We start from the raw sequence: 57,671 nt of genomic DNA on the forward strand, positions 1-57,671 counted from the left end.
CCCTGTGCAATACAGAGTTCAATCCTTAGTAGCTGCTTAATATATTTGTCTAATTTTTTGGGTTCAGTTCATTTTGATAGTCTTTTTTTTGTTGTATGGATTGAATTATATAATGTATTGCAAATAGAAATAATAGAAGTAATGCGGAAAGGCGGTGGGGGGAAATGAAATATCCAGACCATTTAGTAAAACAAGTGCAAGAGCGCAGTGCTCCTTATCAACTAGAAGGTTTTTTAAGTGGACAAGGTCCTGAAAATCCCAAATTTATGTTGTTAGGAGAAGCGCCTGGTGAAACAGAAATTCATAATGGGATTCCGTTTAGCGGGAGGGCGGGAAAACAATTAATGGATTTTTTAGAGCGTATTGATGTTACAAGGGAAGAAGTATATATTACGAGCGCTGTTCGAAGTAGACCTTATAAATGGCGAGAGAAAAAAGAAAGAAATGGTGAAATCATACAAAAAAAGTATAATAGAACGCCAAATCAGGGAGAAATAGTTGCCCATGCGCCTTTGTTAGATTATGAATTAGAGAAAATACATCCGAAGCTTATCGTCACGCTTGGAAATATCGGTCTTCAACGTTTAACAGGAAAAAATAAAAAAATCACAGATGTACACGGGCAATTATTAAAACAGCCCATTCAAAAATTAAAGGATATGCAAAGTGCAGAGTTTACATGGTCAGAGAAAGAATATCATGTTTTTCCGACTTTTCATCCAGCTTCCATTTTTTATAATCGGAGTTTATTGGAGCTTATTCATGAGGATTTTGAGAAGCTTAAAAGACTTGTAATAAAAAACTAGAAAAGCTAAGGCGCTTTTCTAGTTACATTTAATTATGTAAAGGGTTTTTATTTTCATCTAACGTAAATCCTTCACCAACTACATCATGTACATCACTTACAGCGACAAAAGCATGAGGATCTACAGAAGTAATGATATTCTTTAATTTCACGATTTCATTTTTAGCAACAACGCAATACAATACGTTACGTTCCACTTTTGTATACGATCCAACAGCTTTTAAAAAGGTTGCTCCGCGCTCCATTTCAGATAAAATTTTGGCAGCAATTTCATCGTTTTTCTCTGAGATAATAGTCGCTCCTTTGGCAGCATAAGCTCCTTCTTGCATAAAATCAATGACTTTAGCACCGATAAAAACAGCAACTAGCGTATACATGCCCTCGCGGTATGATAAATAGGTAAGAATAGAGACTACGATAACGACAGCATCAAACATAAACATTGTTTTCCCCATACTCCAGCCAACATATTTGTGAGCTAGTCGTGCGATAATATCTACACCGCCAGTAGTCCCGCCATATTTAAATATTATTCCAAGGCCGATACCGATAAATGCCCCGGCGAATAAAGCTGCGAGTGTCATATCATTTTGCAAGTTTAAATGTAAGTTGAGTACTTCGTAACGCTGGAAAATCCATAGAAATAAAGATACGCTAAAGGTGCCAATTAATGTATATAAAAATGTCGTTCTGCCAAGTAACCTCCAACCAATAAAAAATATAGGGATATTTAAAATTAAGTTTGAGTAGGAAGGATCAAACTTAAATAAAAAATACAATAATAGTGTAATACCAGTAAACCCACCCTCTGCAAGGTGGTTTTCAATATTGATATTGACAATACCGAAAGAAAATATAGCGGAACCGATTAAAATAAAAATAATATTTCGCACCTTCAATTTTGATGTCATATAGAAATCCCCCTAATTATGTAATGATTGCATTGCTCCGCTGAAACAGTAAAACATAATAATAAGTAATTTCTAGTTGCTAGTGAAAATAGTAAGAACTTGATTGATGTGGGCTGATCTTTTGTGAAAAGCACAAAAGAAGGTTTCACTTTATCCCGCTCTAACGGCTGATAGGAGATGAAGCAAAGAAGAGGGGCAAACCAGCCGTAGGAACTCGATTAGTTCAACTTTATTATAGTCTATCCAAAAATGGGTCGCAAATAGGTGTTTGGCGGGGAATAATATTTGTCAAATCGCGATGAATTGGCTAACATGAAAGAGGAAGGATTAGAGGTGAATAGTATGGAAGCAAAAACGATGAAAGATATGCAGAAAGAAGTAGATGCATATATTGGTCAGTTTAAAGAAGGTTATTTCAGTCCGCTTGCAATGATGGCTCGTTTAACGGAAGAAATGGGAGAGCTTGCAAGAGAGGTAAATCATTATTATGGTGAGAAACCGAAGAAAACAACTGAAAAAGAAAGAAGTATTGAAGAAGAGCTTGGAGATGTATTATTTGTTATGATTTGTATGGCAAATAGTTTAAATATTGATTTAGAGACAGCACATAACATTGTAATGAATAAATTTAATACACGTGATAAAGATCGCTGGACACGTATTGATGAGGGAGAGAAAGAATAATGAAAGAAATTAAAGTAATTATCGCCGGACCAAGAGGACGTATGGGACATGAAGCAGTTCTTCTTATGGAAAGAACGGAACATTTTAATTTAGTAGCAGCAGTGGATTATAAGCATGGTGGTGAGAAGATTTCTGATTTACCTGGCATGCCAGCATTACATGCACCGATTTACGCTGATTTACATACTTGTTTAGATGAAGTAGAAGCAGATGTGTTGTTAGATTTAACAACACCAGAAGTGGGGAAACAACACGTTACACTTGCAGTTGAGCGTGGACTTCGTTCGGTTATTGGTACAACTGGATTTACAGAAGAAGAATTGGCACGTTTAACAGAGAATGCAAAAGAAAAAGCAGTAGGAACAATTATTGCTCCAAACTTTGCAATTGGTGCAGTTCTTATGATGAAATTCTCACAAATGGCAGCGAAATATTTCCAAGATGTTGAGGTAATTGAATTACATCATGATCAAAAATTAGACGCACCATCTGGTACAGCTGTAAAAACGGTAGAGTTAATTCGTCAAAATCGTGAATCAAAGCAGCAAGGTCATCCAAAAGAAGTAGAGCAACTAGCAGGTGCACGTGGTGCAAATGTAGACGGTATTCACATTCATAGTGTACGTTTGCCAGGGCTTATTGCACACCAAGAAGTAATGTTCGGTGGAGATGGACAAATGTTAACAGTTCGTCATGATTCATTCAATCGTGCATCATTTATGTCAGGTGTAAAACTATCAATTGAGACAGTAATGAACCTTGATCATCTTGTGTACGGTTTAGAAAATATTATCGACTAAAGGGGAGACAACGGATGAAAATTGCCTTAATCGCACATGACAAAAAGAAAAATGATATGGTTTCGTTTGCATACGCATATAAACCAATTTTTGAACAACATGAATTATTTGCAACAGGAACGACAGGGCTTCGTATTATGGAAGCGACTGGATTAGTTGTAACAAGATATCAATCTGGCCCTCTTGGTGGAGATCAAGAAATTGGTGCAATGATTGCAAAGAACGATTTAGATATGGTGATTTTCTTCCGCGATCCATTAACAGCACAGCCGCATGAACCGGATGTGAATGCATTGCTTCGTTTATGTGATGTATATGCGATTCCACTTGCAACGAATATGGCAAGTGCTGAAATGTTAATGCACGCATTAGAGCGAGGAGATTTAGATTATCGTAAGTTAAGAAAATGAGGGGAACAATTATGAGTGGATTACATATATTAGCGTTTGGTGCTCATGCCGATGATGTTGAAATCGGCATGGCTGGTACCATCGCTAAATATACAAAGCAAGGGTATGAAGTAGGTATTTGTGATTTAACAGAAGCTGATCTTTCTTCAAATGGAACGATAGAGTTGAGAAAAGAAGAAGCGAAGGTTGCAGCTCGTATAATGGGAGTAAAAACGAGGCTGAATTTAGCGATGCCAGACCGTGGTTTGTATATGAAAGAAGAGTATATACGTGAAATTGTCAAGGTGATCCGTACATATAAACCAAAACTAGTTTTTGCACCGTACTATGAAGATCGCCATCCAGATCATGCAAATTGTGCAAAGCTTGTGGAAGAGGCTATTTTTTCAGCAGGAATCCGTAAATATATGCCGGAACTTTCACCACATCGTGTGGAGTCTTTTTATAATTATATGATTAATGGTTTTCATAAACCGAATTTTTGTATAGATATAAGTGAGTACCTCTCTATAAAGGTGGAAGCATTAGAAGCGTATGAAAGTCAGTTTTCAACAGGGAGCGATGGTGTTAAGACACCGTTAACAGAAGGTTACGTTGAAACTGTAATCGCTCGTGAGAAGATGTTTGGAAAAGAAGTTGGAGTCTTGTATGCCGAGGGATTTATGAGTAAGAAACCGGTTTTATTACATGCTGATTTATTAGGGGGATGTAAATGAAATTAAAAATAGGTATTACATGTTATCCTTCTGTAGGTGGTTCTGGAGTTGTTGGAACAGAATTAGGAAAGCAATTGGCGGAACGTGGGCATGAAATTCACTTTATTACATCGGGTTTACCATTCCGGTTAAATAAAGTATATCCAAACATTTATTTTCATGAAGTGACGGTAAATCAATACTCTGTATTTCAATATCCACCATACGATTTAGCGTTAGCAAGTAAAATGGCCGAGGTTGCACAAAGAGAAAACTTAGACATTTTACATGTGCATTACGCAATACCACATGCAATTTGTGCATATTTAGCAAAACAAATGATCGGAGAGCGTATTAAAATTGTTACAACCTTACATGGAACAGATATTACTGTGTTAGGTTCCGACCCTTCGTTAAATAATTTAATTCGTTTTGGTATTGAGCAATCGGATGTTGTCACTGCTGTCTCGCATTCATTAATTAACGAAACACATGAGCTTGTAAAACCAAGTAAAGAAATTCAAACGGTATATAACTTTATAGACGAACGTGTATATTTCAAGCGTAATATGTCTCAATTAAAGAAAGAATACGGTATAAGTGAGAGTGAAAAAGTACTTATTCATATTTCGAATTTCCGTAAAGTGAAACGTGTGCAGGATGTTGTTCAGGCATTTGCTAAAATTGTTAAAGAAGTAGATGCGAAGTTGCTTCTTGTTGGAGACGGACCAGAATTCTGTACGATTTTACAGATAGTGAAGAATTTACATATTGAAGATCGCGTTTTATTCCTAGGGAAGCAAGATAATGTTGCAGAACTACTTGCGATGAGTGATTTAATGTTGCTTCTATCAGAGAAGGAAAGTTTTGGTCTTGTTTTATTAGAAGCAATGGCGTGTGGTGTACCTTGTATCGGAACGCGGGTTGGAGGTATTCCAGAGGTTATTCAACACGGGGAAACAGGATATTTATGTGAAGTTGGCGATACAACAGGAGTGGCAAATCAAGCTATTCAGCTATTAAAGGACGAGGAACTTCACCGTAATATGGGAGAACGAGCAAGAGAAAGTGTTTATGAGCAATTTCGCTCAGAAAAAATTGTTTCACAATATGAAACGATTTACTATGACGTACTAAGGGATGACAAAAATGGAAAGATTTAAAAAAGCTAGTTCTATTATTGAGACATTAAAGCAACAAGGACATGAGGCTTACTTTGTTGGTGGGAGCGTACGAGATCTTATTATCGATAGGCCGATTGGAGATATTGATATTGCGACATCTGCTCTACCAGAAGAAGTGATGGCTATATTTCCAAGAAATGTTCCTGTTGGTCTTGAGCATGGAACTGTAATTGTTGTAGAAAATGGTGAGCCTTATGAGGTAACTACTTTTCGAACAGAAAGCGAATATGAAGATTTTCGAAGACCTAGTAGTGTTCAATTTGTTCGTTCATTAGAAGAGGATTTAAAACGTCGTGATTTCACGATGAATGCAATTGCTATGACAGAAGAAGGCAAAATGGTTGATTTATTTGCTGGACAGGAAGCCATTCAACAGAGAGAAATTGTGACAGTTGGAAATGCTGCGGATCGTTTTCAAGAAGATGCCCTGCGAATGATGCGTGGTATTCGGTTTGTAAGCACGTTAGGTTTTTCATTAGAAATGAAAACGAAGCAAGCGATTGAAACGCATGGGCATTTGCTAGAACATATAGCAATTGAGCGTATTACAGTAGAGTTTGAGAAACTGTTAACTGGTACATATTGTGTGAAAGGTCTCAAAGAATTAGTAGAGACGAAGCTATTTTCTCATTTGCCATATTTACAAATGTCAGAAGAGAGACTGTTAAAAGCTACGCAGTATAAATGGGATTCTTTCGAAACGGATATTGAGGCGTGGGCATTTTTCTTATATTGTATCGGAGAAGAACATCCATCTGTCTTTTTACGTCAATGGAAGTTTTCGAATAAAAAAATAAAAGATATTGTTGCAGTTTTATTGGCAATTCGTACTAGAAAGGAGAAGGATTGGGATACAGTCCTTCTTTATAAAACGGGAATTCATATCGCTGAAATGGCAGAGAGAGTATATGAAGCGATGATTGAAAGCTATGACCCTACATCTGTTGAACGAGTACAATTAATGTTTCATGCATTGCCAATCCAGGAACGTCAAGAAATGAATGTGACTGGTAATGATTTATTAAACTGGGCAAACAAAAAGCCTGGTCCGTGGGTTGCTGAAATGCTTCAGAAAATCGAAGAAGCAATCGTACAAGGAAACGTAGTTAATGAGAAAGAGCGTATAAGGGAGTGGCTGCAAGGATGCAATCTACTATAAGAAAGCAGTTATTGCAAGTTTTTTCTGAAGCGGATGGCGAGTTTGTATCCGGCCAAACAATTAGTGATAAACTTGGTTGTTCAAGAACTGCTGTGTGGAAACATATGGAGGATCTGCGGAGTGAGGGATATGAACTTGAAGCTGTGCGCCGATTAGGTTACCGAATTGCAAGTAAGCCAGACAAAGTGACTGCTAATGAAATTCAGTTAGGGCTACAAACGAAGCGGATTGGTAGAACAGTGTATTTTGAAGAAACTGTTGAATCAACGCAGCACATTGCAGCAAAACTTGCTTATGAAGGTGCAGAAGAAGGAACTGTCGTTGTAGCAGAAGAACAAACAGCGGGAAGAGGTCGTTTAAGCAGAAAATGGCATTCACCAAAAGGAACAGGGATTTGGATGAGTATTATTTTACGCCCGTCAATCCCAGTTCATCATGCACCGCAACTTACTTTGTTAGCGGCTGTTAGTGTTGCACAGGCAATTGAAAAATGTACAGGTGTAAACGTAGGAATAAAATGGCCAAATGATATTTTAATTCAAGGTAAAAAGGCTGTAGGTATATTAACAGAAATGCAAGCGGATCCTGATAAAATTAATGCTGTCATTATGGGCATCGGTATTAATGCGAATCAAAAGCAAGAACATTTTGATGAAGAAATTCAGCACATCGCTACTTCATTAGCGATTGAATCAGGTAAGCCGATTGTTCGTGCAGAACTTATGCAACAAATCTATTTACAACTAGAAAAATTATATGAAGAATATTTACAAAATGGTTTCTCTGTCATTAAAATTCTTTGGGAAAGTTACGCTGTGAGCATCGGGAAAGAAATTACCGCTCGAACGATGAGAGAGACAATTACGGGGTTAGCAAAAGGAATCACAGAGGATGGTGTATTACTTCTGGAGGATCATGAGGGGAAAGTACATCATATTCATTCTGCAGATATCGAAATTAAGTAAAAGAAGTTCCTCTTTTGGAACTTCTTTTTATTTCAATAGTTTTGAGTTGAATTTGTAACATGATAATAAATTCTTTTCATATTTAAAGTTCATTTCAAAATAGCTTCCGTCGAGTTGACCTGGCATGTTATTTGACGATTACTTTGCCTGTCATTCCTTTAAGAAGATGGTATCGACATATTAATTCATATGTACCAGTATTTTTAGGTTTCACGGTAATATTCTTTTCTTTTCCTGACTGGACTACGACGTCAATACCGAGTTTTTTCACTGTAAAGGTGTGCTCGTTTTTACCTTTATTTTTCAATAGTAATGTTGTTGATCCTTCAAGCGGAATCGTGATGACATTTGGATTAAAGTAATCATCATTTAGTTCAACCTCAATCACTTTCGTTAAATCGGTGGGTTGTGTTACGACATGAACTGAGGCAAATACTTGGGAGGATCCTAAAGACATCCACCATACAATCATTACAAGCAAACTGCTGAATCGAAATAACCACCTGTTCATAGACATCTGCAATTCTCCTTTGTTAAGTACTTTCCTCAATTAACCTGCATCATTAGTTTAAGAGTTATACTATATAGTTAAATTGATTACAGAAAAAATTAACTTGGACTTTTTTAACATGCGTTGAAAAAACATGTATCTTTTCAGGATTGAATTATCCATAAAAACTGTATAGCATATATACTCTCGTGTTAAATTTCATATACCGTAATAAGAATAAAAAATTATTTTTTCGAAAAAATGTAGTAATTCCTTTTTGTAGTTTGCTATAATTAGTTCGAATGTGGGCAGTATCAGAGCGAACTGCACCATGATTCGAAGTCATACGAAAAATAATAACTTGGATTCTGCCTTGATCCAATAACGGACTGGGACAGAGGGATGAATAATGCCGACTAACACACAACCCTTCTGCCCTTTTATGGCCAGAGGGGTTTTTTTATATGATTTCGGCCATCTCCTCTCTCCTGCATAAAGGAGGAGTAGTTTTTGAAAACAAAAACAGATTTTTTGAAGATGAAAGAGCAAGGTGAGCCGATTACAATGCTAACGGCGTATGATTATCCATCTGCTAAATTAGCAGAAGAAGCTGAAGTTGATATGATTCTAGTTGGAGATTCTCTTGGAATGGTTGTACTCGGATACGATTCAACAGTACCTGTAACAGTAGAGGATATGATTCATCATACGAAAGCTGTACGCCGCGGAGCGAAAGAGACGTTTATTGTAACTGATATGCCATTTATGTCGTATCACGTATCATTACAAGAAACGATGGTGAATGCACGCCGCATCGTTCAAGAGAGCGGGGCACACGCACTGAAGGTAGAAGGTGCTGGAGAAGTTATATCGACGATTCAATATTTGACGAACGCAGGAATTCCTGTTGTAGCGCATTTAGGTTTAACCCCTCAATCTGTAGGAGTGTTGGGTGGATATAAAGTGCAAGGAAAAGATGCGGAGAGTGCAAAAAAATTAATAGAAGATGCAAAGAAATGTGAAGAAGCTGGTGCAATAGCGCTTGTGTTAGAATGTGTACCAATGCAGTTAGCAGAACTTATTTCAGAGCAACTAACAATACCGACAATTGGGATTGGCGCAGGACAAAAAGTAGATGGGCAAGTGCTTGTTTATCATGATCTTATCTCATACGGCGTAAATCGTGTTCCGAAATTTGTGAAGCAATATACGTCTGTTCAAGAGGAGATTGTGCGTGGGATTTCACAATATGTTACTGAAGTAAAGACAAGGCAATTTCCTGAAGAAAAACATTCGTTCACAATGAAAGAGGAAGAATGCTTAGCGTTATATGGAGGAAAACAATAATGAAAATCGTAACTACAGTGCAAGAGATGCAGCAAATTACGAGCGAACTTCGTGCAAGTGGAAAGAGTATTGGTTTTGTTCCAACAATGGGTTATTTACATGAAGGCCATGCTACTTTATTACGTAAGGCAAGAGAAGAAAATGAAACTGTAGTTTTAAGTGTATTTGTAAACCCACTACAATTTGGCCCAAATGAAGATTTAGATCGATATCCTCGTGATATTGATAGAGATGAAAATGTAGCAAAAGAAAACGGTGTAGATTATTTATTTTATCCGAGTGTAGAAGAAATGTATCCAGCAGAACAAACAACAACGGTAGAAGTTGTGAAGCGCACGGACGTATTATGCGGTCAACAAAGACCTGGTCATTTTGCTGGTGTTGCAACTGTACTAATGAAACTATTTAATATTACGCTGCCAAAGCGTGCTTATTTCGGTATGAAAGATGCTCAACAAGTTGCAGTAATTGAAGGGTTTGTAACTGATTTCAATATTCCAGTTACAATCGTACCAGTTGATATTGTAAGGGAAGAAGATGGTTTAGCGAAAAGTTCTCGTAACGTGTACCTATCACAAGATGAACGTGAAGAAGCTCTTCATTTATACCGCAGCCTATGTATAGCGAAAGAAAGAATTGAGGCAGGTGAACGTAATCCCGAAATCATTACAAATCTTGTGAAAGAGTATATTGAGACGCATACGAAAGGCACTGTAGATTATGCAGATTTATATGCATATCCGTCATTAACAATGGTAGAGAAAGTCAAAGGAAGAATCATTTTAGCTATTGCAGTTAAGTTTGAAAATGTAAGATTAATTGACAATATAACATTAACAGTTAAATAAGGGGGAGCATCTATGTTTCGCACAATGATGAGAGCAAAGTTACATCGTGCAACTGTAACGGAGGCAAATTTAAATTATGTAGGTAGTATTACAATTGATGAAGACTTAATGGATGCAGTAAATATTGTAGAAAACGAAAAAGTCCAAATTGTAAATAATAATAATGGTGCTCGCTTAGAGACATACGTTATTAAAGGGGAACGCGGTAGTGGTGTTGTTTGTTTAAACGGTGCTGCGGCAAGGCTTGTACAACCAGGGGACAAAGTAATTATTATTTGTTATGGGCTAGTTACGGAAGAAGAGATTCATAAACAAGAACCAAAAATTGCAGTATTAGACGATAATAATCAAATTATTGAAATGTTAGGTGCTGAAAAAGCGGGTACGATATTATAAGTAGAAAGGCTATCTCCATTGCGGAGATAGCTTTTTTGTGCATCTTTTCATTAAGATGAGATAAAACGTGGTATAGTAACATTATATAAATTATTGTTGTTTGAAAGGTAAGAAATTGAGGTGTTACATATATGAGTAAGCGTTATGTCGTTGTTGATTTAGAGACGACAGGGAACTCCTGGAAAGATGGGAAGGATAAAATTACCCAAATTGCAGCTGTTGTAGTAGAAGATGGAGAGATATTGGAGATTTTTTCGTCTTTTGTTAACCCAAAGAGAGAGATCCCACCATTTATTACAGAATTAACAGGGATTGATGAAAGTCTTGTAAAACAAGCCCCGTTATTTCAAGATGTAGCCCCGATGATTGTTGAGCTATTACAAGGTGCGGCTTTCGTTGCGCATAATGTTCACTTTGATTGGAATTTTTTAAATGAAGAATTAAGGCAAGCTGGATATACAGAAATACATTGTCCGAAAATCGACACGGTTGAATTGGCTCAAATTCTTTTGCCGACAGCCGATAGTTATAAATTACGTGATTTAGCTAAGAAGCATGAACTAGAGCACGATCAACCACATCGTGCGGATAGTGATGCTCTTGCAACAGCGGAATTATTTTTACAATTTTTAAATGAAATTGAAAAGTTACCACTTGTCACGTTGCAATCGCTTTATGAATTAAGTGATGTGTTCCAAAGCGATATAGCTGATGTGCTTTCTGAAAATATTTTAAAGAAAGTAATGCACGGTAAAGAAGATATAGCGGAGTATGAAATACATCGAAATATTGCGCTGAAAAAGCGGAACTATTCCTTAAACCTTGGAGAAACGTGTTCATCAAAGTTTGATGCTTTCTTGAATAAAACGATGGATAAATTGGAATCACATATGCCAAAGTTTGAAAGAAGAGAAAGTCAACAACTGATGATGAAAGAGATATATACGGCGTTAAGAGATTCTCGTTTTTCACTAATTGAAGCGGGTACAGGAACAGGAAAGACTCTTGCTTATTTGCTTCCTAGTCTTTATTTTGCAAAGAGAAAAGAAGAACCTGTCATTATAAGTACACAAACGGTACAACTCCAACAACAAATATTAGAAAAAGAAATTCCGTTATTACAAAAAATAATGCCATTTTCATTTGAGGCAGCTCTTCTAAAAGGAAGAAAGCATTATTTATGCTTACATAAATTTGAGTATGCTTTGCAAGAGGAAGAAAAAAATTATGATATGGCACTTACGAAGGCGAAGATTTTAGTTTGGCTATTGCAAACTGAAACAGGTGATCGAGACGAATTAAATATTCCTGAGGGCGGAAAGTTACTTTGGAATCGTATTTGTAGCGATGCGTATAGTCCAGGCGGTATGCAAAGTAATTGGTTTAGTCGTTGTTTTTATCAGCGAGCGAAGAATAAAGCTTTATTTGCAGATATCGTTATTACAAATCATGCGTTATTATTTCAAGATTTTTCAAGTGAAGAACCGTTGTTTGCTTCATGCGAACATATTATTTTTGATGAAGCTCACCATATTGAAGAAGCTGCGAGTAGAACATTGGGTGAACAGTTCTCTTGTATGTATTTTCAATTGGTTATATCTCGTCTTGGGACGCTAGAAACAGAAGATGTACTCTCCAAAGTATATAAAATGATGAAAAAATCAGAGCAAGCATCTCGTTCAACTTTCCGTATGATAAGTTATAGTTTGAAGGAACTTAAGTTTGATGCGGATGAACTCTTCCAAATGTTACGTACTTTTATATTTAAACAAACAAAGCAAGAGCAAGGAACGAATAATATGCCGCTCATCTATAGGTATAACGCAGAACTAGAAAAAGGTAAGTTGTGGGATAGTATCGTCGAATTAACAAATCGTTTTATATATGAATTAAGAAGGGTAGTAACTGCTCTTGAGAAGCAAGTGGATATATTGCAAAGTAAGTTAGAATGGGAGATGCATGTTGTAACAGGTGAATTTATGCATTTAATTGAGTTGCTGAGAAAGATGGCAGAATCATTACAGTTACTCGTATTAGAAAAGAATTCGTATGTAACTTGGATGGAGACTGAAACGAAAGGGACGATTCATTCAACAGTTCTATACGCACAGCCTGTCCATATTGGTGAAAGATTTGCTGATGAATTTTTAACAGAAAAAAAGAGTGTTATTTTTACATCCGCAACACTAACAGTTAACGATACGTTTGATTATATAAAAGAGGAACTTGGTTTACATGATTTCGCTCCAAATACATTAAAGGTTCCGTCACCATTTCGTTATGATGAACAGATGAAATTAATGGTTTCAACGGATGTACCTTTTATTAAGCAAGTAAGTAATGAGCGATATATTGAATCTGTATCGGAACATATTGCAAAGATAGCAAAAGCCACAAAAGGCAGAATGCTCGTTTTATTCACTTCGTATGAAATGTTAAAAGAAGCGTATGCGAATTTAAAAAATAATGATGAATTAGAGGGTTATTTATTACTCACCCAAAGTGTGAATAATAGAAGTCGAAGCCGCTTAATTCGAAAGTTTCAAGAGTTCGACAAATCAATTTTATTAGGGACGAGCAGTTTCTGGGAAGGAATAGATATTCCTGGAGATGCCTTAAGTTGTCTTGTTATAGTCCGTCTACCATTTACACCTCCTCATCAGCCGATGATGGAAGCGAAAGGTGAGTGGCTAAAAAATCAAGGTGAAGATGTATTCGCTAAATTAGCGCTCCCACAAGCAATATTACGTTTCAAACAAGGATTCGGCCGCTTAATTCGAACGAATACAGATACAGGAACGGTAGTAGTGTTAGATCGTCGTTTGACGAGTTCTTCCTATGGAAAACGATTTCTACAATCGATTCCTAACGTACCTCTTTATGAAGGACCATTAGAAGAATTGTTAGTACAATTAGAAGAACCATCAAATGAATAAAAATGGAAGAAAAATACGCCTGAAGTACTTATAAACTTCAGGCGTAAAAAATGTGGGTAGGAGGAATTTTATTTTTCTTACTTCTTGTATACAAAATGTGTTGGTTTTCGACTTGAAACCTTTTTTTGCTGTACATGTCCTGCTATAATAGATGGGTGATGAAGCAGGGGTTGTAAAGAATGTACTCTTATTGTAACCGCATTGCGTTCTTCTATAATTAGAAATTTTTGTGTAACGGAGGAGTTTTTTCATGGATAAGAAAATCGAAGTACTATCAACGACGCGTATTAAATATTCGTCGGATTTGTATAAAATTGTTGATAGTTTAAATCGTACGTTAAAAGAGCAGGACCTCATGTTCGGACTAGCATTAGACGAAAAAGATAAAGAAACAGCTGTATTTACGATTTACAGAACGTAGTGATACAATGAAAAAGTGGATCTTTGCAATCATTATTGTTATCGTTGCTAGCGGAATATATGGGGCGTATGTTTATAATAAAGCGATGGGAAAGAAAATTCCAAAAGAGTCGAAATTTGTAGAAATTGCTAAAGAAAAAGCAAAGCTTACAAAGGTGAAATCTGTTGATTATTACAACGGAAAATCTGCATATATAGTCGTGCAAGGTACAGATGAAAAGGGAGAACAACTTATCGTTTGGGTGCCTGAGAAAAAAGGGGATACTGTAGTAAGGAAAAAGAGCGAAGGTATTTCTGAAAAAGAGGCTATACAAAGAACAATAGAGCAAGTCGGCAATGAAAGTAAGGAATCAAAAAGTAAGCCGAAAGAGATTATGAAAGTGAAATTAGGCTTTGAAAATGATGTACCACTATGGGAAGTTACATATATTGATGATGACAATCGTTATAGTTATTACTATCTTGAATTTAAAGATGGAAAATTTTTAAGACGATATAGCATTGAAAAATAGATGTAGGGGGAACTACAAATGAAATTAGCAAAGCGAGTAGCTGCTTTAACACCGTCTTCAACTTTAGAAATTACAGCAAAGGCACAAGCATTAAAAGCAGAGGGTCATGATGTAATTGGATTAGGGGCAGGGGAACCTGACTTTAATACACCAGAGCATATTATGGATGCTGCACATAAAGCGATGTTAGAAGGGCATACGAAGTATACACCAACAGGTGGATTACAATCGTTAAAACAAGAAATTGTGAAGAAATTTACTCGCGATCAAGGTATTGCGTATGATCCATCTGAAATTATTGTATGTAATGGTGCAAAGCATGCATTATATACATTATTCCAAGTATTACTTGATGAGGGAGATGAAGTTATCATCCCAACTCCTTACTGGGTAAGCTATCCAGAGCAAGTAAAGCTTGCTGGCGGTAAGCCGGTTTATGTAGAAGGTTTAGAAGACAATGAGTACAAAATTACAGCAAAGCAGCTGCGTGAGGCAATTACAGAGAAAACGAAAGCAGTTATTATTAATTCACCGAGCAATCCAACAGGAATGATTTATAGCAAAGAAGAATTACAACAGCTTGGAGAAGTATGTTTAGAACATGATATTTTAATCGTTTCTGATGAAATTTATGAAAAATTAATTTATGGTGGCGTAGAATATACTTCAATTGCCCAGCTTTCTAATGCATTAAAAGAACAAACACTTATTATTAATGGTGTATCTAAATCTCATTCTATGACAGGATGGCGTATTGGATATGCTTCAGGAAATAAGCAGCTTATTAAAGCAATGACGAATTTAGCGAGTCATAGTACGTCAAACCCTACTTCAATCGCTCAATACGGCGCAATTGCGGCATATGCAGGCTCACAAGAACCTGTGGAAACAATGCGTCAAGCCTTTGAAGAGAGATTAAACATCATTTATGATAAATTAATTCAAATCCCTGGCTTTACTTGTATTAAACCGCAAGGGGCATTTTACTTATTCCCTAACGTAAAAGAAGCTGTAGCTTTATCAGGATATGCAACAGTTGATGATTGGGCAAAAGCTCTATTAGAAGAGGAAAAAGTGGCTCTTGTACCAGGTACAGGATTTGGTGCTCCAAATAATGTTCGTTTATCATATGCGACATCTCTTGAACAAGTAGAGAAAGCATTAGAGCGCATCCATACATTTATGAAAAGTAAAGTGCAAGCTTAATTTTATATTTCATTCATGTAATATAAAAAACCTCCCTATTAATGGGGAGGTTTTTTTGACGGATTGTGGCAAAAAGAAATAGCTAAAGGTGTGTTATACTAGAGAGCGAGGTGTTTGGTGATGAAAAAGAAAATGATGTTACAGTGGTTTGAGCAGGGAAGCATTGCAATTCCAAAATTGCTTATGATGCATTATAAAAAATTAGGTTTAAATGAGACGGAATTTATGGTTGTACTTCATGTACACACATTTTTAGAATCAGGTAATTCGTTTCCGACTCCTTCAGAGATTTCTGAACGGATGACGATAACGGAAATGAAATGTATGGAAGTAATTCAGGCATTGATTCAAAAAGGTTTTTTATCACTAGAAGGTGGACAAAGATCAGAAGCGATGATGTGCGAAAGTTATTCTTTACAACCGTTATGGGAAAAAATATTACATTTCTTAATGGATGAATCAATAGAGGAAGAGCAAAAAGAAAAAAAACAGCTACAAGTAAATTTATATACAGTATTTGAAAAAGAATTTGGAAGACCACTTTCGCCGTTCGAATGTGAAACGTTAGGGATGTGGGAGGACCAAGATCAACATCATCCAAATTTAATTCAAGCGGCTCTTAGAGAAGCTGTAATGAGTGGAAAACTAAATTTCCGATATATTGATCGTATTTTATTTGAGTGGAAAAAGAATGGAATTAAAACGGTAGATCAGGCTCAAAATCAAGGTCAAAAATTTAGAGCGAATCAACAAAGAGCACAACAAATGACAAAACAAGAGACGAAATTTACTGGAAAAGTGCCTTTTTATAATTGGTTGGAGCAGTAATATAGGAGGAAAAATATGCTTAACAAAACGCAAATCCGTTATTGTTTAGACACAATGGCGGATATGTATCCAGAAGCACATTGTGAATTGGTTCATGATAATCCATTTGAACTTGTAATCGCGGTGGCGTTATCTGCACAATGTACGGATGTACTTGTAAATAAAGTGACAAGAAATTTATTTCAAAAATATAAAACACCAGAAGATTATTTAAGTGTTTCTCTAGAAGAATTACAACAAGATATACGCTCTATCGGATTGTATAGAAATAAAGCAAAAAACATTCAAAAATTATGCCGAATGTTATTAGATGACTATAATGGAGAAGTACCGAACGATCGAGATGAACTTACGAAATTACCAGGTGTAGGAAGGAAAACAGCGAATGTTGTAGTTTCCGTAGCGTTTGGAATTCCGGCAATTGCTGTTGATACACATGTGGAGCGAGTGAGTAAACGATTAGCTATGTGTAGATGGAAAGACTCTGTGTTAGAAGTAGAAAAAACATTAATGAAGAAAGTACCAATGGATGAGTGGGGAGTTACACATCATCGTATGATTTTCTTTGGACGTTATCATTGTAAAGCACAACGACCGCAATGTGAGGAATGCAGACTGTTAGAAGTATGTCGTGAAGGAAAGAAGCGAATGAAGGTGAAATAAAGGATGGAACGAGTTATAGAAATACCGAAAGAATTTCACTGTTTACCATTTTTTAAAGAAAGTGTAAATTTAATTAAGTATCATACAGACAATTCTTTTGAAGAGATAATACAAAATACTTACTTTATATTTGATATTGAAAGACAGTATGAGCCATGGAAGGAAATTGAAAACAGCATTCCAGTGATGTTGAATGTATGGAAAAATAAGCATGAAGACATTGCTATACTGTTTCGAAATAGAAATAAGCAAGAGGCTGAGGGACCAATGATTCTTTTTTCAGCTCACTTGTTATCGGTTGTCTATTGGCTAAATGAACAACCTGTTCATAGTTTGAATGAAATGCAAATAAATACGAATAAATTAAAAGTGCAACCTGTTAATTTTATGGAAAGATATTCATTCATTATAAAGAAACCGAGTAATTATCATTCTTATATTCAATTAGCGCAGTTGTATATCGAAATAGAAAAGCTGTATGTAAAGAAAATGATAACAAAAAAGAAGTCCGCTTCTCGTTAAGAGAAACGGACTTCTTTTTTTGTATATTAGGACTCTGTTGTAACAACAGCACCGTCTGCGTGAGGTGTATCTCCTCCGGGATTTTGGTGTTGCTGTTCTTGTTGTTTCTTAGCCTCTTCTTCAGCTTTTTTCTTGGCCTCTTCTTCAGCTTTCTTCTTAGCTTCTTCTTCAGCTTTCCTTCTAGCTTCCTCATCAGCTTTCTTTTGAGCTTCTTCTTGCTGTTTACGTTGTTGTTCTTGCTGTTGCTGTTCTTGTTGTTTCTTAGCCTCTTCTTCAGCCTTTTTCTTAGCTTCGTCTTGTTTTACTTTATCTTCATTAGCCTTTTTCTGGGCTTCCTCATCAGCTTTTTTCTTAGCTTCTTCATCGGCCTTTTTCTTAGCCTCTTCTTCAGCTTTTTTTGCATCTGGAGTTCCGCCAGGCGCAGTGAAGGATGCACCAACTGCTGGGCTTGTGCCAGTACCTTTTTTCGCTACTACAGAGAAGCTGTAAGTAACACCTGGTTTAATACCACCAAGAGTAGCTGTCGTACCACTTATTGATAGGCTACCACTTGAACCGTCAGTTGCTTTATAGCTGGCTGCATATGCATCAACTTCTGCTGGTCCAGACCAGTTTAGTGTAACTGTGCTAGCGCCATCAAAAGTGACATTCAGACCACTAGGGGCATCTACTTTAATTTGTTTAATTGCATCTTTTTTCGCACCTTTTACGTATAACTCTCCGTTTATTTCTTGTACAGAAGAAGGACGTTCAAAGCGTGATTTATCTGTAGCGAATTTGCTCATCATTACTTGGAACATTTGCTGTGCAATTCTAGTGGAGCGATCGCTAACATAATTTTTTGGACCATCTTTTTCGTAACCGGTCCAAACAGCCATTGTGTATTGTGGCGTATATCCAGCAAACCAGCTATCTCTGTTTGCATCAGCTGGGATGTCATATTTTTGAAGAACTGATTCATCAAAGTTTTGTGTTCCTGTTTTACCTGCTACGTCAACACCTGAAACGTATGCTGTTGGACCTGTACCACCAGAACCAGGTTTTACTACGTCACGAAGAACGTCAGTAACCATATAAGCTGTATAGTCTTGCATTGCGCGATGTTCTTTCGGTTTAAAGCTTTTCTTTTTCCCGTCCGGGAAGGTTACTTCTTTTACGAAGTGTGGTTTATTATAGTTACCACTATTACCAAAGGTTGCATATGCACCTGCTACTTCTAATGGAGAACTATCGTTACTACCGATTGCTGTTGATTCGTAGACTTTTCCTTCTTTAAAGGTCATGCCTAAACCTTCAGCAAATTCTTTTGACTTATTAAGACCAACTGTTTGTGCTGTCTTTAAAGCTGGAATGTTTAATGACTTTTTCAAAGCTTCACGTAGTGAAACGTCACCTTTGTAACTCTTTGTTGCATTTTGTATTTTCTTACCATTGGAATACGTATACTCTGAGTCGTTTAATTGATGGTATGTAGACCATTGTAAATTTTCAATTGCCGGACCGTAGTCGAAAATTGGTTTCATTGTTGAACCAACTTGGCGTTTTAAATCAGTTGCCATATTATGACCTTTGAAAGTAGACTTACTTTCTTTACGTCCAGCACCAATTGCTCGAACTTCTCCAGACTGTGTATCCATAAATACGAATGACCCTTGGAATTGATCGTCCGGATACTTAATAAGATTGCCATCCATAATTTTGTCGGCGTAATCTTGAGCATCTTGATCAAGTGTTGTATGAATCGTTAAACCATCTGAACCGATATTTACATCAGGATATTCTTTTTCAACTTCTTTTACAACCGCATCTAAAAATGCTTGATACTTCATCTCAGTTACTTCTGAAGACGGTTGAAGGCCCTCAGTTACTGGAATCTTAACGGCGTTATTCATTTCTTCTTTTGTTATATAACCATGTCGATTCATTAATGATAATACGACATTACGACGATTTGTTGCTCGTTCAACATTTTCCTTTTTTGTTGGATCATAAATGTTTGGACCTTGGGGTAAACCAGCGAGCATAGCAGCTTCATGTAATTGCAAGTCTTTTAAATCTTTACCATAATATTTTTGCGCTGCTGTCGCAATACCGTATGAACGGTTACCTAAATTAATCTTATTTAAGTACATTTCTAAAATCTCATGTTTAGAGTATTGTTGCTCTAATTTGTAAGATAAGTACCATTCTTGCACTTTTCTTTTAGCAGTTTTGTCCATCGTTAGAAAGTAGTTTTTAACGACTTGCTGTGTAATCGTACTACCACCTTGGGAACCGAAACCACCAGTGACATTTTCCATAACTGCTTTTGTAGTTCGTTTAAAATCAATTCCATTATGATCATAGAAACGCGAATCCTCAGTTGCAAGAAATGCATTTTCAACTACTTTTGGAATTTGATCATAAGTAACATGTGTTCGTTTTTCAGCACCGTATTCATAGAAGAAATTTCCGTTTTTATCGAGAAACTTTGTTGATAAAGGATTAACAAGTTTGGATTTGTCTAATTTTGGAGCGTCCTTTACCATAACAAAGAAAGCGGAAACGCCGGCTACAAGACCAACGATACCAAGAAGTAGACAACCTATAAGGAATTTCTTGAAAAAGGAGCCTTTTTTCTTTGGTTTTTCTTCTTTATGTGTTTTTTTCTCTTGATTTTTCACATGATTTCGTTCTGTACGAGAACGATAATTATCTGACATTATACTTTCTCCTACCTTTCATTCTCTCCCCCAAAAGTCGAAAAAAGAGCCTTAGTGATGACTCTATCACGAAAAATAAACCATGTCTAGTACACGGATATAGTCAATCCGAGGGTGATAACCGCATGATAATAAGGATCCATGCTCTTCTATTTCTTCTTTCGTAATCGACTTGCGTCCACCAGTATTTTGACGATTCCAAAATGCAATAATATGTTTTGCATCTAGTAAATAAAATTCATCAAAAAGTGTAAATTTAATAATAACAAATGCAATTCCATTATGAGCAACCACTTGCTTCATATGTTCAATTTGATGAAGATGGAAGTTTTGAAGTGGGAAACTAGTTTTATTTTTGGTTTCCTTTGCTTCAAAATCGATGTATTTCCCTTTGTATACACCGTTGTAATCTGTTGTAGAAGGTTGTTTAAAATACGCTTCTTTTACCACTGCAGCACTTCGAGCGGGGTAATCTACTTTTACAATTTGAAGAGGTGTAGGCTTTTTATGTACACATGCAATATTATGGGTTAAGTAATATTGATTTGTTTCATTCAATTCCTCTTCAAGGGACATACCTCTATTACTATAAGTATGTGTTTTTATAGGTGTTTTTTGAGGTTGTGAAGCTTGATTATACCTTTTTCCATTTGGGTAACGAATGGTCATAGTGTGTCCACCCCCAACTTGCTAAGAATTACTTACAAAGGTGATTATATCAAAAAATGAAAAAAGATGTGACCTTTTTGATGAAAGGTATGATGACTTATTTATGTTTACATGGAATGATTATATGAAAATTAAACAAAATCGAGAAAAAAATTTTTGTATAGAGGAAGAAAAAGCAATCATTCACAATATTAAAAAGAAAACAGAAATAGCTAATGTGGACAATATTTCTCGGACACAATCTTATCAAGAATATTATTTAAGAAATAGTGAAATCAGGTGGGCCTTTTTAGCGAGTATGGTTTCGAGAAATGCGGGCTGGAATATGACTGATTTAGAAGGGAGATATTATGCTACTGTTTTACCTAGAACGGTAAAAAAACATTTATTTCTTCTGTACGAACAGGCTAATTGGATTATTTTTTTAGATGCATTTCCTCAGCTATTATTGTATGAGGAAAGTAAGAAGAGACATGCACCTCTCTTTCATTTGTTGCAATACTTCAATGTATCAATTTTTATGGAAAAAGAATGGTTACTTTTCTGGGAAAGAAGAGATATGAATAGACTTATGACAGCGCTTATTATAAATGAACAAAATAAAATTCAAAAACCAGTCATTGAGAACACATATTTTAAAAAACATGTATTCCATACTGCACTTTTTAAAGTACAAGAAAGACTTCATATTAGTGCAGTTATCTTCCCAACAATTGAAGGGAGAATGTATGGGTTTTCGGTTTATCAATTTGAAACGTTACAAAAGCGTATAGAACTAGGAAAAAAATTAGCATGGTTATTGTTTCATCCAATTTATAATGGTTCGTTTTATAAGTTTGCACTGCAAACTACACATACTGGGTCTAGAGAAGATTATGAAGTTTACGCAAAGGAAACTCGAAAGTCTTATACGCCAACACTTAGAGATATTTATCCTGTTATTTTACATGAAGAAATAAAAATGAGAGATTGGTTTTGTGCAAATATGAAAATGAATGTGTTATTTGTACTTGAAGAACCTAAAGGGGAAGTTAATATAACAGAATGGTATAGAAGAAAGAGAGAACAAATCTATAGGCTATCTATCGTAAACCGTTTTGCTAAAAGGATCGATGAGTTCATGATATAATAAAAAAGAAGTCCCGTCTTCCATTTTGAAGACGGGACTTCTTAATTTGAAAAAATCCTGCTATGCGTGCTACAACTTTAATTTCAAAACGTAATGCTAGTAGGAGATTAAGGATGATTTGAAATTTAAATGTTCGTAATAAAGTCTCGCTTTATGTAGCAGGGAAGTTTGGACCATCTAGCTTTGGATTGCCAGTCTCGGGTTTATTTTGTTGTTTGTTTTGGTTTTTCTTTTTTTCATTTTTGTTCTTTGCCATTGTAATACACCTCCTTTTTGTATTGTTACCATTTCTATAAATGACATACGAAATGATTTCTTTGACGAATAACAACTAGTTTTGTCATGTGGGCAGGAGTGGTGAATCATCCGGCGAAATTACATGACAAAGGAAAAGCAAAGAAGGAGGCGTTTTGTATATGGCGATGGTTCAGAAGGAAGATGTAATGAAAAAAATGGATCAAATGTTAAGTTCTCTCGATTTGCTGGAAATGAATATAGGGATTAGAATGAATCATGCATTAAAGGATGCGAGTGAAAAAATATGTAATAAGATAGAAATAACAGAAATGCATATTGAACATATGGAAAATAAATTAGTGCATCACGAAGAAAAAGGGAATTGGGTGAAGACATTTCAAAACGTCGTAGTGAGTGCATAATAAGGTGGGAAAGAAATGAAGAATGAAGCATTAATACAGTCTTCAGAAAAACTCATGCAGTATAATAATGAAGCGAATGTAAAAAAAAGAGAACTAACTGAATACGACTTTTATAAGGATATGAAACCGTTTGTAGATATGGTAGATGAGGAATTAAAGAAGTGGAAAGAATTAGCTTATACGTGGATTAAAGAAGAAAAGCCAAAGTATATACATGTACAGCAAATTGATCAAGTATACGATAATTTACAAACGAATGTGTTGCAATGCTTTGTAAATAAAGGTAAAGGTAAACGATTCTTTGAAACACACCAAGCCATTTCGTATACTTTGCAAAATATAGTTGAGCAATGTAAATAACAAGAGGGAGAGCCCTCTTGTTATTTTTATGCTTCTGTCATTGTTGTAGGTTTTGTTGCGCCGTTTATTTCTAATTCTTTTATTAATGTTCGATAATCTGATATGCATATTTTTCCTTCGAGATACCAATGTCTCGCAAAGTCTAATAATTCATTTGCATTCTCTGTGCAATACCCCTTTTTTTGAGAAAACGCTTGTTTTAAATCCCCTAATACCATGTTGATTCCTCCCCCATGAGAATCTTCTTCTTAATTATCATAGCATGGAAGGGTTTTCTTTTTTAATTTTTTAAAAATTTAAACTTCCGACAAAAATAGACATATATTCCATCACACATATTATTTTATAGGTACATATTATATATGTAGAAACTTATGTGAAGGAGGAGAGAATGCATGTTTCAACAACCTAACGTATATCAGCAAACGAATCCATATGCACAGCAAAATATGTACCAATATAATACGGATACATATTTACGGTATAATATGTATCCTTTCGAGCCTTATTATGGAAATCAAAATTATTATCAACCGTTTGAAGTGTCCTTTATGAATCAAGCTCAACAACCACAACAGCAGCAACCTTATGTGAATCAAGCTCAACAATCACAAGCTCAGCAACCATACATGAATCAACCACAGCAGCAGCCTTATATGAATTCGCAATATTATATGCCACCACCATCGCCGTATGCTAATCAACAAGCGATGTTTTATCCACCAAAACAACCGTACCCGACGCAGGGTAAGCAAAAGCAACAACAGCCAAGCCAGTTTTCTAGTTTTGTTTCTCAATTTAAAACATCAGATGGTAACTATGATGTAAATAAAATGATGAATACAGCTGGACAAATGATGAATGCGATGAATCAAGTGACAGGTATTGTAAAGCAAGTTGGAGGCTTTTTTGGTAAGTGATGTTGAAGGATTGTCTATAAAAACAATGTAAATGAAATAAAGGACTAGACAAATTTCCTTGTAATAAATGGGTATATATAACAAACGGCTTTCTCTCTTTTCTCATACTGTAAAGTGTAATCAGATTTTTTTAACGAGAGAGGAGAGAAAAAACTATGCATCATTGTCATCCTTGCTTTGGAGGGCATAAGCCTACAGGACCTATTTGTACGACTGCTCCTGTCATTCATCCGACGAAACAATGCGTAACACACTCTTTTTCAACAACGGTGGTGCCACACATTTTCCCAACACATACAACACATGTACATCATCAACAAATTAAAAACCAAAACTTCTTCCCACAAACAAATTCAAATGTAAATGTTGTGGACCCAATCGACCCAGGATTCGGTGGCGGATGTGGACCGTGTGGTCATGGACATCATGGACATCATGGACATCACGTATCACCATTTGGTCCAGGACCAAATGTATCTCCGTTTGGACCAAACGTATCACCATTCGGACCGAATATTGGACCAAACGTATCACCATTCGGTCCAAATATCGGACCAAACGTTGGTGGAATGTTTAAAAAGTAAATGATATGTTAGAACTAGCGAAATGCTAGTTCTTTTTTTGTAATTGGAGTGTTGATATGAAAGTTATTGCAGTAACAGGATATAAGCCATTTGAACTTGGAATATTTAAAAATGATCATCCAGGGGTGGAGTGTATAAAGAAAGCGTTACACCGTAAATTAACCAATTTTGTAGAAGATGGTTTAGAGTGGGTTATAATAAGTGGCCAATTAGGTGTAGAATTATGGGCTGCTGAAGTTGTTTTTGAAATTCAAGTAGAATATCCAGATTTAAAATTAGCGGTATTCACTCCGTTTTTAGAACAAGAAGAAAATTGGAAAGAAGATAATCGTGAATATTACGAATTTATCCTTTCTCAAGCAGACCATGTTGATAGTATCACGAAACGGAAGTATGAAAGTCCAGAGCAATTTAAATTAAAAAATCAATTTTTTATTGAAAAAAGTGATGCGCTTTTAGCGGTATACGATGAAGAAAAACCAGGAAGTCCCAAATATATTGTAGAAGCAGCAAAGAAAAAAGGAGAAATAGAAAATTATCACAGTTATTTCATTCTTTTTTCTGATTTACAAGATATAATAGAAGAGGAACAGTGGAATAATGCAGAGTAAATATGTAATATAGTACTCGTATATATGATTGACAAAAAGCATTGTTTCTGAAAAAATTTAGTTAATGAAAGTTTTGGTAAAAATTTGAGGTGAAGAAAATGATTTCGGATAAAATTAAATTAACAGCGAAAGATATTTTAGAAAAAGAATTTAAAACAGGTATGAGAGGTTATCAGCAAGAAGAAGTAGACAAGTTTCTTGATATGATCATTAAAGACTATGAAGCTTTCCACAAAGAGTTTGAGCAATTAAAGCAACAAAATGCTCGTTTAAAGCGTGAATTAGAGGAACAAAAACTAGCAGTAACGCAAGTTCCACAACAACCTGTACAAACACCAGTTGCACAACCAGTTTATAACAACACGAATACGGATATTTTAAAACGCTTATCTAACTTAGAAAAAGCTGTATTTGGAAGTAAGTTATACGAATGATGTAAGGTGGGAAAAGGTTTAAGCATTTTACATAGAAAAAAACGTTGCAAAATCTTTTTGTTTCCACTATACTAATGGATGTCATAACGTTTGGGTAATCGCTGCAACGCCAACGTTGTAGAGGAAAGTCCATGCTCGCACGGCCTGAGATGGCTGTAGTGTTCGTGCCTAGCCAATTCATAAGCTAGGGTATTCTGGCTGTAAGGCTGGTTTAACGGCAGGGAAAAAACCTAAGTCCTTTCGGATATGGTTTGACTACCTTTAAAGTGCCACAGTGACGAAGTCCTTGAAGAAATGATAGGAGTGGAACGAGGTAAACCCCACGAGCGAGAAACCCAAATAATGGTAGGGGAATCTTTTCCAAGGAAATGAACGACGGGAAAGGACAGGTTTTATAACCTGTAGATAGATGATTGCCACCGGAGTACGAGGCGTGGGCCGTTTGTAGTACAAAGGAACAGAACATGGCTTACAGAACGTTATGAACCAACTATGAAATAACTCAGCTCTCCTTTGTTAGAGGAGGGCTTTTTATTTGTATGAAGTTATAAAGTATGAGTTAAAATGGTTAATGAGAAAATTTTTCGTAAAATGTAATGATTAATAGGACCAATTGCTATTAATTATTGTTTGAATATACATAAGAGGTGAATGCAAATGGGAAAAGTTACTTTAATTGCAACAGCGGCAATGGGTATTGAAGCGTTAGTTGCCCGAGAAGTTCGCGATCTTGGTTATGAATGTCAAGTAGAAAACAGCAAAGTAACATTTGAAGCAGATGAAAAGGCGATTTGTCGCACGAATTTATGGTTACGTACTGCGGACCGTGTAAAAATTAAAGTTGGCGAATTTAAAGCAACAACATTTGATGAGCTATTTGAAAAAACGAAAGCATTAAACTGGGGAGATTATATTCCAGAGAATGGCGAATTCCCTGTTATCGGAAAATCTTTAAAATCTGAATTATTCAGTGTTTCGGATTGCCAACGTATCGTTAAAAAAGCTGTCGTTGAAAAATTAAAAACAACATATAAACGTACAACTTGGTTTGAAGAAGATGGTCCGTTATTCCGTATCGAGATTGCAATGCTAAAGGATATTGCAACATTAACAATTGATGCGAGCGGTGTTGGACTTCATAAACGTGGATACCGTATGGATCAAGGGGAAGCTCCGTTAAAAGAAACATTAGCTGCGTCTTTAATTAAATTAACAAACTGGAAGCCAGATCGTCCATTTGTTGATCCATTCTGTGGATCAGGTACAATTCCGATTGAAGCAGCATTAATTGGACAAAACATTGCACCAGGATTTAACCGTGGTTTCGCATCTGACGAGTGGGGCTGGGTAGGTAAACAAAACTGGCGTGAAGCTCGTCAAGAAGCTGAAGATTTAGCGAACTATGATCAACGATTACAAATCATTGGATCCGATATTGATCATCGTATGATTCGAGTTGCTCAAGATAACGCAGAAGAAGTAGGCTTGGGCGATTTAATTACATTTAAACAAATGCAAGTAAAAGATTTCACAACAAAAGAGGATTATGGCTACGTTGTAACGAATCCTCCATACGGAGAACGTTTAAGTGAAAAAGCACTCGTTGAACAACTGTACAAAGAAATGGGACAAGTATTCCGCCCATTAGATACATGGTCAGCGTATGTATTAACAAGCTATGAAGCATTTGAGAAGTGTTACGGAAAAGATGCGTCGAAGAAACGTAAACTGTTTAACGGATTTATCCGTACAGATTACTATCAGTACTTCGGAAAACGTCCACCGCGTAATTCATAGTATAAAACTCCTCCAGCGCGCATATACTGGCTATTATGTAATGCGTAAAGGAGGAAGTGATATGGATAATTTCCAATTATCAATGATTCAAAAAGCTATTCACCGTACGTATGATGAGCTCGGAAAAGAAGTGGATAGTCAAGATGCGATTGTAGATGAAATACAAAAAGCACAAGAAGAATATTTGTCAGCTCTTTCACATGAAACAGCGATTGATAAAAGGTATTTAAAGTCATTAATATAGAAGAAAATTTTCCTTTTTCGAAAGGAAAATTTTTTTTCGTGTATTTATATGTATGGCAACAGGGGAAAGTAGCTGCACACATATGAGTAGCGGTTACTATATCTTTTTATAGAAAAACTTTTTGGTTGGAGGCTAAGGATGTTTACTGAGAAGAGATTACCATTTGAAGTAGGAAAACAAGACAATTTTTATGATAAGTTGAATGAGTGGATTGGAGATGTGTTTTACGACATCCTTCCGGAAAAAGGTTTTGAAGAGCGTGATGAACAAATTTTTATGGCGTTTCAATTAGAGCGTGCTTTCCAAGAAAAGAAAGTTATGTTCGCAGAAGCGGGTGTAGGAACAGGGAAAACTATTGTATATCTTCTATATGCAATTTGCTATGCGCGTTATACTGGAAAACCAGCTATAATTGCTTGTGCAGATGAAACGTTAATTGAGCAGCTTGTGAAAGAAGAAGGAGACATTGCGAAATTATCTGAAGCGTTAGGCTTATCTGTAGATGTAAGACTTGCGAAATCAATGGATAATTATTTATGTTTACGTAAGCTTGAAGATGTTATGAGTGGACGAGCTCCAGAAGTAATTGAAGACGTATATTATGAATTACCACAATTCGTATTTGATCATGGTACGATGCAAAACTTTACTCACTATGGTGACCGAAAAGAATTTCCACTATTAAATGACGAAGAATGGTCAAAAGTAAATTGGGATTACTTCCAAGATTGCTTCACTTGTGATTCTCGTCATCGTTGCGGTCAAACTCTTTCACGTGAACATTATCGTAAAGCAGCAGATTTAATTATTTGTTCTCAAGATTTTTATATGGATCATATTTGGACGTACGATGCTCGAAAGCGTGAAGGACAAATTCCATTATTACCAGAAAGTAGTTGTGTTGTATTCGATGAAGGACATCTTGTAGAATATGCAGCTCAAAAAGCTTTAACATATCGTTTAAAGCAAACGATGATGGAGCAACTTTTAACGAGATTATTACAAAACGATATTCGTGAAGAGTTTGCACATTTAGTAGAAGAAACAATTTGGCAAACAGAGCGATTCTTTGATGTGTTACAAGAAAACAAAAAAGAAATTGCCGGTTCTGATCGTTTAGAAATTACTGTGACAGAAAAAGTAACAGCTGAAGCAAAACGACTTTATGCGAAAATTGGTGAAGTCGGTGATGCGTTAGTATTTGAAAGTGAAATGCATACAGTAAATACGTATGATTTAAATATCGTTGATGAACATTTAGATGTATTAGAACATTCACTTCGTCTATTCATGCATGAGAAAAATGTAATTACATGGGGTGAAGAAGGTGATGGAGCCTTCACGTTAGTAATTATGCCACGTGCAGTTGAAGAAGTATTACAAGAGAAAGTATTCTCGAAGAAAATCCCGTATATCTTCTCATCTGCTACATTATCTAATAACGATTCATTCGCATTTACAGCAAATAGCCTAGGGGTAAAAGATTACTTATCATTCTCAGTTGCCTCACCATTTGATTATGAAGAGCAAATGGCAGTAAACTTACTATCGCATACGAAAGAAAATGAGTGGGAAAGAAAGTGTCAATATACACTTGAAAATATACAGAAAACAAACGGACGTACACTTGTATTATTCCGTACAACGCAAGAACTTGCAGCGTTTAAAGAATATGTAAGTAAAGAACAAATGTCAGTTCCGTTCTTATATGAAGGGGATCAAGAAATTAGTCAGCTCGTTTCTCGTTTCCAAAATGAAGAAGAGACTGTACTTTGTGCCGTTCATTTATGGGAAGGTTTAGATATTCCTGGTTCATCATTATCACATGTTATCATTTGGTCATTACCATTCCCTCCAAACGATCCTGTGTTTGAGGCGAAGCGTAAACATGTAAATGATCCATTCTGGGATGTAGATGTACCGTATATGATTTTACGTCTTCGTCAAGGGATTGGCCGTTTAATTCGTACGAGCGACGATAAAGGTGCTATATCAATCTTCTTATCTGATACAGAAGATGAGAAAGTGATAGAAGCGGTGAAAAACGTACTACCAGTAGAAGGTAAAGAATTATAAGGAGAAAGCTTGGCGCTTGCCAAGCTTTTTTTCTATTATAAAAGGAAATTAGATTTTCATGTCGAATTAAGTTTGAGGTAGAAAAAGGAGGTTTTTATACAATGACAGTAGCTACATATGAAGTAGAAAAACAATTTTTAACATACGTGAAGAAGATACAAAATTACGGAGAAGCATTAAGCTTAATGTTTTGGGACTTGAGAACAGGGGCGCCTAAAAAAGGTGTAGACCAGCGTTCAGAAGTAATTGGCATGCTTTCATCAGAAGTATTTGCCATGTCGACTTCAGATGAGATGGGGAACTATTTAACAGAGCTTGAAGCTTTAATACGTGAAGATAAACTTTCTGAAACGACGAAGAAAATGGTTGAAGAGTGTCGGAAAGAATATGATAGAAATAAGAAAATTCCACAAGCGGAATACGAAGCGTATGTGAAATTAGAAGCGAAAGCAGAGAGTGTGTGGGAAGAAGCTCGTGAAAAATCTGATTTCGAAATGTTCCGCCCGTACTTAGAAAAAATTGTTGAATTTAAAAAGAAATTTATTACATATTGGGGTTACGAAACATATAAATACAATACATTATTAGACATGTATGAGCCAGGTATTACAGTAGAAGTTTTAGATCACGTATTTGGTCAACTTCGTGAGCGCATCGTGCCGCTTGTAAAAGAAATCTCTGAGTCTAAAAAAGGATTAAAAACAAGTGCTTTATCGGAAAAATTTTCAAAAGAAAAACAAAAGAACTTTACATTAGAACTATTAAAGCAATTGAATTATGACTTTGAAGCAGGCCGTCTTGATGAAACAGTACATCCATTCGAGATTACATTAAATAGAGGGGATGTTCGTATTACGACACGCTATGACGAAAAGGATTTCCGCATGGCTGTGTTTGGAACAATTCATGAATGTGGTCATGCTGTATATGAACAAAATATTGCAGAGAAATTTGAAGGTACACCGTTATGTAGTGGAACATCTATGGGTATTCATGAGTCACAATCGTTATTCTTTGAGAACTTTATCGGCCGTAATAAATCATTCTGGAAGAAAAATTATGATTTATTAAAAGAGTATAGCAATGGTCAATTTGATGATATGTCAGTCGATGAATTTTATGATGCAATTAACGAATCGAAGCCGTCATTCATTCGTATAGAAGCAGATGAGCTTACATACCCGCTTCATGTTATGGTGCGTTATGAATTAGAGAAAGAATTATTTGATGGTACATTACAAGTGAAGGACTTACCAGCAGCTTGGAATGATAAGATGGAAGCATATTTAGGAATTCTTCCGGAAAATGATGCGCAAGGTGTATTGCAAGATGTTCACTGGGCTGGTGGCTCATTTGGATACTTCCCATCTTATGCGCTTGGTTACATGTATGCAGCGCAATTTAAGCAAAGAATGTTAAAAGACATTCCGAACTTTGATGCATTATTAGAAGAAGGAAACGTAACACCAATTCGTGAATGGTTAACAGAACATATTCACCAATATGGTAAAACGAAAAAGCCACTTGAAATTTTAGAAGATGTAACAGGCGAAGGCTTAAATGCAAACTACTTAGCCGATTATTTAGAAACGAAATATAAAGAGATTTATGAGTTGTAAAAAAAGAGCTGCTTAATTGCAGCTCTTTTTATTAAAGGGGATGAGAGAATGGGGTATACATATACAGTAATGAAGCAAGAAGAAGCGGAGGAAATCGCGTATAACTGGCATTATGAAGGGGAATATTCTTTTTACGATATAGAGGCAGATGAAGAAGATTTAGATGAGTTTTTACATGATGAGAGTAGAGGGAATCATACATTTTCTGTGAAGGAAAATGGCATTCTCATTGGTTTTTTTACTGTTTGTAAAATGAATGATAGAACGGTTGAGATAGGACTTGGAATGAGGCCTGATATAACTGGAAATGGATTTGGTTTACAGTTCGTGAATGCTGGACTAGCTTTTAGTGAAGAAAAATACGGGTGCAATTATATAACACTATCAGTAGCGACATTTAATGAGAGAGCGATAAAAGTGTATAAAAGAGCAGGGTTTGAAGCGATTGGAACGTTTATACAGAAAACAAATGGTAGTTATTTTGAGTTTTTGAAAATGAACTATATATGTAAACGTGATTAAGAAACAGAGGATCTTCTGTTTTTTTATTTTGATTTAGAAATATATGATACATATTTTTTTACTTGTTGTAATTGAGGGTTTTGAAATTTTGGTAGAGGGTGTGTATGATAGAAGTTTAGTAGCAAATAGTAGGTTTAGCAAGGAAAGGTAGAGGTAGTATGATTACAATTAAAACGAAAAATGAAATAGATTTGATGCATGAATCTGGAAAATTACTTGCTTCATGTCATAAAGAAATTGCGAAAATGATAAAGCCAGGTATAACGACACAAGAGATTGATACGTTTGTTGAAATGTATTTAAAAAAGCATGGTGCCACATCTGAACAGAAAGGTTACAACGGGTATCCATATGCGATATGTGCATCTGTAAACGATGAAATGTGTCATGCGTTTCCGGCCGATGTTCCTTTAACTGAGGGTAATATTGTAACAATTGACACGGTAGTAAACTTAAATGGGGGGCTTTCAGATTCTGCTTGGACGTATAGAGTTGGAAAAGTTTCTGATGAAGCAGAAAAGTTGTTGTTAGTAGCTGAGAATGCTTTGTATAAAGGGATTGATCAGGCGGTAATTGGTAATCATGTAGGAGACATTGGCTATGCAATTGAAAGTTATGTAACAAATGAAGGTTTTTCTGTCGCAAGAGACTTTACGGGACATGGGATTGGTAAAGAGATTCATGAAGAACCAGCAATTTTTCATTTTGGGAAACAAGGACAAGGACCTCAGTTACAAGAAGGAATGGTAATTACAATTGAACCGATTGTAAATATAGGTATGCGATATTCTAAAGTAGATTTAAATGGGTGGACTGCACGAACGATGGACGGGAAATTATCAGCTCAATATGAGCATACAATTGCGATTACAAAAGATGGGCCAATCATTTTAACGAAGGTGTAATTGGGAATGAAAGAGTTTGCAAAACTCGAACAAAGATAGTGGTTTTTAAAAAATTTGTACGTGTTTTTTTGATAAATGCTTTTCAAAGCATAAAAAGTACGTTATAATCCTTCTATAAAATAAATAGTTAGCTACACTCATATAATCGCGGGGATATGGCCTGCAAGTTTCTACCGAAGTACCGTAAATACTTTGACTATGAGTGAGGACGAATATAATTGCTTGTTTAGCATTCTTTTTTTGCGAAACTCCAAAAGCGCGTCTCTCACTTGTAACGAGTGGTGGCGGCTTTTGGAGTTTTTTTATTGCATAAGAGGGGGAACAAACATGAAAGTATTACAAGAAAAGATTTTGAACGAAGGAAAGGTTTTATCTGGTGACGTATTAAAGGTAGATGCTTTTTTAAATCATCAAATTGATCCAGTACTTATGCAAGAAATCGGAAAAGAATTTGCTAAACGTTTTAAAGAAGAGAACATTACAAAAATCGTGACGATTGAATCTTCAGGCATTGCACCAGCAGTTATGGCTGCATTAGAGCTTGGTGTAAAAGTAATTTTTGCACGAAAACGTAAATCGTTAACGTTACAAGATAATATGTACGTTGCAAACGTATATTCATTTACAAAACAAGAAACAAATGAAATTTCATTATCTCGAAATCATATCGATGAAAATGATCGTGTATTAATCATCGATGACTTTTTAGCAAATGGTCAGGCTGCTTTAGGTTTAATGAGTTTAGTAGAGCAAGCCGGAGCGAGTATTGCAGGAATTGGAATTGTTATTGAAAAAGCATTTCAAGATGGAGGAAAGAAGCTTCGTGAACAAGGCGTTCGTGTTGAATCACTAGCAGAAATTGCATCACTTGATAACGGCACAGTTACATTTGTACAGCAAGAAACTGCGGAGGTGAAATAAACGATGAAGCAGCATCCATTTAAAATTGCATCGCTTGGTATGCAGCATATGCTTGCAATGTATGCTGGAGCAATTATCGTTCCGCTTATTGTGGGCGGTGGACTTGGTTTAAATCAAAAAGAGTTAACATATTTAGTCTCAATTGATTTATTAATGTGCGGCGTTGCGACAATTTTACAAGCATTATCAAATCGCTTTTTCGGTATAGGACTTCCCGTTGTACTTGGTTGTACATTTACAGCCGTTGGACCGATGATTGCGATTGGAAAACAATACGGTGTGTCTTCAATTTATGGAGCAATTATTGCAGCTGGGTTATTCGTTGTTATTTTTGCGAAATTATTTGGAAAACTTGTAAAACTATTTCCACCTGTTGTAACAGGATCTGTCGTTACAGTAATTGGAGTTACACTTGTTCCAGCTGCTATTAATGATATGGCTGGCGGAGTAGGAAGCAAAGATTTCGGAAGTCTTGAAAACTTAGCGTTAGCATTTGGAGTGTTATTATTTATCATCATTATGTATCGTTTCTTTGATGGATTTATCCGTTCCATTTCTATTCTATTAGGTTTGTTGTTCGGTACTATCGTTGCAGCGTTTATGGGGAAAGTAAGTTTGCAAGCGGTTGGAGAGGCGGATTGGTTCCACGGTATTCAACCATTTTACTTCGGTACACCAACATTTGAATTAACACCAATTATTACGATGATTTTAGTTGCTTGCGTAGGGATTGTAGAAGCAACGGGTGTATACTTTGCATTATCTGATATTTGCAATAAAAAAATCGGTGAAAAAGAATTAACAAAAGGCTATCGCGCAGAAGGATTAGCGATGGTGTTAGGTGGCATTTTCAACGCGTTCCCATATACAACATACTCTCAAAACGTAGGACTTGTTCAATTAACTGGAGTAAGAAATCGCGTTATTATTTATACTTGTGGTGGTATGTTAATCGTTCTTGGATTTATTCCAAAAATTGCAGCCATTACAACGATTATTCCGAAATCAGTACTGGGCGGTGCGATGTTAGCGATGTTCGGTATGGTTATGGCATATGGTATTAAAATGTTAAGTAGCGTTGATTTTGGTAAACAAGAAAACTTATTAATCGTTGCATGTTCTGTCGGAATTGGGCTTGGCGTAACAGTCGTTCCTACATTATTTTCACAACTTCCAGAAAGCATTCGTATTTTAACAGATAACGGAATTGTACTTGGAAGTGCGTCAGCAGTACTTTTAAATATCGTATTTAATATGGTGCCGCAGCGCAAAGTGAAAGTAGAAGAAGAGCCAGTATCTATGCAAAGTGCAGTAAGAGAAGCGTGAAAAAGCAAGGTCTCGTTATGAGACCTTGCTTTTCTTTTTAAGTGGCATTATTTTCCCGTACGTACCAAGACGCCAAATGTACTCAAGTGGCCCGTATTGGTAATGTGAAAGCCACCAGCGGCTAATAAAGATTTGTAACGTGTAGAAACTAATGCAGAATATTGGTCCAACCCATAATGGAGCAGGATAATAATTTTTAAGGAATAGACCAAATACAAGTAATGTAACAATTGTATGCGAGATGTAATTTGTTAATGCCATTCGTCCAACGTATTGGAATGGACGTAATAACGTTTGCCATTTTTCTTTTTGTAATAAACGCATTAGCGTGAAAATGTAGAATATGAATAACGTTTTTCCGCTAAACATTGTAAAGACCTGCATATAAATTGGTTCATAAAATGGTTTTGATAAGAAGTAACGGACCATGAAGAACCACATTGGTAATGTTAAAAGGAACATAATAATTTGCCATTTTTTAAGTTTTAGATCTAACTCTTTCGTGCGGCGGAAAATATCCTTTTTGCCGGCGTATAAACCAAGCAAAAATAGCCCAACTGTTTCTGGAAGCATAAGTAAATTTAATTCAATTCCATCAGCGTAAAATACATGGAAACGATTTTGTATTTGTGACACCCAGTCTTCAAGTGGCATGATAGGTAAGGAGAATCCTAATTCTTCCTTTGGAACGAATGCAATCATAATACCTACGATTAGCATGAAAAACTGAAAAATACTCAATAAAACGATAGCCCATATTAAAATAGTACGAGGTTCTCTCTTATAAAATAAAAATAAGAAAAATCCAGCAATCGCATAAGTATGTAAAATGTCTCCGTCCCATAAAAGAACGTAATGTAAGAAACCGAATAATAATAAAATAAGTAAGCGGCGAACAAATAAAATTTTCGGATGATCTGTTTTCGCTTCAGCACGACTCATAAAAATATAAAAACCTAATCCGAATAAAAACGAAAAAATTGTATAAAATTTCGTTTGAATAAACATATCGTAAAATAGGCGAATGTAGCTGTCTATCCCTTCATAAATTCCTGAAACATCACGTGAGTCAACTCCGGCGATAACAGGCCAATTCACAAGAAAAATACCTAGTACAGCTATTCCTCTAATAATGTCAATGGAGTGTATCCTCTCGCCTTGTGTGAGATTTTGTGTCATTTTTTTCCTCCTTGTTAAGTAATTCCCTTTTATTATACAAAATGTAAGATGGAGGGGATAGGGGATATTTCCATTTTTTTAAACTGTTAAGTTATGTAGGATGAGATATAATAAGAGTGCACAACAAGTTTTAACCTTTTTCAAAACAGGCAGTAAAGCTCCTTCTTATAAGGGGCTTTCTTTATGAAAAGTGTTGATAATGATTCTCTTTAATGATAAAATGTATTTAAAAGTGATAATCATTATCAAAAAAGGTTGGTGCATCAGTATGGTATATGCATTAGTAGCAGGTACAGTCGCTGTATATGCAGTTATTGCGAAGTATGTTTTAAATGGAGTAGGAACAGCAAAATGAGTGATATGACATAAAATCCCTTTCATTTGTAAAAAGAATGAAAGGGATTTTTTATTTTTAATGAGAATATGCTGAAAATTTAGTATGATAGTAAAGTGAAACTGTAATCAATGGGTAGGTGTAACTCTCACTGGTTATGAGCTCGCAAATAGCGGGGAAAAGTATATACATCTTGGATAAAGGGGAACAAGGGGATGACAAACATAGTACAGACAAACGGTATGAAAAAACTTGTTTGTTTTTATGAAGAGTGGCAAAAACACGGCGATGCAGAGAATAGTTTAAAGTTGTTTGAGGTGATTCAAAAATATAAACAAGAACAGCTTATGATAGCGTTCTGTGGTCACTTCTCTGCAGGGAAATCAACGATGATGAATCATCTATATAAAGCGCAGTTGTTACCAACAAGTCCAATTCCGACAAGCGCTAACGTTGTCAAAATTGAAAAAGGAATGGATCGTGTTGTTGTAACGGTTAAATCTGGAGAACAGTACGAGTATGACGGTGCATATTCAGCTGAAGAATTAAAACAAATTTGTAAAGATGGTGATGAGGTAATTGGTGTTCACATTTATCGGAATGATGCGCCAATTCCTGAAGGTGTTATGTTAGTAGATACACCAGGGATTGACTCAACAGATGATGCCCATCAATTAGCGACAGAATCAACGCTACATCTAGCAGACGTAATTTTTTATATGATGGATTATAATCACGTCCAATCGGAAGTGAATTTGCAATTTGTTAAAGAATTGAAACAACGTAATAAAACGGTTTATCTCGTTGTCAATCAAATAGATAAACATAAAGAAAATGAATTGTCGTTTGAGAATTATAAAGATAGTGTAAAGCAATCGTTCTCTAACTGGGATATTGAAGTAGATGGAGTATATTATACGTCATTACGAATGATGAACCATCCACATAATGAAATTGGAAGCTTAGAAACGTTAATTACTTCTATTATGAAAGAAAAAGAGCAGTATGTAAGGACTGGAATGGAGCGAGAAACAGAATATTTAATGGGGGAACATTTCTCGTTTATTGATTCTGAAAATGAAAAAGCTCTTTTGAAATATGAGGAAGAGTTAGCATCACCACTTTCTATTTCAGAGGTAGTTGAAAAGAAGAAAGAGTTAACGGAAGCGAAAAATCGTGAGGCAAGTAAAGAGTCTCATGTGAGAAATGAATTTATAAAAGGCCTACAAGCTATATTAGATAACGCGTATTTAATGCCATTTGAAATGAGAGAATTGGCAAATGCGTACTTAGAAACGAAATTAACAAAGTTTAAAGTCGGTTTGCTATTTGCGAAAGGAAAGACGGAGCAAGAAAAACAAAGACGTGTAGAGGCGTTTTATTCTGCCCTTCAAAAGACTGTTGAAACGCAGCTTGATTTTCATGTGAAGGAATTTATTGTAGCCTTCTTAAAAGAAGAAGGATTGTTCACGGAGGAAATTGGGAAAGACATATATGGGTTAGAAATTGCTTTCGGACCAGAAATGTTGGCTGAAGTAATTAAACAAGGCGCAGGTTTCACAGGTGATTACTTACTTCTTTATACAGCGGATGTAGCGAATGAACTAAAGAAGCGTTATTTTATAAAAGCACAGCAAATTTTTGATAAAAGTGCGGTCGTTTTAAAGCAAAAGGTGAGGGAAGCAGTTGCTCGTATTGAAGAAGAGATTGAAACATATACGATGTTGCAAACGGCGAAAGAAACACAATTACAATACAATAACAATTTGGCGGCATATGAAGACTATTTACGAAATGTTTGGCACGATCATGTTGCTACGCCTGAAGGTTTGCAAATAGATGAGATATTGCAAAGGGAAAAGCAAATTGTTAGTGAGAAATTTACACTACAAGAGCAGGAAATCGTAAACGATAACGTAGCGATTCATGAAGAAGAGCTGAAAGGAACGGCGGCTTTAAATATTCAGCGGATATTAGAGAAAGTGAAAAAAGCTGAAACGATATTAGAGCCATTGCCAGCGCTGAAACATGTACAGCAAGAGGTAATAGAGAAAAGAAGACGTGTAGAAACAAAACAATTTACAGTAGCGTTATTCGGGGCATTTAGTGCTGGAAAATCATCATTTGCCAATGCCTTACTCGGTGAGAAAGTACTTCCTGTATCACCAAACCCGACGACGGCAACGATTAATCAAATTTTGCCGGTTACAGAGGAAAAACCACATGGAACAGTAATTGTTCAGTTTAAATCAAAGCAAGCGTTATTAGAAGATATGAAAGCTGTTTATAAGCTGTTTCATTATGAGATTGCTACGTTAGATGAAGCGTTAGCACAAATTGATAACGTTATGAAATATCCTTCACCAACTGGGAAGCAAAAAACAACATTTAGCTTTTTACGAGCGGTACAAAAAGGGTATGATGCAGTTTCTACTTATTTAGGAGAACAAGTACAAGTTACATTAGAAGAGTTCTCTGATTATGTAGCGAATGAAGAGAAATCATGCTTCGTTGAGTATATGGAACTTTATTATGATTGTGCTTTAACAAGGCAGGGAGTAGCGCTTGTAGACACACCTGGAGCGGATTCTATCAATGCTCGCCATACGGATGTTGCATTTCAGTATATTAAAAACGCAGATGCTATTTTATTTGTAACATATTATAACCATGTATTCTCTCGTGCTGACCGTGAATTTTTAATTCAGCTTGGTCGTGTAAAGGATACTTTTGCCCTTGATAAAATGTTCTTCTTAATTAATGCTGCGGATTTAGCAGAGTCTGAAGAAGAACTTGAAATGGTAAAAGGTTATATCGCAGATCAGCTACTGCAATACGGTATTAGAAATCCGCGTTTATTTGCAATTTCAAGTTTATGTGCGCTTGAAGAGAAACAAGGAAAGAATGTTGAAAAAGAGAAGTATGGTATTTTACAAAACTCTGGGATTACTAAGTTTGAGGAATCATTTACGTCCTTTATGATGAGAGATTTAATGCTTGTTTCTGTGCATGCTCTATATGGTGCGTTGCAAGGGGCAGATCAGCTTTTAGTAAACATGATAAAGGGTGCAAAGCAGGGGAATGAAGAGAAAGAGAAGCAAACGAAAAAATATGAAGCAGAGCGTGATCAACTACTTCATATCATTTCTTCATATAGTGTACTTGCTGAAGAACAGGCGATGCAAAATGAAGTGAAAGAGTTGCTTTATTACGTGCAACAGCGTCTATTCCTCCGCTATAATGATGTGTTTACTGAATTTATTAATCCGGCATCACTTCGAACGGATGGAAATGTGAAAACACAATTGCAACAGTGTGTTATGGAATTAGTAGCATTTATTCAGCATGATTTATTACAAGAAATGCGTGCGACATCATTACGCCTTGAAAAATGGATAGACGAAGCGATGAAGCGTGCAAAGGATGAAATTGTAGTGAACTGTAAAGTAGAAAATGAATCAATTTCTATGAATGGAACAGTGGAGTATGAATACAAAGATATTACACATAAAGAACCGTTCCCTTCAGTTGAAATAAAAGATTTCAAAAAAGCACTGGCACATTTTAAAAATGAGAAAAGCTTTTTTGAAAAGAATGACAAAGCTTTTATGCAAGAAGACGCTAAATCTGTATTAGAACCGCTCGTATCAAACTATGTAGCTGATGAAAAACATTTATTTGTTCATCATTATAAGCAAGAGTGGGATATGAAGTGGAATTTATTCCAAAAAGTGATGCAGCAAGATGTGATGAACTATTATGAAAGTATATTGTTTGCATTGGCTGAAACGATCGATGTATCTCTATATGAACAAAGTAAAGAACAATTGCAAAAGCAGTTAGTAGAGATTGAAAAAGAAATTTATGTTATATAGTCGTTATGAGAAAAAGATTCGTTCAATTTTCTTTTGAAGTACAGTATCTAAAGATTTTACAAATCCAGCAAATTCATCGGTAGAAATCATATGAGTAAGAACGAGTCGTCTGCCATCTGGTGTTTCACCGCATAAGACGAATGAAGAAAATTCATATGTTTTGTTTTCAACTACTAATTTTGGATAGGAATACGTGTCGCTTTTCTTCTTCTTTCCATCAATAGAGATGACGTTGCATTTTTTCTCATTGTTGTCCATGGTGAATCCCTCCTTTCTATTATTTATGGTAGACAAGGAGGGTTTAGAACAATAGAGAAGGGGGAATTTTTTATGTCTGTTGTAATAGAACGTATTCCAAAAGAGGCTATACCGAAGGCTTTATTGTTACTTGCTGATCCAAGTGAACGGCAAATAGCTACGTATGTACAAAGAGGATTAACATACGTAGCTAAGCAGGGGGGGAGCGTTATCGGTGTATATGTTCTTTTGGAAACAAGGCCAAAGACGATGGAAATCATGAATATTGCGGTTGCAGAGCATTTGCAAGGAAAAGGGATTGGGAAGAAGCTATTAAGGCATGCTGTAGAAACTGCTAAAGGATATGGTATGTCAAAACTTGAAGTTGGTACAGGCAATTCTAGTGTTTCACAACTTGCTTTATATCAAAAATGTGGATTTCGTATTTTTTCTATTGATTTTGATTACTTTTCGAAGCATTATGAAGAAGAGATTATTGAAAATGGGATTGTATGTCGTGATATGATCCGGCTTGCAATGGAATTGAATAAAAACGTATAACTATTTAGGGGGAAGAGAAGATGGAAGTACATAAAGCAATTACAGCACATTCTCGTAAACAAAATGAAAGTGTAAAAGCATGTTTACAATTAGATGCACAGCGTGAAGCAGCTATTGAAGCTGCCGTATCTCTTGCGTCAAATGGGAAAGAATTTTCGGTTGATGTCATTAATGTTGTAACGAAGCAGATTAATGATCTTGCAAAAAATGGTGTTACCTTGCAGCGTAAATATGTTACAGAAGAAATGGTTATGGAGTATGTAAGTCGTTTGAAAGAGAAAGAAGGTCGTTAAAGATGATAGTTACAGTCGAATGGTTACGTGAGCATATAGAAGATGAGAATGTCCGTATAATCGATTGTCGTTTTGATTTAGCGAATCCTAATTGGGGTAGAGAAAAGTATGAAGAAGGACATATTCCTCATGCGTTATATTTTGATTTGAATTTAGATTTATCAAGTCCTATAGCAGAACATGGTGGCCGCCATCCTTTACCAAATATTGAGGAGTTTGCAGACAAGCTTTCGAAGGCTGGTATTGATGAACATACGACAGTAATTGCGTATGACAGTCAAGCCGGTGCAAATGCTGCTCGTTTATGGTGGTTATGTAACTATGTAGGACATGAGAAAGTATATATATTAGATGGTGGTTTCCAGGCTTGGAAAGAGAATGGACTACCGACAACAGCGGAAATTCCTGTTGCTATACGAAAAACATTCAAAGCTAATATACAAGATCATATGCTTGTAACGATGGAAACGGTCAGAGAGAATATCCGTGCAGGTGCGGATGTTACATTAATTGATTCAAGAGAGCCCAAACGTTATGCTGGTGTAGAGGAACTTGTCGATCATAAAGCAGGACATATTCCAACAGCGGTAAACCATTTTTGGAAGGATGGAATGTTGCAATCAGGACAATTTAAGAATAAAGCTGGGCAACAAGAACGATTCCAAAATCTGTCGAAAGATAAGGAAACCATTGTATATTGTGGTTCTGGTGTTACGGCATGTCCAAATATCGTCGCATTAAAATTGGCTGGATTCCAAAATGTTAAATTGTATGCAGGTAGCTGGAGTGATTGGATCTCTTATCCAGAAAATCAAATTGCAAAAGAAGAAGATTAATCACTTGCATGCAAAAATAATTTGTATTAAAATAAGGTCACAAGCAAGAGATTGCTCGAAAAACTTTGTATTTTACACATTGGAAACAATGTGATAATATAACGACAAGTAAATAATACATCCTGCGGTGTGCGTAACTTATTTATGTCTAAAACCGATGTTAGTTATACGGAAGCTCAATATTTAGCGACCATCATCAAGCCTTCCTTGTGGAGGAAGATGTACGGTAACTGTGAGGGCATCCACCTGCGAGTAGCGGGTTTTTGGACATTTACGAGGAGCGGCACGTGCGGGGGTCTTATTTCAACTAACCTTATATAAAATTCCTACGGTGTACGTAGCTTATGCATGTCTTAAACCAATAAGTTTAATATGGAAGTTCAATATTTAAATGTAGCTAACATGCCATCTTTTTAAGAAGGAAGTTACAAACATTTGTGAGGGCATCCACCTGTGAGAGCAGGTTTATGGACATCTAGAGAGAACGGCATATGTGGGGCTATATAAAAACCTTACGTTTTATACGTAAGGTTTTTTTGTTGCATAGATATATTAATATTATCTTGATTCACCTGTGAAGTTTCCGTAATAAATGTAGCACTTTCTGTCTTCATCAATCTCTCTTGAATCCAAGGAGAATTCCATAGAAATGCCGTCTCGCTGAATATATATAATATCTGAATGAAGAGATGGTAAAATTTCTTCGTAGTTCCATACATCTTGACTATCTACTAAGCTTGAACTTGTTTCACTTAGTTCTCTAATTTCAAAACCGATGTGGGAGTATGTAGGGTCTGAAGGGTCATTGGCGAAAACTTCTTTTTGAATATAAATAACTGCTGTTCCGTCTGGGTCAACCGAAGTTGCAGTAACAACATAAGTATTTTTCTCTTTAATAAAATATTCACAAGTCATGCGTGCGATAATTTCAGAATTAGAAATATTGGCGTAGTTCCATAAAGCAGGATACCCTTTCGTTTCATCATTAAGTCGATATTCTAAGCGCATTTTATACCTCTTCTTCCTTTTTCTTCTACTTTATCATGCCATCCTATATAATAGGAATAGAATTTAAAAAGGGGAGTGCGAAGGTGACAAAAACGAAATGGCTAGTAGGTGGTGTCGTAACGTCTTTAATGACTGGCACTTTATTTGGTTGCGCACAAGATCTTCCCCCAAAACCGAATGATAATAGTTGTTCTGATTGGGATTGGGATGATGAACTTGGGGTATGGCAGTGTGATGATAGTAGTTCAGGTTATCGTGGGCATTATTTCTATGGTGGGCGATACTATCAAAATAAATCCACTTTTAAAAATTCATCGGCGTTTAAATCGTATCAATCGTCTACTGAATTTAAAGGTGGAATTGGAAGCGGTTCAAAGGGAGGATTTGGGGGCTAAAATATGTCGCAATACATAAGGGATCGAAAAGAATTTTATTTAAAATATCCGAATTTTTGGTCGGATTTATATGAATGTGAGTATAGTTTGTTTCATGTTTTTTCTATAACAAATCAGACTTTGGACCAATTACACTTAGCGACTGAACGAATGGGCAAAATATTTTTTAAGACTGCTAGACTGCTGCGTAATCTAAGTGACGAACAGCTTCTAGATCTTGGCTTTCCATCCCCGAGTTTATCATTCATTAGAATGAAAGGGCTTTATCCTGAATCTGTAATTTCGCGATTTGATTTTGCTGTAACAGAGGATAACAAAATCAAAATGCTTGAGTTTAATAGTGATACACCAACTTTTATTGTGGAATGTTTTCAAATGAATGGGAAAGTATGTGAAAATCTAGGCTATGATGATCCAAACTCGGATCAAGAACGATTGCTATCTTCTGGTGTAACGAAAGCAGTAATGGAAGCGACAAAGGGATTAGATAATCCAAATGTTGTTTTTACAGCACATCATGAACATATCGAGGATTGGAATACCACTATGTATTTAAGTCAGCTATGCCATGTTGAAAATAAAGTAGTGCCAATGTCAGAACTTAGAATTACAAAAGATGCTCTAGTTGATAAAGATGGGGCGAAGATTGATGTTTTATATCGCCAAACATATCCGATAGAAGATTTAATTGAGGATCAAGATCCTGAAACAGGAGATTTGGTAGGTGTGGAACTGCTGCAACTTGTAAAAGCCGGAAAGCTTTTTATAATAAATCCTTTGTCAGCATTTTTACTTCAGCCAAAATCAATTCAGTGTCTTATTTGGGGGTTAGCAGAAGAAGAGGTCTTTTATACAAACGAGGAACAACAGTGGATTAAAGAATATATGTTACCTACATATTTAGAACCAGATTTATTTTTAGGAAAAGGTTCTTTCGTTCAAAAACCTTCATTTGGTAGAGAAGGAGATACAATTACGATTCGCGATAAGGATGAAAATATTATGCTTCAAAATGCACATCAAACGTATAAAACTGCACTGCCGATATTTCAAAAGTATACAGAACTGCCAGTCGTATCCTTGGAAACAGAAAAAGGGATGGAGAAACTGTCCTATGTGTTTGGTTCTTTTTTAATTGCTGGAAAAGCGAGTAGTATCGGTATTCGCGCGGGAGAAAAGATTACAGGAAATGAATCGTACTATTTACCGGTAGGTATAAAAAGGAGGGGGAAAAATGATTAATTTTTTATTATATTTAGCAGTAACACTTGGACTTTTATGTATTGGTCTGTTCTTGATGGAAGTGACAACGAAAGTTAAGGAATTTAAGTTAATGGCTCAAGGTAATAAGGCGGTAAGCTATGTGCTTGGAGGGCGATTACTTGGGTTAGCTATCGTTTTATATTCGACAGCAGCTAATTCAATTTCACTTCTTGATATGATTTCGTGGGGAGCAGTTGGGATTTTGGCTCAAATTATCGTCTTTTATTTAGCTGAGTGGCTTACACCACGCTTTAATATAAACAAAAGTCTCGAAGAAGATAATCAAGCAGTCGGTCTTTTTCTTATGTTTTTATCGCTTTCAATTGGGATTGTAATCGCTGGTTGTATAACTTATTAAAAACTTTACGTTTAAACGTAAAGTTTTTTATTTTATCCCGCTATTTGCCGGGCAGCCCGATTGGTGAGGGCTAATAATCAGTGGCGGATGAACAAAACCCCCACTGATTAAAGTTTCACTTTATATACGTTAGTTTGCCATACCATTTGAAAAAATTGTAGGCTACGGTTGACATCTATTTTAAATAAGAGTAACATTTTCAATGTAATGAAAATAAGTCTCTGTTAGGTGAGGCTCCTGTATAGAGAAATGCTACTGCCCAAAAATGTCGAGAGACGCCAATGGGTCAACAGGAATGATCGAATTAAGGTTTTTCTTAACGTAGCTGGTAATGTACCTATGCTATACAGTGCTAAAACTCGGTGAGGGAGAGGTCCGTAGATTTCTAATTATATTAGAAATCGTTTATTTGTGTATGTAATGGCCGCTACTCTCTTAAGGGTAGGGGTCTTTTTTGTTACCAAGCTATGAGTAATTTCATATTATAAACTATAAAATTAAACGAGGAGGTGAGGAGCATGTCAAATTCTGACTCGGTTCCGTTACCCATATACTTCAAATCAAAAATATATGATGTAGGCAGGAAACGATTTGTTCCTCCCTCTATATTTATCACAATATAGCGTTTATAAAGCGCGAGACACTTTCACAGTAAAGTGGATAAATTGAGAAACAAAGCGTTTCTTCCTATGTTGTAAAGGAGGAGACGATAATATGTTATATGCAAACAAAACTGTGGGTAACACGTCATATAAACTAAGTAAAAAATTAATAAAAGAACAAACAATGCTCCAAAAAAATAAAGATTTATTAATTGAAATTGCAACAAGAGATGTAAAATCTGTATTTGCATATTTTAAAACAACAAGAGACGGACTATCAATGAAAGAGGCACAAAAACGTATTCAAGTATATGGCCGAAATGAACTAACTTCAAAAAGAGCACTTCTTGCAGAAGTAATGATGAAGCTAGGTGGCATGATTCCAGGTTTTTCAAAACAACGTGTGTGTGATGAATTACAACGTGAAACGATTACTGTATCTAGAGTAGAATGTTCTAGTAGTACAGGGCTAAATAGTGAACTGAAAATGATGGAGATACCTGTGCAAGAACTTGTACCTGGAGATATGATTTTTCTTTCGGCTGGAGATGCTGTGCCAGCTGATGTACGTATTATTTATGCAGATGATTTATTAGTGAATGAGTCTGTGTTAACGGGAAACGAAGCGAATATAGAGAAGTTTGAGAGCTGCTATCACCTTGAACGTAAACGGTTTATTCCATTAAAACGGATGAAAGATTATAATCCACTTGAGCTTGAAAATGTATGTTTTAAAGGTTCGCATATTGTTAGTGGAAATGCAAAAGCTATCGTTGTTTCTACTGGAAAAAATACGTATTCAGGCATCTTGCATACTTGTTGTAGTAGAACGTCTTAATGTGTTAATGATGCTAAATATACAAAAACAATGTATAATAGACAAAGTTGAGCAAAAACGTAGAATGGTAATCTATTTATATAACCTTACGTGATAACGTAAGGTTATTATTTTTTTAATAGGAGAGGAATTATGAAAAAAGTATTATTAGTTGATGGTATGGCACTATTATTTCGTGCTTTTTACGCAACAAGTGTCTACGGACAATTTATGAAACGACAAGATGGAACCCCTACGAACGGGATTCATGGTTATATGAAACACTTATTAACAGCTACGCAAGCGATCGAACCAACACATATCGTTACATGCTGGGATATGGGAAGTACGACATTTAGAACAGAATCGTTCTCGAATTATAAAGCAAATCGTGCAGCGCCACCAGAAGAATTAATTCCTCAATTTGATTTAGTGCAAGAAATGACTGCAAAATTATCCATTCCAGTTATCGGTATGAAAGGCTACGAAGCCGATGATTGTATCGGTACGCTTGCAAAACAATATTGCAATGAAGCTGAAGTTTATATTTTAACAGGTGATACGGATTTACTTCAACTTGTTGATAAGAGCGTTACAGTCATGCTTCTGCGTAAAGGAATTGGAAATTACGAATATTACACACCGGAGAAAATCATGGAAGAAAAAGGTGTAGAGCCGTGGCAAATCGTCCATGCAAAAGCTTTCATGGGAGATACAAGTGATAATTATCCAGGGGTAAAAGGTATCGGTGAAAAAACAGCGTATAAGCTTATTCAAGAGCACGGAACAGTATCCGCTGTACTAGAAAATGTAGAATCATTAACAAAAGCGCAGCGTACGAAGATTGAAAGTGATTTAGAGAACTTAAATATTTCGTTACAATTAGCCCAAATTCACTGTGAAGTTCCAATTTCATGTTCACTAGAAGAAGGATTACACACAATGGATGAAGAAAAACTTAGATTTGTTTGTGAAGAAATGAATTGGGGAAGACCTGAAATATTAATAAATATGCTATAAATAGTTTGGGAAGAGGGATGTTGCATAAGTCGAACTTTGACTTGGTGACACCTTCTTTTTGTTTTTGTAAACAGTATTATAATAAATAAAATTATGTCGAACTCAATTTTAAATATATAAATATTTCGACAAGATATAATGATAAAAGTTGATGAAAATAATAACTTTTATCATGAAGTGAATTAATTTCAACATAGTTTTAGATAATCATTTTTTCGTGTTCACAAAGTTGTCAGAAAATAAACGAGATTTTCATATGAAGTTCAAATAGAATTCACAACAATCAATTATTATAAGAACACACAGATAATTCTTTATCTTTTATATAAACCATCCCCCAAGGAGGACAATGAAAATGAGAAAAAAAGTGAGAAAATCTTTTAAACAATTATTAATTGAAAATAAACAATCACTATTAAATAATAAAGAAAATATGAAAGAAATTGAAGAGAGAATTGAGAAACGACATGTAGCATATAGTGGTGCCAGTAATTAAATAAAATAAAAAAGATAGCCTATGTAGGCTATCTTTTTTATTTTATATTGAAAAAACGCTATTCAGCTCTTTAATTTTGTAAATATGCAAGATATTTTTATAGCGTTTTTCTATCAATATTACTCATTTTTCGAGGTTGAAATTGGTATATACCAATTTTTGAGATTTTCTATTCAAAATATTACAAAAAATGTTACAATACACTCAAATTTATACTATAAAATCATTTTAATATGAAAAATTGGAATGAAAAGAAAGGAGAGGAATATGAATAAAGATGTCGCTTTGAAATGATTATTATCATTTCATTAGGAGTTGATGTAAAAAGATGAAAAGATACGAAGAATTGGACTCTATAAGAGGGATTTCTTCATTAGTAGTAATGATTGGTCATCATTTAATGATTTTTTCAGCATTTCAAAATTACAGTTATGAAGATAATAAACCATTTGTTGTGTATCTATTAAAAGAAACGCCTGCTCGTCTAATTTTTAGTAGTGGTAACGAATCAGTTATTATCTTTTTTGTTTTGAGCGGATTTGTTTTGTATGAATCTATTCAAAAAAACTATAGTAGCTATGGGTCATACCTTTTAAAACGTATATGCAGAATATATATTCCTTATATTGTGGCAATAATTATAGCTATTGTATGCCAGATTACAATTAGTGAATATGGTATTTCTTATTTAAGTGAATGGTTTAATCGCTCATGGACGATTGAAAGTTCTTCAAGCTTAATCGCACAACATATTTTATTGGTTGGGAAATATAATACAGATGCATATAACGGTGTGATTTGGTCACTTGTCCATGAAATGCGAATATCAATAATTTTCCCGTTAATTTTGATGATTTGCTTACGAAAAACGTTAAGGTGTTCATTACTATTATTGTTTAGTTTTAGTATATGTTCTGTCGTAATATTATTTTTGTTTCGCTCGGGCTTAACATTAACAAGCTATGCATTAACATTGCATTACACAGTACTGTTTTTACTAGGAGCACTAGTTGCGAAGTATAAAAATAATTTAATAGTTTTTTATAGTAATTGTACTAAAAACACGAAAATTGCATGGTTTTTATTTGCGATTTTACTTTTTATGTATGAAGGGCTTATAGGAGAAATTAAAGTGCTCAATAATTTTATATTTCGAGACTACGTAGTGGCGATAAGTGCATGTTTATTTGTCATATTAAGTTTGTCAATATCAACTTTGTCGTCCTTGCTACATAATAAATATTTGTTATATTTGGGGAAGATTTCTTACAGTCTTTATTTATACCATATTATATCGTTGTTTTCCCTTATATACATGCTCCATGAAATATTACCGTTGCCTATTATTTTAATTTTTTCACTTGTTTTTTCGTTTATACTTGCAATGCTTTCGTATGTATATGTAGAAAAATTTGCATTCGGAGTCGGAAAGTATGTAACAAAACAAGTGGATAGAAGAGAGAAAGGGTTATCTGTAAAGAGTGAATTGCAGGATGTTATTCAGAAAAGGGCGGTGAAATAATTGAAGCAAGAAATGAGTATAAAAGATTTTCAACAATTACTGAAAAGAAGATTCGTAACGATTATTTTAACGATGTGTTGTTTAACCGCTTCTTTAGTTCTTATCTCTATGTATGTTTTAAAGCCGTCATATCAATATTCAACGCAAATTCTTGTTGGGAATTTAGATGAGTTTAATAAGGAAAATTCAACAAATAAAACACAAGAAAATAAGCAACTAGTAACATCGTATGTTGATATTTTAAAAAGCCCATTAATTATTTCAACAGTCAAAAAAACTTTGAAATTAGAGCAATCAAGTTATGAATTAGCACAAAAAATCTCGGTTGTGAATACGGACAACTCACAAATTGTAACTGTTACAGTAAAAGATTCCAATCCGAAAATCGTGAAAGACATTGTAAAGACATTGGCAGAGCAATCACAAAAAAGCTTTCAACAGTACACAAATGTACAAGGGGTGAAAGTATTAACTGATCCTGAGTTACAGGAACAGGCTGAAAAATTGTTTCCGAAATTTCAACTGATCATTCCTATTTCTTTAATTGTTAGTTTTTTTGTTGGGATAGGTTTAGCTGTATTTCGAGATTATTTTGATGAACGTATATACACGGAACAGGATTTAGAGAAAATAACAACAGTCTCTGTTATTGGTCACATAAATATGGAACCAAATAGAAAAAAGAAACCTACAGAGGTTGATAAAAAATCATCTATATATCGAGGTGAACATGTCGATGTTTAGGACAAAGAAGCAGCTGCCATTCAATTTGCATGATGATCTGATGAAAGAGCAGTTTTATACGGTGTATCACGAGCTGAAAAAATCCGGAAAACAACTGTTCACAGTTAGTTCAACGAAGGACAGAGGTGTTGTTGCCTCGCTTATAGTAAATATGGGTCTAGTGTTTGCGGAAATGAAAAAAAAGGTGTTACTTATTGATGTGAATTTTTCTGACCCTAAACTACATGTATTATTACAAAGTGATCACATGATAACAGTAAACGATATAATAAGCTCTTCCTCCTGCAATTATGAATCTTTTTCTAGTAATTTGTCTAATTACTTATATTGTATTCCTGCAAAAAAAACAGTACATACAGGGACGCCTTTAGTTGCTATGGATGAATTTGATAATGCGATTGCTAAGTGGAAAGAAGATTTTGATTACATTTTCGTTTATTCTTCTGAAGTATTTGAGCTTCCTGCTACGCACATTATTGCAGGGAAATGCGATGGAGTGGTTTTAGCAGTTAAAAAGCGAAAAGATTCACTACGTACAGTGCAAAAAGTAATAGCGGATATAAATAGGAAAGAATGTGAATTAATAGGTATAATTTTATATTCTTGAATGTGGGGGTAACGATCCATGATTCGTGAAACAAATCAAGCCAAGTTGTATACGATTCCGGCTCAAGAAAAGCCTAGCATATTGAATCGAAGTGTAAAACGCTTGTTTGATATTATATTTTCAATCATATTGTTACTATTAACAATACCAATTATGTTGTTCTTTTGTATTATGATTACCTTAGAAACATCAGGGGCTCCAATATACTTTCAAGAACGTTTAGGTATAAACGGGAAGAAGTTTAATGTATTTAAATTAAGGTCGATGGTAAAGGATGCTGAAATGAACGGACCACAATGGGCAAAAGAACATGATCAAAGAATTACAAAAGTTGGATTGTTTATAAGAAAAACGAGAATTGATGAATTACCACAGCTCTTAAACATTTTAAGAGGAGATATGTCTTTTGTAGGCCCTAGACCAGAGAGAGAGTTTTTTTATAATGAGTTTGATGCGTATATTCCAGAATTTAAGGAACGTTTAATAGTAAAACCAGGATTAACAGGATGGGCACAAATAAATGGAGGGTATAATCTTGATCCAAAGGAAAAGTTGAGGCTGGACATGGAGTATATTGAAATGAAAACATTTCGGATGGACATCCGTATTTTATGTAAAACCGTTTTAATTGTATTGAACGGTAATGGTGCAAGATAAATATATATGTAAACAAACAACATATGTAAGTAGGTTACTTGCAAAGGAGAACTTGTATGGGTAGATCTATTCTAAGCAATATTATCCATCTATTTTATAGTACGATTTTAGCTAACCTTCTTCAGGCCGTCAGTTTAATTGTTTTAGCAAACTTTTTTAACGCACAACATTATGGGATGTTTAGTGTTGCCATAGCAGTGACGTTTGTTATGTTATTTTTTACAGACTTAGGACTTAGTAATACGTTTCTTCGAGAAGGGGCAAAGGATGGAGCAGATTTAGAGCAGATTTTATCATCGTATATAAAAATAAGGATGATTCTACTTATTTTTATTTCTATCATCGGTTATATTGCTATTCATTATATGTATGCGGATAAAAATTTAATTTATATGATGATAAACGTAATGTTTTTCATGTTAATAGGATTAACTTGGCAAAACATAGGGATTGCCTATTTTCAACTGACGGAACGTATGAAGTATATAGCGCTCATAAAAGTTGTATCAGCATCAGTTGTCATTATAATTACATGTTTTTGTATTTTCGGAGAGTTACCGGTGTATGTAACAGCTCGCTTATATGCTTTTGGGTATATGATTGGTGGTTTATTCAGTATATATATCATGAGAAGAAAGACGAAAATGAATATGAAAGTCGTAATTCATAAAGCGTTATTTTGGCAATTAACTCCCTTTATTATTAGCGGTTTTTTAATAATGAGTACGCCACAATTAGCGCCTATCTTGCTTAACTATACATTGCCATTAAGTATGGTAGGTGTTTTTGCAGTGGCGTACCGGATGCCGGCAGCTTTATATCAAGTACCAGGGGTAATTGCAGGTGCATTTTTTCCGGTGCTCTTTAAGCATTATAACCAGAATAATATAGAAGAGCATACGAAATTAAATTTACTTCAAATTAAATCAATGGCGATTGTAGGAATATGTATGACGATTGGTTTATATCATTTAGCACCATACTTTATTTCTATATTTTTTCATGAAGAATGGAGGAATGCAGTAGAACCACTCCAAATATTATCATTTCTTATTGTGCTACAAAGTTTAAATATTGCCATTGCTGACGGTTTAACGACGAGTGGTTGTCAAAATAAGAGGACTGTTGTGCAGTGTGTAGCATTGGTGATAGGTGGGGTTATGCTTTATAGCTTTAGTAGTCTTGGTGGAGTGATAGGAGCGGCATACGCTATGGTTTTATTTGAAATAGTCGCTTTAGTGGGATATATAGCGGTAAGTGTAGTGAAGAAAAAAATTGTATTCCAAATTGTAATACCGTATACAATTTATTTTGGTGTAACCTTTATTGGAGTGCAATATATATTGCATACATATCATTTAATTGCGCTTGTTCTTAATATACTAATTGTAGTAGCTGCCATATTCCTATATGATTATGAGCTAAAAAAACTTCTTCTTTCTTTTATAAGAAAAATACGCAAAAAGGATTATATTACGAAACAGGGGATATAGCCTATGGAAAATAATATGAAAGTATCAATGGGATGGATTATTCTTCTAATATTATTTGTCATGTTAAGTAAATACAATTTATATATTGGATTTTCATTGAAGATATATATGATTTTTTTAGTCATATATTTTTGTTTAACAATTAAAGACTTTCATATTCAAAAGTTATATTTTCATGAAGTTATATTTTTACTGTTTTATTTCATTTATTGTTTAAGCGGAATTCTTTCTATGTATTTAAATGCTAGTATTCGTATGATTTTTGGCGTGCTACTCGTTTTAGGATGCTATTTTATAATGAGAAATTTATTGGGGAATACTGAAATAGTGGTACTTGAATCATCTATTGCTTATGTAGGAATAGTATTTAATGTTGTAAGTCTACTACTCTATATAATCGGTTTACAATACTTTAGTTTATACGGTGGAGAAGAGAGAGAAATTTTTGCTGGATTATTAGTTGATAGAGGATATCCACGGTTAATTGGATTGCTAGATGATCCTAACATTTTTATTTTCTATAATACAATATTTTTTATGTACTATATGACGAATTTGCAAAATATCACTAACATCTTAGGGTTAATTTTATGTGTTACGACGAGTCTATTAACCTTTTCAAGAGGGGGAATATTAGCGCTTGTGCTTGTCATTTTTGTATATATATGTATGTCTAGTTTCGCTAAAAAAATAAAAATAATTATGAGTTTAGTATTGTTTAGTGTAGTTATTTTTAGTTTATCGAATAGTGTAATGGGGGGCCAATTAGATGACATATTAAATAAACGAATTTCTGATTTTTCCCATGATAATGGAAGTGGTAGATTTACATTATGGGAAGCTGCTTTTAAATATTATTTATCCAATCCATATATCGGAATTGGTGCGTTTAACTTCTCGAATTATTATGAGTATCAATTTAATGAAAAATTATATGTACACAATACATTTTTAGAAATTTTGTCTGAGTCGGGTACAATTGGTTTTCTTCTATATAGTGCGTTTTTATTCATATTAATGTTTAAGTTAGCGCAGCATACTTTGTTTCGTGAAAAACCATACCTTCTATTGACTATGATTGCATTTTTATTTCAGATGATGTCATTGTCACTCATTATTAACGAAGCGTTCTTTTTATTTTTAGCAGTTGTTGTGAAGTATATTTCAATATATGAAGGAAGGGGAAAGATAGATGGTAAAATGTCTATCAGCACATAATAAGGCGCCTCATGTTTCTGTAATAACACCTTCTTATAATAGTAGACGATTTATAGGTGAGACAATTTTATCTGTACAGAATCAATCGTATGAAAACTGGGAAATGATTATCGTTGATGACTGTTCAACCGACCAATCTGCCGCAAAAATTAAAGAGATAATAGAAGGAGACTCACGTATTAGGTTATTATCATTAAAAGAAAATGTTGGTGCTGCTAAAGCTCGGAATTTAGCGATTCGAGAGGCGAGAGGAAGGTACATTGCCTTTTTAGATAGTGATGATATATGGTTGCCGCATAAATTGAAGACACAATTGTTATTTATGGAAGAAATGAATATTGCTTTTTCATATGCGTCGTATAGTTTAATTGATGAAAATGGTAATGAATTAAATCGCGAAGTGAGTGTACCAAAATCTGTTGACTATCATTATTTAGTAGGAAATACAATTATCGGGTGTTTAACGGTGATGATTGATCGTGAAAAAATTCCGTATGTCGAAATGCCTAGTGTACAGCCGGAAGATACAGCGTTATGGCTGAACTTATTACATGAAGGGCATGAAGCAAAAGGGATACAGCAAGTATTAGCGAAGTATCGAATTGTAGCAAATTCTGTTTCGAGAAATAAAGTTAGAGCAGCTTTTCGGTATTGGAAATTATTAAGGGACCAAAAAAGTCTTAATGCAGTGCAAAGCTTTTACTATTTTAGTAAGTATGCTTATCATGCTTATAAAAAAAATAAAATCAATGTAGTTGGGAAGACGCAATTATGAATATACTGTTGATGACTGATAAATTGATAACTGGCGGAGCCGAAAATTATTTCTGTAAATTAGAAAATAATTTGCATTATGAGGATTTTAAGATTTATACAGCTGCAGGTGATGGAGAACTATATGAATCCCTTACTAGAAAAGAAAATTTTATCTTACTTAGTCGATGGAATCATTTGAGAAATATTTATTATTTACGAAACGAAATTTGTAAACGAAAGATAGAACTTATTCATGCAAATAGTTTGCGAATGGTATTATATGCTTTTCTACTTCAAAAGTTTATTAAAAAAAAGATGAAAATTGTTTATACGAAACACAATGTAACGATATTAGAAAAGAAAATGCCAACGCTTTTTCGGTATTTCATGAATAAATATGTGAACAATATTATTACAGTAAGTGAGTTTGAAAAGAACAATTTAATTTCAATTCATGTAGCAGAAGAAAAAATAAATACAATTTATAACGGTGTTGATATTGAAAAGTTTTTATTCCAGCAGAAAAAGAAAGAATCTACATATAAAATAGGGATATTAGCTAGATTATCCAAAGAGAAAAACCATCAACTATTTGTCAAAATTGCAAATGTGTTGAAAAAGAGAAATGATTTTATGTTTTATATTGCTGGTGATGGACCAGAGAAAGAATCGATTATGAAAGAAATAGAAAAATATGGATTGCAGCAAAGGGTGAAGATGCTAGGGAATATTTCAGAGCCGCATGAGTTTATAGGGAATATGGACGCCTTACTTTTATTATCTTTTCGTGAAGTGTTTCCAATGGTAGTAATTGAAGCGATGGCTACAGGGACACCAATTGTTTCAATAGATGTTGGTGGAATACATGAAGCGGTAATAGATGGAGAGTCAGGTGTTTTGATATCTGAATATTGCGAATCAGAATTCGCAAGTGCGCTTGAGGAACTACAAGGGAATGAAGAAAAGGTAACTGCTATTAGATTGAAAGCACGAGAGAAAGCAATGAGATATTTCTCGTTAACTAAAATGATAGAGGAAACGAAAAATATATATGAATTAAACAAATGACCGAGTAGGTCGTTTGTTTTTTTTATTATAGAAACTTTTAAGAGACAACTCACATATTATATGAAAAAGGTAATATGAGGAGTGAATTTATTTTGTCAGAATATATTTCATCCCAAGAAGATTGTGCGCCAGAAAGTAGCGTTCATATTGATTGTTTTGGCGCAGTTCCAAACTCGGGAAATGATAGCTCATTAGCAATTCAGCAAGCTATTGATTATTGTGTAGCGAATCGAATTTCGACGGTTAGAATTACAGGGATAAATACGTACAAAATTGTAAAGCCGATTGTTATTAAATCAAACGTAAGATTAGAGTTGGATCCTACCGTAACACTGCAAATTGATGGGGATTTTAATGCATTTGAGCTACAAAGTAACGCTTCGATAGTTGGTGGTACTCTTCAAGTTATAAATCCATTGTTTCAATCTGCTGTTATTTATGTTTCTGGTTCACAACAAATCGAAGTACCTAATCAATCTGTTATATCAAATATAAATATAATAAATACAACTCCATCGTATAAAGGAAAAGCTATACATTTTTATTGTCAAAAGGCATGGGATTTTATTAGTTTCTTTCAAGTTAAATTTATTCAAATTAAAAACTTTCAAACTGCAATACATTTGAAGACAGAATATATAAATGATATCAATACACCTTGCTGGATTAACGCCAATGTATTTCAATCTATATTTATTGATGGATGTGTGTATGGGATTGAAGTAGATGGAAATAGTGATTTGCCAAATGAAAGTTCAGGAAATACGTTTCATGATATTCAAGTGCAATGTAGACAACAAACGGAAAAAGTAATTCGTTGTTCAGGTGCGTATAATACATTTGATTGTATGATCTGGGATACGTACCGGATGAGTAGTGAACAAATTGTTATTGAATTTTCTTCCAATTCTCATCGTAACTACCTTTTTTCAAATCTGCTTTCGACAACTATTGTAGATAAAGGACAATACAATGTTTGTAAGTCTACTTATGAAGAATCCCTACGAATTCAGTTACCTTTGACGTTAAATAGACCTCATTTAATAGGAAATCAAGATGATATTTTAGTAAAT

The 57,671-nt window shown here is 35.0% G+C and carries 62 protein-coding genes, 3 other RNA genes and 2 riboswitches (1 of these 67 running past the window's edge); of the genes, 56 read left to right on the forward strand and 9 right to left on the reverse strand.

From position 1 onward, the window contains the following. Window positions 1–164: 164 nt before the first annotated feature. On the forward strand, window positions 165–806 hold the full coding sequence (locus QO049_RS18885) for a uracil-DNA glycosylase (RefSeq protein ID WP_000876871.1): 642 nt from the start codon (window positions 165–167) through the stop codon (window positions 804–806). A gap of 28 nt (window positions 807–834) precedes the next feature. On the opposite strand, the gene QO049_RS18890 is transcribed toward QO049_RS18885, so the two are convergent. Next, window positions 835–1,716 (reverse strand): YitT family protein, encoded by an 882-nt coding sequence (locus QO049_RS18890; protein ID WP_246962437.1) that lies wholly within the window; start codon window positions 1,714–1,716, stop codon window positions 835–837. Window positions 1,717–2,058: 342 nt separating this feature from the next. Between QO049_RS18890 and QO049_RS18895 the strand changes: the two genes are divergently transcribed. Genes QO049_RS18895 through QO049_RS18925 form a run of 7 tightly spaced genes read left to right on the forward strand, consistent with a single transcriptional unit; the run spans window position 2,059 to window position 7,613 of the window. Next, window positions 2,059–2,400: a nucleotide pyrophosphohydrolase gene (locus tag QO049_RS18895; protein ID WP_002108639.1), complete on the forward strand. Its 342-nt coding sequence runs from the start codon at window positions 2,059–2,061 to the stop codon at window positions 2,398–2,400. Further along, window positions 2,400–3,200, forward strand: a complete 801-nt coding sequence (dapB, locus tag QO049_RS18900) for a dihydrodipicolinate reductase (RefSeq protein ID WP_000658809.1) — start codon at window positions 2,400–2,402, stop codon at window positions 3,198–3,200. Before QO049_RS18895 ends, dapB begins: the two co-directional genes overlap by 1 nt. 14 nt (window positions 3,201–3,214) lie before the next feature. Next, a complete protein-coding gene (mgsA, locus tag QO049_RS18905; protein WP_000684765.1) occupies window positions 3,215–3,610 on the forward strand; it encodes a methylglyoxal synthase in 396 nt (131 codons plus the stop codon). An 11-nt stretch (window positions 3,611–3,621) separates the two neighbouring features. After that, window positions 3,622–4,326, forward strand: coding sequence for a bacillithiol biosynthesis deacetylase BshB1 (gene bshB1, locus QO049_RS18910; protein ID WP_000015673.1), 705 nt, complete (start codon window positions 3,622–3,624; stop codon window positions 4,324–4,326). Continuing rightward, complete coding sequence (gene bshA / locus QO049_RS18915) at window positions 4,323–5,468, forward strand: N-acetyl-alpha-D-glucosaminyl L-malate synthase BshA (RefSeq protein ID WP_000768305.1); 1,146 nt, start codon at window positions 4,323–4,325, stop codon at window positions 5,466–5,468. The genes bshB1 and bshA overlap by 4 nt, the downstream gene beginning before the upstream one ends. Further along, a complete protein-coding gene (locus QO049_RS18920) occupies window positions 5,455–6,648 on the forward strand; it encodes a CCA tRNA nucleotidyltransferase (protein WP_000439316.1) in 1,194 nt (397 codons plus the stop codon). Before bshA ends, QO049_RS18920 begins: the two co-directional genes overlap by 14 nt. Then, on the forward strand, window positions 6,633–7,613 hold the full coding sequence (locus tag QO049_RS18925) for a biotin--[acetyl-CoA-carboxylase] ligase (RefSeq protein WP_001192063.1): 981 nt from the start codon (window positions 6,633–6,635) through the stop codon (window positions 7,611–7,613). Before QO049_RS18920 ends, QO049_RS18925 begins: the two co-directional genes overlap by 16 nt. Window positions 7,614–7,740: 127 nt before the next feature. Here QO049_RS18925 and QO049_RS18930 read toward each other — a convergent pair whose 3' ends face one another. Continuing rightward, on the reverse strand, window positions 7,741–8,130 hold the full coding sequence (locus QO049_RS18930; protein WP_000062393.1) for a cupredoxin domain-containing protein: 390 nt from the start codon (window positions 8,128–8,130) through the stop codon (window positions 7,741–7,743). Between the two features lie 483 nt (window positions 8,131–8,613). Here QO049_RS18930 and panB point away from each other — a divergent pair, with 483 nt between their 5' ends. From panB to QO049_RS18980, 10 genes are all read left to right on the forward strand, one after another. Further along, window positions 8,614–9,450, forward strand: coding sequence for a 3-methyl-2-oxobutanoate hydroxymethyltransferase (panB, locus tag QO049_RS18935; RefSeq protein ID WP_000851108.1), 837 nt, complete (start codon window positions 8,614–8,616; stop codon window positions 9,448–9,450). Beyond that, window positions 9,450–10,298 (forward strand): pantoate--beta-alanine ligase, encoded by an 849-nt coding sequence (gene panC / locus QO049_RS18940; protein WP_000707027.1) that lies wholly within the window; start codon window positions 9,450–9,452, stop codon window positions 10,296–10,298. The genes panB and panC overlap by 1 nt, the downstream gene beginning before the upstream one ends. Before the next feature lie 12 nt (window positions 10,299–10,310). After that, on the forward strand, window positions 10,311–10,694 hold the full coding sequence (gene panD / locus QO049_RS18945; protein ID WP_000490182.1) for an aspartate 1-decarboxylase: 384 nt from the start codon (window positions 10,311–10,313) through the stop codon (window positions 10,692–10,694). A 131-nt stretch (window positions 10,695–10,825) separates the two neighbouring features. Further along, window positions 10,826–13,630, forward strand: a complete 2,805-nt coding sequence (gene dinG, locus QO049_RS18950; protein WP_000044957.1) for an ATP-dependent DNA helicase DinG — start codon at window positions 10,826–10,828, stop codon at window positions 13,628–13,630. A 250-nt stretch (window positions 13,631–13,880) separates the two neighbouring features. After that, window positions 13,881–14,051 (forward strand): YpmA family protein, encoded by a 171-nt coding sequence (locus tag QO049_RS18955; protein ID WP_000358352.1) that lies wholly within the window; start codon window positions 13,881–13,883, stop codon window positions 14,049–14,051. Between the two features lie 7 nt (window positions 14,052–14,058). Beyond that, entirely contained in the window at window positions 14,059–14,562 is a 504-nt protein-coding gene (locus QO049_RS18960; RefSeq protein WP_000758739.1) for a cell wall elongation regulator TseB-like domain-containing protein, read from the forward strand. Window positions 14,563–14,580: 18 nt separating this feature from the next. Next, window positions 14,581–15,768: an aspartate transaminase AspB gene (gene aspB / locus QO049_RS18965; protein ID WP_284489404.1), complete on the forward strand. Its 1,188-nt coding sequence runs from the start codon at window positions 14,581–14,583 to the stop codon at window positions 15,766–15,768. Between the two features lie 120 nt (window positions 15,769–15,888). Next, window positions 15,889–16,596, forward strand: a complete 708-nt coding sequence (dnaD, locus tag QO049_RS18970) for a DNA replication protein DnaD (RefSeq protein WP_000728542.1) — start codon at window positions 15,889–15,891, stop codon at window positions 16,594–16,596. A gap of 15 nt (window positions 16,597–16,611) precedes the next feature. After that, on the forward strand, window positions 16,612–17,259 hold the full coding sequence (gene nth, locus QO049_RS18975) for an endonuclease III (RefSeq protein WP_000933034.1): 648 nt from the start codon (window positions 16,612–16,614) through the stop codon (window positions 17,257–17,259). 3 nt (window positions 17,260–17,262) lie between these two features. Next, complete coding sequence (locus QO049_RS18980) at window positions 17,263–17,781, forward strand: YpoC family protein (protein ID WP_000442653.1); 519 nt, start codon at window positions 17,263–17,265, stop codon at window positions 17,779–17,781. 26 nt (window positions 17,782–17,807) lie between these two features. Here QO049_RS18980 and QO049_RS18985 read toward each other — a convergent pair whose 3' ends face one another. Next, window positions 17,808–20,483, reverse strand: coding sequence for a PBP1A family penicillin-binding protein (locus QO049_RS18985; RefSeq protein WP_021728640.1), 2,676 nt, complete (start codon window positions 20,481–20,483; stop codon window positions 17,808–17,810). A 66-nt stretch (window positions 20,484–20,549) separates the two neighbouring features. Beyond that, window positions 20,550–21,152 carry a Holliday junction resolvase RecU gene (recU, locus tag QO049_RS18990; RefSeq protein ID WP_000155598.1) on the reverse strand — a complete coding sequence of 201 codons (603 nt, stop codon included), beginning with the start codon at window positions 21,150–21,152 and terminating at the stop codon, window positions 20,550–20,552. Window positions 21,153–21,255: 103 nt separating this feature from the next. Between recU and QO049_RS18995 the strand changes: the two genes are divergently transcribed. Beyond that, on the forward strand, window positions 21,256–22,281 hold the full coding sequence (locus QO049_RS18995) for a DUF2515 domain-containing protein (RefSeq protein ID WP_000495650.1): 1,026 nt from the start codon (window positions 21,256–21,258) through the stop codon (window positions 22,279–22,281). Window positions 22,282–22,432: 151 nt separating this feature from the next. Here QO049_RS18995 and QO049_RS30755 read toward each other — a convergent pair whose 3' ends face one another. Then, complete coding sequence (locus QO049_RS30755) at window positions 22,433–22,612, reverse strand: hypothetical protein (RefSeq protein ID WP_001987054.1); 180 nt, start codon at window positions 22,610–22,612, stop codon at window positions 22,433–22,435. A gap of 85 nt (window positions 22,613–22,697) precedes the next feature. Here QO049_RS30755 and QO049_RS19000 point away from each other — a divergent pair, with 85 nt between their 5' ends. Together QO049_RS19000 and QO049_RS19005 are read left to right on the forward strand one after the other, a co-directional pair. Beyond that, a complete protein-coding gene (locus tag QO049_RS19000; RefSeq protein ID WP_001252036.1) occupies window positions 22,698–22,940 on the forward strand; it encodes a hypothetical protein in 243 nt (80 codons plus the stop codon). A gap of 15 nt (window positions 22,941–22,955) precedes the next feature. After that, on the forward strand, window positions 22,956–23,300 hold the full coding sequence (locus QO049_RS19005) for a YppE family protein (protein WP_000786940.1): 345 nt from the start codon (window positions 22,956–22,958) through the stop codon (window positions 23,298–23,300). A 26-nt stretch (window positions 23,301–23,326) separates the two neighbouring features. On the opposite strand, the gene QO049_RS19010 is transcribed toward QO049_RS19005, so the two are convergent. Continuing rightward, window positions 23,327–23,518 carry a YppF family protein gene (locus tag QO049_RS19010; protein WP_000242652.1) on the reverse strand — a complete coding sequence of 64 codons (192 nt, stop codon included), beginning with the start codon at window positions 23,516–23,518 and terminating at the stop codon, window positions 23,327–23,329. A 177-nt stretch (window positions 23,519–23,695) separates the two neighbouring features. Between QO049_RS19010 and QO049_RS19015 the strand changes: the two genes are divergently transcribed. The 13 genes from QO049_RS19015 (at window position 23,696) to pbuX (ending at window position 35,259) form a co-directional block, all read left to right on the forward strand. After that, window positions 23,696–24,220, forward strand: a complete 525-nt coding sequence (locus QO049_RS19015; RefSeq protein WP_000487626.1) for a YppG family protein — start codon at window positions 23,696–23,698, stop codon at window positions 24,218–24,220. Window positions 24,221–24,375: 155 nt separating this feature from the next. Further along, on the forward strand, window positions 24,376–24,804 hold the full coding sequence (locus QO049_RS19020; RefSeq protein ID WP_000546268.1) for a CotD family spore coat protein: 429 nt from the start codon (window positions 24,376–24,378) through the stop codon (window positions 24,802–24,804). 56 nt (window positions 24,805–24,860) lie between these two features. Next, entirely contained in the window at window positions 24,861–25,415 is a 555-nt protein-coding gene (locus QO049_RS19025) for an SLOG family protein (protein WP_000862912.1), read from the forward strand. A 98-nt stretch (window positions 25,416–25,513) separates the two neighbouring features. Beyond that, complete coding sequence (gpsB, locus tag QO049_RS19030) at window positions 25,514–25,849, forward strand: cell division regulator GpsB (RefSeq protein ID WP_000622431.1); 336 nt, start codon at window positions 25,514–25,516, stop codon at window positions 25,847–25,849. A gap of 86 nt (window positions 25,850–25,935) precedes the next feature. Then, window positions 25,936–26,326: RNase P RNA component class B (gene rnpB, locus QO049_RS19035), an RNA gene on the forward strand. 180 nt (window positions 26,327–26,506) lie between these two features. Then, complete coding sequence (locus QO049_RS19040; protein WP_000521224.1) at window positions 26,507–27,646, forward strand: THUMP domain-containing class I SAM-dependent RNA methyltransferase; 1,140 nt, start codon at window positions 26,507–26,509, stop codon at window positions 27,644–27,646. Window positions 27,647–27,707: 61 nt separating this feature from the next. Next, window positions 27,708–27,890 (forward strand): DUF3921 family protein, encoded by a 183-nt coding sequence (locus QO049_RS19045; RefSeq protein WP_000368569.1) that lies wholly within the window; start codon window positions 27,708–27,710, stop codon window positions 27,888–27,890. Between the two features lie 138 nt (window positions 27,891–28,028). Further along, window positions 28,029–29,966, forward strand: a complete 1,938-nt coding sequence (locus tag QO049_RS19050; RefSeq protein ID WP_000493698.1) for an ATP-dependent DNA helicase — start codon at window positions 28,029–28,031, stop codon at window positions 29,964–29,966. 101 nt (window positions 29,967–30,067) lie between these two features. Continuing rightward, a complete protein-coding gene (ypwA, locus tag QO049_RS19055; RefSeq protein WP_246962441.1) occupies window positions 30,068–31,585 on the forward strand; it encodes a carboxypeptidase M32 in 1,518 nt (505 codons plus the stop codon). A 48-nt stretch (window positions 31,586–31,633) separates the two neighbouring features. Then, window positions 31,634–32,107, forward strand: coding sequence for a GNAT family N-acetyltransferase (locus tag QO049_RS19060; protein WP_087948100.1), 474 nt, complete (start codon window positions 31,634–31,636; stop codon window positions 32,105–32,107). Window positions 32,108–32,265: 158 nt separating this feature from the next. Continuing rightward, a complete protein-coding gene (locus tag QO049_RS19065) occupies window positions 32,266–33,012 on the forward strand; it encodes a type I methionyl aminopeptidase (protein ID WP_061654663.1) in 747 nt (248 codons plus the stop codon). Window positions 33,013–33,129: 117 nt separating this feature from the next. Then, window positions 33,130–33,231: riboswitch (purine riboswitch) on the forward strand. A gap of 108 nt (window positions 33,232–33,339) precedes the next feature. Further along, a complete protein-coding gene (locus QO049_RS19070; RefSeq protein WP_000866483.1) occupies window positions 33,340–33,933 on the forward strand; it encodes a xanthine phosphoribosyltransferase in 594 nt (197 codons plus the stop codon). 3 nt (window positions 33,934–33,936) lie between these two features. Then, complete coding sequence (gene pbuX, locus QO049_RS19075) at window positions 33,937–35,259, forward strand: xanthine permease PbuX (protein ID WP_000809223.1); 1,323 nt, start codon at window positions 33,937–33,939, stop codon at window positions 35,257–35,259. Window positions 35,260–35,274: 15 nt separating this feature from the next. Here pbuX and QO049_RS19080 read toward each other — a convergent pair whose 3' ends face one another. Beyond that, window positions 35,275–36,438, reverse strand: a complete 1,164-nt coding sequence (locus QO049_RS19080) for a DUF418 domain-containing protein (RefSeq protein WP_097796690.1) — start codon at window positions 36,436–36,438, stop codon at window positions 35,275–35,277. A gap of 199 nt (window positions 36,439–36,637) precedes the next feature. On the opposite strand from QO049_RS19080, the gene QO049_RS19085 reads away from it, so the two are divergent. Both QO049_RS19085 and QO049_RS19090 read left to right on the forward strand, forming a co-directional pair. Next, window positions 36,638–36,793 carry a hypothetical protein gene (locus QO049_RS19085; protein WP_164970708.1) on the forward strand — a complete coding sequence of 52 codons (156 nt, stop codon included), beginning with the start codon at window positions 36,638–36,640 and terminating at the stop codon, window positions 36,791–36,793. A gap of 194 nt (window positions 36,794–36,987) precedes the next feature. Continuing rightward, a complete protein-coding gene (locus QO049_RS19090) occupies window positions 36,988–40,647 on the forward strand; it encodes a dynamin family protein (protein WP_246962444.1) in 3,660 nt (1,219 codons plus the stop codon). Window positions 40,648–40,650: 3 nt separating this feature from the next. Here the strand turns inward: QO049_RS19090 and QO049_RS19095 are convergent, their stop codons facing one another. Continuing rightward, entirely contained in the window at window positions 40,651–40,905 is a 255-nt protein-coding gene (locus tag QO049_RS19095; RefSeq protein ID WP_000369740.1) for a DUF3931 domain-containing protein, read from the reverse strand. 72 nt (window positions 40,906–40,977) lie between these two features. Here QO049_RS19095 and QO049_RS19100 point away from each other — a divergent pair, with 72 nt between their 5' ends. The 5 genes from QO049_RS19100 to ssrS (QO049_RS19120) all read left to right on the forward strand — a co-directional run bounded on the left by QO049_RS19100 (window position 40,978) and on the right by ssrS (QO049_RS19120) (window position 43,078). Next, a complete protein-coding gene (locus QO049_RS19100) occupies window positions 40,978–41,445 on the forward strand; it encodes a GNAT family N-acetyltransferase (RefSeq protein ID WP_000117686.1) in 468 nt (155 codons plus the stop codon). Between the two features lie 20 nt (window positions 41,446–41,465). Beyond that, entirely contained in the window at window positions 41,466–41,738 is a 273-nt protein-coding gene (locus QO049_RS19105) for a YpbS family protein (RefSeq protein ID WP_000451818.1), read from the forward strand. A gap of 2 nt (window positions 41,739–41,740) precedes the next feature. Continuing rightward, window positions 41,741–42,574 carry a sulfurtransferase gene (locus QO049_RS19110; protein WP_000637566.1) on the forward strand — a complete coding sequence of 278 codons (834 nt, stop codon included), beginning with the start codon at window positions 41,741–41,743 and terminating at the stop codon, window positions 42,572–42,574. 116 nt (window positions 42,575–42,690) lie between these two features. After that, window positions 42,691–42,873, forward strand: a non-coding RNA gene (ssrS, locus tag QO049_RS19115) — 6S RNA. Window positions 42,874–42,894: 21 nt separating this feature from the next. Further along, a non-coding RNA gene (gene ssrS, locus QO049_RS19120) (6S RNA) lies at window positions 42,895–43,078 on the forward strand. Between the two features lie 54 nt (window positions 43,079–43,132). Here ssrS (QO049_RS19120) and QO049_RS19125 read toward each other — a convergent pair. Next, on the reverse strand, window positions 43,133–43,582 hold the full coding sequence (locus QO049_RS19125; RefSeq protein ID WP_001235520.1) for a hypothetical protein: 450 nt from the start codon (window positions 43,580–43,582) through the stop codon (window positions 43,133–43,135). Window positions 43,583–43,665: 83 nt separating this feature from the next. On the opposite strand from QO049_RS19125, the gene QO049_RS19130 reads away from it, so the two are divergent. From QO049_RS19130 to QO049_RS19200, 15 genes are all read left to right on the forward strand, one after another. After that, complete coding sequence (locus tag QO049_RS19130; protein ID WP_000169031.1) at window positions 43,666–43,977, forward strand: hypothetical protein; 312 nt, start codon at window positions 43,666–43,668, stop codon at window positions 43,975–43,977. A 3-nt stretch (window positions 43,978–43,980) separates the two neighbouring features. After that, window positions 43,981–45,219, forward strand: coding sequence for a glutathionylspermidine synthase family protein (locus tag QO049_RS19135; protein ID WP_000084940.1), 1,239 nt, complete (start codon window positions 43,981–43,983; stop codon window positions 45,217–45,219). Next, window positions 45,212–45,598: a DUF350 domain-containing protein gene (locus QO049_RS19140; protein WP_000606857.1), complete on the forward strand. Its 387-nt coding sequence runs from the start codon at window positions 45,212–45,214 to the stop codon at window positions 45,596–45,598. Before QO049_RS19135 ends, QO049_RS19140 begins: the two co-directional genes overlap by 8 nt. Before the next feature lie 213 nt (window positions 45,599–45,811). Further along, window positions 45,812–45,977: riboswitch (M-box (ykoK) riboswitch) on the forward strand. Window positions 45,978–46,312: 335 nt separating this feature from the next. Next, window positions 46,313–47,038, forward strand: coding sequence for a P-type ATPase actuator domain-containing protein (locus QO049_RS19145; protein WP_097796692.1), 726 nt, complete (start codon window positions 46,313–46,315; stop codon window positions 47,036–47,038). Window positions 47,039–47,170: 132 nt separating this feature from the next. Next, complete coding sequence (locus QO049_RS19150) at window positions 47,171–48,037, forward strand: 5'-3' exonuclease (protein ID WP_000757075.1); 867 nt, start codon at window positions 47,171–47,173, stop codon at window positions 48,035–48,037. A gap of 355 nt (window positions 48,038–48,392) precedes the next feature. Further along, the gene (locus tag QO049_RS19155; RefSeq protein ID WP_001228048.1) at window positions 48,393–48,533 is read left to right on the forward strand and encodes an FbpB family small basic protein; all 141 of its coding nucleotides are present in this window, start codon (window positions 48,393–48,395) and stop codon (window positions 48,531–48,533) included. 328 nt (window positions 48,534–48,861) lie between these two features. Next, window positions 48,862–50,055 (forward strand): acyltransferase family protein, encoded by a 1,194-nt coding sequence (locus QO049_RS19160; protein WP_000833054.1) that lies wholly within the window; start codon window positions 48,862–48,864, stop codon window positions 50,053–50,055. Next, window positions 50,056–50,799, forward strand: a complete 744-nt coding sequence (locus tag QO049_RS19165) for a YveK family protein (RefSeq protein WP_000807055.1) — start codon at window positions 50,056–50,058, stop codon at window positions 50,797–50,799. Beyond that, window positions 50,786–51,406 carry a CpsD/CapB family tyrosine-protein kinase gene (locus QO049_RS19170; RefSeq protein ID WP_002133101.1) on the forward strand — a complete coding sequence of 207 codons (621 nt, stop codon included), beginning with the start codon at window positions 50,786–50,788 and terminating at the stop codon, window positions 51,404–51,406. Before QO049_RS19165 ends, QO049_RS19170 begins: the two co-directional genes overlap by 14 nt. Before the next feature lie 18 nt (window positions 51,407–51,424). Continuing rightward, complete coding sequence (locus QO049_RS19175) at window positions 51,425–52,063, forward strand: sugar transferase (RefSeq protein ID WP_000617648.1); 639 nt, start codon at window positions 51,425–51,427, stop codon at window positions 52,061–52,063. 56 nt (window positions 52,064–52,119) lie between these two features. Further along, window positions 52,120–53,556 (forward strand): oligosaccharide flippase family protein, encoded by a 1,437-nt coding sequence (locus QO049_RS19180; RefSeq protein WP_000533743.1) that lies wholly within the window; start codon window positions 52,120–52,122, stop codon window positions 53,554–53,556. A 3-nt stretch (window positions 53,557–53,559) separates the two neighbouring features. After that, window positions 53,560–54,774, forward strand: coding sequence for an O-antigen ligase family protein (locus QO049_RS19185; protein WP_000429870.1), 1,215 nt, complete (start codon window positions 53,560–53,562; stop codon window positions 54,772–54,774). Next, the gene (locus QO049_RS19190) at window positions 54,749–55,549 is read left to right on the forward strand and encodes a glycosyltransferase family 2 protein (RefSeq protein WP_000237694.1); all 801 of its coding nucleotides are present in this window, start codon (window positions 54,749–54,751) and stop codon (window positions 55,547–55,549) included. Before QO049_RS19185 ends, QO049_RS19190 begins: the two co-directional genes overlap by 26 nt. Next, window positions 55,546–56,598 (forward strand): glycosyltransferase family 4 protein, encoded by a 1,053-nt coding sequence (locus tag QO049_RS19195; protein ID WP_001023684.1) that lies wholly within the window; start codon window positions 55,546–55,548, stop codon window positions 56,596–56,598. Before QO049_RS19190 ends, QO049_RS19195 begins: the two co-directional genes overlap by 4 nt. A 92-nt stretch (window positions 56,599–56,690) precedes the next feature. Then, window positions 56,691–57,671 carry the 5' portion of a glycoside hydrolase family protein gene (locus tag QO049_RS19200; RefSeq protein ID WP_000006054.1) on the forward strand. The gene runs 567 nt beyond the window's last position, so 981 of the gene's 1,548 nt are visible here — the first part of the coding sequence; it begins with the start codon at window positions 56,691–56,693; its stop codon lies beyond the right edge, outside the window.

The organism is Bacillus sp. RB3, from assembly GCF_030164735.1.
Lineage (GTDB): Bacteria > Bacillota > Bacilli > Bacillales > Bacillaceae_G > Bacillus_A > Bacillus_A cereus.

What these genes read in the sequence shown, in the direction of transcription:
- QO049_RS18885 (WP_000876871.1), top strand. Translation starts at nt 165, where the DNA reads ATGAAATATCCAGACCATTTAGTAAAACAAGTGCAAGAGCGCAGTGCT.
- QO049_RS18890 (WP_246962437.1), bottom strand. Translation starts at nt 1,716, where the DNA reads ATGACATCAAAATTGAAGGTGCGAAATATTATTTTTATTTTAATCGGT.
- QO049_RS18895 (WP_002108639.1), top strand. Translation starts at nt 2,059, where the DNA reads ATGGAAGCAAAAACGATGAAAGATATGCAGAAAGAAGTAGATGCATAT.
- dapB (WP_000658809.1), top strand. Translation starts at nt 2,400, where the DNA reads ATGAAAGAAATTAAAGTAATTATCGCCGGACCAAGAGGACGTATGGGA.
- mgsA (WP_000684765.1), top strand. Translation starts at nt 3,215, where the DNA reads ATGAAAATTGCCTTAATCGCACATGACAAAAAGAAAAATGATATGGTT.
- bshB1 (WP_000015673.1), top strand. Translation starts at nt 3,622, where the DNA reads ATGAGTGGATTACATATATTAGCGTTTGGTGCTCATGCCGATGATGTT.
- bshA (WP_000768305.1), top strand. Translation starts at nt 4,323, where the DNA reads ATGAAATTAAAAATAGGTATTACATGTTATCCTTCTGTAGGTGGTTCT.
- QO049_RS18920 (WP_000439316.1), top strand. Translation starts at nt 5,455, where the DNA reads ATGGAAAGATTTAAAAAAGCTAGTTCTATTATTGAGACATTAAAGCAA.
- QO049_RS18925 (WP_001192063.1), top strand. Translation starts at nt 6,633, where the DNA reads ATGCAATCTACTATAAGAAAGCAGTTATTGCAAGTTTTTTCTGAAGCG.
- QO049_RS18930 (WP_000062393.1), bottom strand. Translation starts at nt 8,130, where the DNA reads ATGTCTATGAACAGGTGGTTATTTCGATTCAGCAGTTTGCTTGTAATG.
- panC (WP_000707027.1), top strand. Translation starts at nt 9,450, where the DNA reads ATGAAAATCGTAACTACAGTGCAAGAGATGCAGCAAATTACGAGCGAA.
- panD (WP_000490182.1), top strand. Translation starts at nt 10,311, where the DNA reads ATGTTTCGCACAATGATGAGAGCAAAGTTACATCGTGCAACTGTAACG.
- dinG (WP_000044957.1), top strand. Translation starts at nt 10,826, where the DNA reads ATGAGTAAGCGTTATGTCGTTGTTGATTTAGAGACGACAGGGAACTCC.
- QO049_RS18955 (WP_000358352.1), top strand. Translation starts at nt 13,881, where the DNA reads ATGGATAAGAAAATCGAAGTACTATCAACGACGCGTATTAAATATTCG.
- QO049_RS18960 (WP_000758739.1), top strand. Translation starts at nt 14,059, where the DNA reads ATGAAAAAGTGGATCTTTGCAATCATTATTGTTATCGTTGCTAGCGGA.
- aspB (WP_284489404.1), top strand. Translation starts at nt 14,581, where the DNA reads ATGAAATTAGCAAAGCGAGTAGCTGCTTTAACACCGTCTTCAACTTTA.
- dnaD (WP_000728542.1), top strand. Translation starts at nt 15,889, where the DNA reads ATGAAAAAGAAAATGATGTTACAGTGGTTTGAGCAGGGAAGCATTGCA.
- nth (WP_000933034.1), top strand. Translation starts at nt 16,612, where the DNA reads ATGCTTAACAAAACGCAAATCCGTTATTGTTTAGACACAATGGCGGAT.
- QO049_RS18980 (WP_000442653.1), top strand. Translation starts at nt 17,263, where the DNA reads ATGGAACGAGTTATAGAAATACCGAAAGAATTTCACTGTTTACCATTT.
- QO049_RS18985 (WP_021728640.1), bottom strand. Translation starts at nt 20,483, where the DNA reads ATGTCAGATAATTATCGTTCTCGTACAGAACGAAATCATGTGAAAAAT.
- recU (WP_000155598.1), bottom strand. Translation starts at nt 21,152, where the DNA reads ATGACCATTCGTTACCCAAATGGAAAAAGGTATAATCAAGCTTCACAA.
- QO049_RS18995 (WP_000495650.1), top strand. Translation starts at nt 21,256, where the DNA reads ATGTTTACATGGAATGATTATATGAAAATTAAACAAAATCGAGAAAAA.
- QO049_RS19000 (WP_001252036.1), top strand. Translation starts at nt 22,698, where the DNA reads ATGGCGATGGTTCAGAAGGAAGATGTAATGAAAAAAATGGATCAAATG.
- QO049_RS19005 (WP_000786940.1), top strand. Translation starts at nt 22,956, where the DNA reads ATGAAGAATGAAGCATTAATACAGTCTTCAGAAAAACTCATGCAGTAT.
- QO049_RS19010 (WP_000242652.1), bottom strand. Translation starts at nt 23,518, where the DNA reads ATGGTATTAGGGGATTTAAAACAAGCGTTTTCTCAAAAAAAGGGGTAT.
- QO049_RS19015 (WP_000487626.1), top strand. Translation starts at nt 23,696, where the DNA reads ATGTTTCAACAACCTAACGTATATCAGCAAACGAATCCATATGCACAG.
- QO049_RS19020 (WP_000546268.1), top strand. Translation starts at nt 24,376, where the DNA reads ATGCATCATTGTCATCCTTGCTTTGGAGGGCATAAGCCTACAGGACCT.
- QO049_RS19025 (WP_000862912.1), top strand. Translation starts at nt 24,861, where the DNA reads ATGAAAGTTATTGCAGTAACAGGATATAAGCCATTTGAACTTGGAATA.
- gpsB (WP_000622431.1), top strand. Translation starts at nt 25,514, where the DNA reads ATGATTTCGGATAAAATTAAATTAACAGCGAAAGATATTTTAGAAAAA.
- QO049_RS19040 (WP_000521224.1), top strand. Translation starts at nt 26,507, where the DNA reads ATGGGAAAAGTTACTTTAATTGCAACAGCGGCAATGGGTATTGAAGCG.
- QO049_RS19045 (WP_000368569.1), top strand. Translation starts at nt 27,708, where the DNA reads ATGGATAATTTCCAATTATCAATGATTCAAAAAGCTATTCACCGTACG.
- QO049_RS19050 (WP_000493698.1), top strand. Translation starts at nt 28,029, where the DNA reads ATGTTTACTGAGAAGAGATTACCATTTGAAGTAGGAAAACAAGACAAT.
- ypwA (WP_246962441.1), top strand. Translation starts at nt 30,068, where the DNA reads ATGACAGTAGCTACATATGAAGTAGAAAAACAATTTTTAACATACGTG.
- QO049_RS19060 (WP_087948100.1), top strand. Translation starts at nt 31,634, where the DNA reads ATGGGGTATACATATACAGTAATGAAGCAAGAAGAAGCGGAGGAAATC.
- QO049_RS19065 (WP_061654663.1), top strand. Translation starts at nt 32,266, where the DNA reads ATGATTACAATTAAAACGAAAAATGAAATAGATTTGATGCATGAATCT.
- QO049_RS19070 (WP_000866483.1), top strand. Translation starts at nt 33,340, where the DNA reads ATGAAAGTATTACAAGAAAAGATTTTGAACGAAGGAAAGGTTTTATCT.
- pbuX (WP_000809223.1), top strand. Translation starts at nt 33,937, where the DNA reads ATGAAGCAGCATCCATTTAAAATTGCATCGCTTGGTATGCAGCATATG.
- QO049_RS19080 (WP_097796690.1), bottom strand. Translation starts at nt 36,438, where the DNA reads ATGACACAAAATCTCACACAAGGCGAGAGGATACACTCCATTGACATT.
- QO049_RS19085 (WP_164970708.1), top strand. Translation starts at nt 36,638, where the DNA reads ATGATTCTCTTTAATGATAAAATGTATTTAAAAGTGATAATCATTATC.
- QO049_RS19090 (WP_246962444.1), top strand. Translation starts at nt 36,988, where the DNA reads ATGACAAACATAGTACAGACAAACGGTATGAAAAAACTTGTTTGTTTT.
- QO049_RS19095 (WP_000369740.1), bottom strand. Translation starts at nt 40,905, where the DNA reads ATGGACAACAATGAGAAAAAATGCAACGTCATCTCTATTGATGGAAAG.
- QO049_RS19100 (WP_000117686.1), top strand. Translation starts at nt 40,978, where the DNA reads ATGTCTGTTGTAATAGAACGTATTCCAAAAGAGGCTATACCGAAGGCT.
- QO049_RS19105 (WP_000451818.1), top strand. Translation starts at nt 41,466, where the DNA reads ATGGAAGTACATAAAGCAATTACAGCACATTCTCGTAAACAAAATGAA.
- QO049_RS19110 (WP_000637566.1), top strand. Translation starts at nt 41,741, where the DNA reads ATGATAGTTACAGTCGAATGGTTACGTGAGCATATAGAAGATGAGAAT.
- QO049_RS19125 (WP_001235520.1), bottom strand. Translation starts at nt 43,582, where the DNA reads ATGCGCTTAGAATATCGACTTAATGATGAAACGAAAGGGTATCCTGCT.
- QO049_RS19135 (WP_000084940.1), top strand. Translation starts at nt 43,981, where the DNA reads ATGTCGCAATACATAAGGGATCGAAAAGAATTTTATTTAAAATATCCG.
- QO049_RS19140 (WP_000606857.1), top strand. Translation starts at nt 45,212, where the DNA reads ATGATTAATTTTTTATTATATTTAGCAGTAACACTTGGACTTTTATGT.
- QO049_RS19145 (WP_097796692.1), top strand. Translation starts at nt 46,313, where the DNA reads ATGTTATATGCAAACAAAACTGTGGGTAACACGTCATATAAACTAAGT.
- QO049_RS19150 (WP_000757075.1), top strand. Translation starts at nt 47,171, where the DNA reads ATGAAAAAAGTATTATTAGTTGATGGTATGGCACTATTATTTCGTGCT.
- QO049_RS19155 (WP_001228048.1), top strand. Translation starts at nt 48,393, where the DNA reads ATGAGAAAAAAAGTGAGAAAATCTTTTAAACAATTATTAATTGAAAAT.
- QO049_RS19160 (WP_000833054.1), top strand. Translation starts at nt 48,862, where the DNA reads ATGAAAAGATACGAAGAATTGGACTCTATAAGAGGGATTTCTTCATTA.
- QO049_RS19170 (WP_002133101.1), top strand. Translation starts at nt 50,786, where the DNA reads ATGTCGATGTTTAGGACAAAGAAGCAGCTGCCATTCAATTTGCATGAT.
- QO049_RS19175 (WP_000617648.1), top strand. Translation starts at nt 51,425, where the DNA reads ATGATTCGTGAAACAAATCAAGCCAAGTTGTATACGATTCCGGCTCAA.
- QO049_RS19180 (WP_000533743.1), top strand. Translation starts at nt 52,120, where the DNA reads ATGGGTAGATCTATTCTAAGCAATATTATCCATCTATTTTATAGTACG.
- QO049_RS19185 (WP_000429870.1), top strand. Translation starts at nt 53,560, where the DNA reads ATGGAAAATAATATGAAAGTATCAATGGGATGGATTATTCTTCTAATA.
- QO049_RS19190 (WP_000237694.1), top strand. Translation starts at nt 54,749, where the DNA reads ATGGTAAAATGTCTATCAGCACATAATAAGGCGCCTCATGTTTCTGTA.
- QO049_RS19195 (WP_001023684.1), top strand. Translation starts at nt 55,546, where the DNA reads ATGAATATACTGTTGATGACTGATAAATTGATAACTGGCGGAGCCGAA.